The sequence below is a fragment of the Salmonella sp. SAL04157 genome, from assembly GCF_046551635.1.
GTDB classification, from domain to species: Bacteria; Pseudomonadota; Gammaproteobacteria; order Enterobacterales; family Enterobacteriaceae; genus Salmonella; species Salmonella enterica.
Genome location: NZ_JBGDVS010000016.1, coordinates 1 through 57,671 on the forward strand (window position 1 = coordinate 1; position 57,671 = coordinate 57,671).

The 57,671-nt window shown below is 53.5% G+C and carries 51 protein-coding genes and 4 tRNA genes (1 of these 55 running past the window's edge); 15 read left to right on the forward strand and 40 right to left on the reverse strand.

The genetic code is table 11. From position 1 onward, the window contains the following. Nucleotides 1-105: 105 nt before the first annotated feature. From hemG to pepQ, 4 genes are read right to left on the reverse strand one after another with little or no spacing between them, the layout of a single operon-like run. Complete coding sequence (gene hemG, locus ACLJRE_RS22055; protein ID WP_000853983.1) at nucleotides 106-651, reverse strand: menaquinone-dependent protoporphyrinogen IX dehydrogenase; 546 nt, start codon at nucleotides 649-651, stop codon at nucleotides 106-108. Nucleotides 652-662: 11 nt separating this feature from the next. Beyond that, nucleotides 663-2,114, reverse strand: a complete 1,452-nt coding sequence (gene trkH / locus ACLJRE_RS22060) for a Trk system potassium transporter TrkH (protein WP_000545688.1) — start codon at nucleotides 2,112-2,114, stop codon at nucleotides 663-665. Between the two features lie 38 nt (nucleotides 2,115-2,152). After that, nucleotides 2,153-2,767, reverse strand: coding sequence for an IMPACT family protein (locus ACLJRE_RS22065; RefSeq protein ID WP_000378895.1), 615 nt, complete (start codon nucleotides 2,765-2,767; stop codon nucleotides 2,153-2,155). Continuing rightward, nucleotides 2,767-4,098, reverse strand: a complete 1,332-nt coding sequence (gene pepQ / locus ACLJRE_RS22070; RefSeq protein WP_023137093.1) for a Xaa-Pro dipeptidase — start codon at nucleotides 4,096-4,098, stop codon at nucleotides 2,767-2,769. The genes ACLJRE_RS22065 and pepQ overlap by 1 nt, the downstream gene beginning before the upstream one ends. 189 nt (nucleotides 4,099-4,287) lie before the next feature. Here pepQ and fadB point away from each other — a divergent pair, with 189 nt between their 5' ends. Together fadB and fadA are read left to right on the forward strand one after the other, a co-directional pair. Next, nucleotides 4,288-6,477, forward strand: coding sequence for a fatty acid oxidation complex subunit alpha FadB (fadB, locus tag ACLJRE_RS22075; protein ID WP_023212420.1), 2,190 nt, complete (start codon nucleotides 4,288-4,290; stop codon nucleotides 6,475-6,477). A 9-nt stretch (nucleotides 6,478-6,486) separates the two neighbouring features. Continuing rightward, nucleotides 6,487-7,650: an acetyl-CoA C-acyltransferase FadA gene (fadA, locus tag ACLJRE_RS22080; protein WP_000438778.1), complete on the forward strand. Its 1,164-nt coding sequence runs from the start codon at nucleotides 6,487-6,489 to the stop codon at nucleotides 7,648-7,650. 196 nt (nucleotides 7,651-7,846) lie between these two features. On the opposite strand, the gene ACLJRE_RS22085 is transcribed toward fadA, so the two are convergent. From ACLJRE_RS22085 to ubiD, 3 genes are all read right to left on the reverse strand, one after another. Beyond that, the gene (locus ACLJRE_RS22085) at nucleotides 7,847-9,670 is read right to left on the reverse strand and encodes an aryl-sulfate sulfotransferase (protein ID WP_023212419.1); all 1,824 of its coding nucleotides are present in this window, start codon (nucleotides 9,668-9,670) and stop codon (nucleotides 7,847-7,849) included. A gap of 253 nt (nucleotides 9,671-9,923) precedes the next feature. Next, a complete protein-coding gene (fre, locus tag ACLJRE_RS22090) occupies nucleotides 9,924-10,625 on the reverse strand; it encodes an NAD(P)H-flavin reductase (protein ID WP_023212418.1) in 702 nt (233 codons plus the stop codon). Nucleotides 10,626-10,708: 83 nt separating this feature from the next. Continuing rightward, nucleotides 10,709-12,187: a 4-hydroxy-3-polyprenylbenzoate decarboxylase gene (gene ubiD / locus ACLJRE_RS22095; protein WP_000339760.1), complete on the reverse strand. Its 1,479-nt coding sequence runs from the start codon at nucleotides 12,185-12,187 to the stop codon at nucleotides 10,709-10,711. Nucleotides 12,188-12,372: 185 nt separating this feature from the next. On the opposite strand from ubiD, the gene rfaH reads away from it, so the two are divergent. Beyond that, a complete protein-coding gene (gene rfaH / locus ACLJRE_RS22100; protein WP_001192410.1) occupies nucleotides 12,373-12,861 on the forward strand; it encodes a transcription/translation regulatory transformer protein RfaH in 489 nt (162 codons plus the stop codon). A 7-nt stretch (nucleotides 12,862-12,868) separates the two neighbouring features. On the opposite strand, the gene tatD is transcribed toward rfaH, so the two are convergent. The 9 genes from tatD to udp form a co-directional block, all read right to left on the reverse strand. Further along, nucleotides 12,869-13,651 (reverse strand): 3'-5' ssDNA/RNA exonuclease TatD, encoded by a 783-nt coding sequence (tatD, locus tag ACLJRE_RS22105; RefSeq protein ID WP_000459642.1) that lies wholly within the window; start codon nucleotides 13,649-13,651, stop codon nucleotides 12,869-12,871. 41 nt (nucleotides 13,652-13,692) lie between these two features. Next, complete coding sequence (gene tatC, locus ACLJRE_RS22110) at nucleotides 13,693-14,472, reverse strand: Sec-independent protein translocase subunit TatC (protein ID WP_000257554.1); 780 nt, start codon at nucleotides 14,470-14,472, stop codon at nucleotides 13,693-13,695. A 2-nt stretch (nucleotides 14,473-14,474) separates the two neighbouring features. Further along, nucleotides 14,475-15,023, reverse strand: a complete 549-nt coding sequence (gene tatB / locus ACLJRE_RS22115; RefSeq protein WP_000459615.1) for a Sec-independent protein translocase protein TatB — start codon at nucleotides 15,021-15,023, stop codon at nucleotides 14,475-14,477. A 3-nt stretch (nucleotides 15,024-15,026) separates the two neighbouring features. Beyond that, a complete protein-coding gene (gene tatA / locus ACLJRE_RS22120; RefSeq protein WP_000508972.1) occupies nucleotides 15,027-15,281 on the reverse strand; it encodes a Sec-independent protein translocase subunit TatA in 255 nt (84 codons plus the stop codon). Between the two features lie 206 nt (nucleotides 15,282-15,487). Beyond that, nucleotides 15,488-17,128: a ubiquinone biosynthesis regulatory protein kinase UbiB gene (ubiB, locus tag ACLJRE_RS22125; protein ID WP_000187559.1), complete on the reverse strand. Its 1,641-nt coding sequence runs from the start codon at nucleotides 17,126-17,128 to the stop codon at nucleotides 15,488-15,490. Continuing rightward, nucleotides 17,125-17,730, reverse strand: coding sequence for a ubiquinone biosynthesis protein UbiJ (gene ubiJ, locus ACLJRE_RS22130; RefSeq protein ID WP_023212417.1), 606 nt, complete (start codon nucleotides 17,728-17,730; stop codon nucleotides 17,125-17,127). The genes ubiB and ubiJ overlap by 4 nt, the downstream gene beginning before the upstream one ends. Nucleotides 17,731-17,739: 9 nt before the next feature. Beyond that, entirely contained in the window at nucleotides 17,740-18,495 is a 756-nt protein-coding gene (gene ubiE, locus ACLJRE_RS22135; protein WP_000229009.1) for a bifunctional demethylmenaquinone methyltransferase/2-methoxy-6-polyprenyl-1,4-benzoquinol methylase UbiE, read from the reverse strand. 95 nt (nucleotides 18,496-18,590) lie between these two features. Beyond that, nucleotides 18,591-20,021: a DNA recombination protein RmuC gene (gene rmuC, locus ACLJRE_RS22140; RefSeq protein ID WP_000355562.1), complete on the reverse strand. Its 1,431-nt coding sequence runs from the start codon at nucleotides 20,019-20,021 to the stop codon at nucleotides 18,591-18,593. A 139-nt stretch (nucleotides 20,022-20,160) separates the two neighbouring features. Beyond that, entirely contained in the window at nucleotides 20,161-20,922 is a 762-nt protein-coding gene (gene udp / locus ACLJRE_RS22145) for a uridine phosphorylase (RefSeq protein ID WP_000045169.1), read from the reverse strand. 258 nt (nucleotides 20,923-21,180) lie between these two features. Here udp and ACLJRE_RS22150 point away from each other — a divergent pair, with 258 nt between their 5' ends. Then, the gene (locus ACLJRE_RS22150; protein ID WP_000213959.1) at nucleotides 21,181-21,993 is read left to right on the forward strand and encodes a dienelactone hydrolase family protein; all 813 of its coding nucleotides are present in this window, start codon (nucleotides 21,181-21,183) and stop codon (nucleotides 21,991-21,993) included. Between the two features lie 79 nt (nucleotides 21,994-22,072). On the opposite strand, the gene ACLJRE_RS22155 is transcribed toward ACLJRE_RS22150, so the two are convergent. After that, a complete protein-coding gene (locus ACLJRE_RS22155; protein ID WP_023212416.1) occupies nucleotides 22,073-23,416 on the reverse strand; it encodes an anaerobic sulfatase maturase in 1,344 nt (447 codons plus the stop codon). A gap of 334 nt (nucleotides 23,417-23,750) precedes the next feature. Beyond that, complete coding sequence (gene metE, locus ACLJRE_RS22160; protein WP_000154179.1) at nucleotides 23,751-26,015, reverse strand: 5-methyltetrahydropteroyltriglutamate--homocysteine S-methyltransferase; 2,265 nt, start codon at nucleotides 26,013-26,015, stop codon at nucleotides 23,751-23,753. Nucleotides 26,016-26,262: 247 nt separating this feature from the next. Between metE and metR the strand changes: the two genes are divergently transcribed. Further along, the gene (gene metR, locus ACLJRE_RS22165) at nucleotides 26,263-27,216 is read left to right on the forward strand and encodes an HTH-type transcriptional regulator MetR (protein WP_023212415.1); all 954 of its coding nucleotides are present in this window, start codon (nucleotides 26,263-26,265) and stop codon (nucleotides 27,214-27,216) included. On the opposite strand, the gene ACLJRE_RS22170 is transcribed toward metR, so the two are convergent. The 3 genes from ACLJRE_RS22170 to pldB all read right to left on the reverse strand — a co-directional run bounded on the left by ACLJRE_RS22170 (nucleotide 27,104) and on the right by pldB (nucleotide 29,916). After that, nucleotides 27,104-28,003 carry a carboxylate/amino acid/amine transporter gene (locus ACLJRE_RS22170; RefSeq protein ID WP_001196254.1) on the reverse strand — a complete coding sequence of 300 codons (900 nt, stop codon included), beginning with the start codon at nucleotides 28,001-28,003 and terminating at the stop codon, nucleotides 27,104-27,106. The genes metR and ACLJRE_RS22170 overlap by 113 nt on opposite strands. An 80-nt stretch (nucleotides 28,004-28,083) precedes the next feature. Next, on the reverse strand, nucleotides 28,084-28,884 hold the full coding sequence (yigL, locus tag ACLJRE_RS22175) for a sugar/pyridoxal phosphate phosphatase YigL (RefSeq protein WP_000285338.1): 801 nt from the start codon (nucleotides 28,882-28,884) through the stop codon (nucleotides 28,084-28,086). 15 nt (nucleotides 28,885-28,899) lie between these two features. Next, on the reverse strand, nucleotides 28,900-29,916 hold the full coding sequence (gene pldB / locus ACLJRE_RS22180) for a lysophospholipase L2 (RefSeq protein WP_000487685.1): 1,017 nt from the start codon (nucleotides 29,914-29,916) through the stop codon (nucleotides 28,900-28,902). A gap of 110 nt (nucleotides 29,917-30,026) precedes the next feature. On the opposite strand from pldB, the gene rhtB reads away from it, so the two are divergent. Next, nucleotides 30,027-30,647 (forward strand): homoserine/homoserine lactone efflux protein, encoded by a 621-nt coding sequence (gene rhtB, locus ACLJRE_RS22185; protein ID WP_000142523.1) that lies wholly within the window; start codon nucleotides 30,027-30,029, stop codon nucleotides 30,645-30,647. Between the two features lie 39 nt (nucleotides 30,648-30,686). Here rhtB and rhtC read toward each other — a convergent pair whose 3' ends face one another. The 3 genes from rhtC to pldA all read right to left on the reverse strand — a co-directional run bounded on the left by rhtC (nucleotide 30,687) and on the right by pldA (nucleotide 34,153). Further along, nucleotides 30,687-31,307 (reverse strand): threonine export protein RhtC, encoded by a 621-nt coding sequence (gene rhtC, locus ACLJRE_RS22190; protein WP_000928814.1) that lies wholly within the window; start codon nucleotides 31,305-31,307, stop codon nucleotides 30,687-30,689. Between the two features lie 63 nt (nucleotides 31,308-31,370). Beyond that, nucleotides 31,371-33,200 carry an ATP-dependent DNA helicase RecQ gene (gene recQ / locus ACLJRE_RS22195; RefSeq protein WP_001614753.1) on the reverse strand — a complete coding sequence of 610 codons (1,830 nt, stop codon included), beginning with the start codon at nucleotides 33,198-33,200 and terminating at the stop codon, nucleotides 31,371-31,373. 83 nt (nucleotides 33,201-33,283) lie between these two features. Beyond that, nucleotides 33,284-34,153, reverse strand: coding sequence for a phospholipase A (gene pldA / locus ACLJRE_RS22200; protein WP_023212414.1), 870 nt, complete (start codon nucleotides 34,151-34,153; stop codon nucleotides 33,284-33,286). Nucleotides 34,154-34,317: 164 nt separating this feature from the next. Here pldA and yigI point away from each other — a divergent pair, with 164 nt between their 5' ends. Both yigI and rarD read left to right on the forward strand, forming a co-directional pair. Beyond that, the gene (gene yigI, locus ACLJRE_RS22205; RefSeq protein ID WP_001277136.1) at nucleotides 34,318-34,785 is read left to right on the forward strand and encodes an acyl-CoA thioesterase YigI; all 468 of its coding nucleotides are present in this window, start codon (nucleotides 34,318-34,320) and stop codon (nucleotides 34,783-34,785) included. Between the two features lie 43 nt (nucleotides 34,786-34,828). Beyond that, nucleotides 34,829-35,725, forward strand: a complete 897-nt coding sequence (rarD, locus tag ACLJRE_RS22210; protein ID WP_000339083.1) for an EamA family transporter RarD — start codon at nucleotides 34,829-34,831, stop codon at nucleotides 35,723-35,725. 73 nt (nucleotides 35,726-35,798) lie between these two features. On the opposite strand, the gene corA is transcribed toward rarD, so the two are convergent. The 8 genes from corA to lptM all read right to left on the reverse strand — a co-directional run bounded on the left by corA (nucleotide 35,799) and on the right by lptM (nucleotide 42,902). Beyond that, the gene (corA, locus tag ACLJRE_RS22215) at nucleotides 35,799-36,749 is read right to left on the reverse strand and encodes a magnesium/cobalt transporter CorA (protein WP_000947139.1); all 951 of its coding nucleotides are present in this window, start codon (nucleotides 36,747-36,749) and stop codon (nucleotides 35,799-35,801) included. A gap of 155 nt (nucleotides 36,750-36,904) precedes the next feature. Then, on the reverse strand, nucleotides 36,905-36,961 hold the full coding sequence (gene ysgD, locus ACLJRE_RS22220; RefSeq protein WP_213083418.1) for a YsgD/CorL family protein: 57 nt from the start codon (nucleotides 36,959-36,961) through the stop codon (nucleotides 36,905-36,907). A gap of 259 nt (nucleotides 36,962-37,220) precedes the next feature. After that, entirely contained in the window at nucleotides 37,221-39,383 is a 2,163-nt protein-coding gene (gene uvrD, locus ACLJRE_RS22225) for a DNA helicase II (protein ID WP_000383436.1), read from the reverse strand. Between the two features lie 135 nt (nucleotides 39,384-39,518). Next, nucleotides 39,519-40,235: a 5-amino-6-(5-phospho-D-ribitylamino)uracil phosphatase YigB gene (gene yigB, locus ACLJRE_RS22230; RefSeq protein ID WP_001213560.1), complete on the reverse strand. Its 717-nt coding sequence runs from the start codon at nucleotides 40,233-40,235 to the stop codon at nucleotides 39,519-39,521. Further along, nucleotides 40,235-41,137 carry a tyrosine recombinase XerC gene (gene xerC, locus ACLJRE_RS22235; RefSeq protein WP_000132870.1) on the reverse strand — a complete coding sequence of 301 codons (903 nt, stop codon included), beginning with the start codon at nucleotides 41,135-41,137 and terminating at the stop codon, nucleotides 40,235-40,237. The genes yigB and xerC overlap by 1 nt, the downstream gene beginning before the upstream one ends. Next, complete coding sequence (locus tag ACLJRE_RS22240; protein WP_000812760.1) at nucleotides 41,134-41,841, reverse strand: DUF484 domain-containing protein; 708 nt, start codon at nucleotides 41,839-41,841, stop codon at nucleotides 41,134-41,136. The genes xerC and ACLJRE_RS22240 overlap by 4 nt, the downstream gene beginning before the upstream one ends. Continuing rightward, nucleotides 41,838-42,662 (reverse strand): diaminopimelate epimerase, encoded by an 825-nt coding sequence (gene dapF, locus ACLJRE_RS22245; protein ID WP_001160671.1) that lies wholly within the window; start codon nucleotides 42,660-42,662, stop codon nucleotides 41,838-41,840. Before dapF ends, ACLJRE_RS22240 begins: the two co-directional genes overlap by 4 nt. A gap of 36 nt (nucleotides 42,663-42,698) precedes the next feature. Continuing rightward, nucleotides 42,699-42,902 (reverse strand): LPS translocon maturation chaperone LptM, encoded by a 204-nt coding sequence (lptM, locus tag ACLJRE_RS22250; RefSeq protein WP_000799903.1) that lies wholly within the window; start codon nucleotides 42,900-42,902, stop codon nucleotides 42,699-42,701. Between the two features lie 185 nt (nucleotides 42,903-43,087). On the opposite strand from lptM, the gene ACLJRE_RS22255 reads away from it, so the two are divergent. The 3 genes from ACLJRE_RS22255 to cyaY all read left to right on the forward strand — a co-directional run bounded on the left by ACLJRE_RS22255 (nucleotide 43,088) and on the right by cyaY (nucleotide 45,858). Continuing rightward, nucleotides 43,088-45,100 (forward strand): hypothetical protein, encoded by a 2,013-nt coding sequence (locus tag ACLJRE_RS22255; RefSeq protein ID WP_001543655.1) that lies wholly within the window; start codon nucleotides 43,088-43,090, stop codon nucleotides 45,098-45,100. Then, a complete protein-coding gene (locus ACLJRE_RS22260) occupies nucleotides 45,079-45,468 on the forward strand; it encodes a DUF3021 family protein (protein ID WP_001124434.1) in 390 nt (129 codons plus the stop codon). The genes ACLJRE_RS22255 and ACLJRE_RS22260 overlap by 22 nt, the downstream gene beginning before the upstream one ends. Nucleotides 45,469-45,537: 69 nt before the next feature. Then, a complete protein-coding gene (cyaY, locus tag ACLJRE_RS22265; RefSeq protein WP_000999917.1) occupies nucleotides 45,538-45,858 on the forward strand; it encodes an iron donor protein CyaY in 321 nt (106 codons plus the stop codon). 77 nt (nucleotides 45,859-45,935) lie between these two features. Here cyaY and cyaA read toward each other — a convergent pair whose 3' ends face one another. Then, nucleotides 45,936-48,482 (reverse strand): class I adenylate cyclase, encoded by a 2,547-nt coding sequence (gene cyaA / locus ACLJRE_RS22270; protein WP_000281719.1) that lies wholly within the window; start codon nucleotides 48,480-48,482, stop codon nucleotides 45,936-45,938. A gap of 376 nt (nucleotides 48,483-48,858) precedes the next feature. On the opposite strand from cyaA, the gene hemC reads away from it, so the two are divergent. The 4 genes from hemC to hemY are packed head-to-tail and all read left to right on the forward strand — an operon-like array spanning nucleotide 48,859 to nucleotide 52,927. Beyond that, the gene (hemC, locus tag ACLJRE_RS22275; RefSeq protein ID WP_001521319.1) at nucleotides 48,859-49,800 is read left to right on the forward strand and encodes a hydroxymethylbilane synthase; all 942 of its coding nucleotides are present in this window, start codon (nucleotides 48,859-48,861) and stop codon (nucleotides 49,798-49,800) included. Beyond that, a complete protein-coding gene (gene hemD, locus ACLJRE_RS22280) occupies nucleotides 49,797-50,537 on the forward strand; it encodes a uroporphyrinogen-III synthase (protein WP_000025495.1) in 741 nt (246 codons plus the stop codon). Before hemC ends, hemD begins: the two co-directional genes overlap by 4 nt. 21 nt (nucleotides 50,538-50,558) lie before the next feature. Beyond that, the gene (hemX, locus tag ACLJRE_RS22285; RefSeq protein WP_000138960.1) at nucleotides 50,559-51,728 is read left to right on the forward strand and encodes a uroporphyrinogen-III C-methyltransferase; all 1,170 of its coding nucleotides are present in this window, start codon (nucleotides 50,559-50,561) and stop codon (nucleotides 51,726-51,728) included. A gap of 2 nt (nucleotides 51,729-51,730) precedes the next feature. After that, a complete protein-coding gene (gene hemY, locus ACLJRE_RS22290) occupies nucleotides 51,731-52,927 on the forward strand; it encodes a protoheme IX biogenesis protein HemY (RefSeq protein ID WP_001546072.1) in 1,197 nt (398 codons plus the stop codon). A gap of 581 nt (nucleotides 52,928-53,508) precedes the next feature. On the opposite strand, the gene ACLJRE_RS22295 is transcribed toward hemY, so the two are convergent. The 7 genes from ACLJRE_RS22295 to wzyE all read right to left on the reverse strand — a co-directional run. After that, nucleotides 53,509-53,585 (reverse strand) — tRNA-Pro (locus ACLJRE_RS22295). Between the two features lie 42 nt (nucleotides 53,586-53,627). Beyond that, nucleotides 53,628-53,714, reverse strand: a tRNA-Leu gene (locus tag ACLJRE_RS22300). A 20-nt stretch (nucleotides 53,715-53,734) separates the two neighbouring features. Next, nucleotides 53,735-53,810 (reverse strand) — tRNA-His (locus tag ACLJRE_RS22305). A 54-nt stretch (nucleotides 53,811-53,864) separates the two neighbouring features. Then, nucleotides 53,865-53,941: transfer RNA gene (locus ACLJRE_RS22310), tRNA-Arg, on the reverse strand. Between the two features lie 102 nt (nucleotides 53,942-54,043). After that, on the reverse strand, nucleotides 54,044-55,429 hold the full coding sequence (gene thrP / locus ACLJRE_RS22315) for a bifunctional threonine/serine APC transporter ThrP (protein ID WP_023212413.1): 1,386 nt from the start codon (nucleotides 55,427-55,429) through the stop codon (nucleotides 54,044-54,046). A gap of 206 nt (nucleotides 55,430-55,635) precedes the next feature. Then, a complete protein-coding gene (wecG, locus tag ACLJRE_RS22320; protein WP_023212412.1) occupies nucleotides 55,636-56,376 on the reverse strand; it encodes a lipopolysaccharide N-acetylmannosaminouronosyltransferase in 741 nt (246 codons plus the stop codon). Beyond that, a protein-coding gene (wzyE, locus tag ACLJRE_RS22325) for an ECA oligosaccharide polymerase (protein ID WP_000055605.1) crosses the window boundary here: on the reverse strand, nucleotides 56,373-57,671 show its 3' portion. The gene runs 60 nt beyond the window's last position; the window shows 1,299 of its 1,359 coding nt (coding positions 61-1,359); its start codon lies beyond the right edge, outside the window; it ends in the stop codon at nucleotides 56,373-56,375. Before wzyE ends, wecG begins: the two co-directional genes overlap by 4 nt.

The window sequence follows — 57,671 nt, forward strand, 5'->3', positions numbered from 1 at the left end:
TGCCGTTGTTCCGTGTCAGTGGTGGCGCATTATAGGGAGTTATTTCTGCCTGACAAGAGGAAATTTAAAATAATTTTCTGAGTGCGCACTTTTTATTCTTTGCGTTTATTTTGCCGACGATTTGTTGGTTAAATGGGCTATTTCACGGGCAAAGTGCGTAACCTGCTCCCAGTCGGTGTACACCACCTCTTTACTGGTATCCGTTTCGCCGCCCGACATCTTCATAATAAGCTTGATCATCAGACGGTCATACCAGCGATAGCGGGGATAGCGAAGCGCGCCTGCAATGACGGCACAGTAGTCAGGTCGCCACGGAGAGCTCATTAAAAACTTACGCGCGTAGCTGTTAGTCTGCGGCGTCCGTTTTTCAGCTTTACGCGCCACCAGGTTAACGGAATAAAAGGCACTCGGCATTCCGTTCAACCGCGTGGCGTATTTCTTAACGAACTCCTGAAAGGCGCTGTGGTAATGACCATAACGAATAGACGCGCCAATCACTACGCGATCATAGCTATCCCAGTCCGGCTCTTCTGCGCGATGCAGATTAACGACATCGGCCCAGATCCCCATCTCTTTGAGTTCAGAAGCCAGATAAGAGGCAATTTCGCGCGTTTGTCCGTCCCGGGTAGAGAAAAGAATCAATGTTTTCACGTGTTACTCCATTATTCACGCCAGAAAGTCGGGGTAAAAAGTACCAGCAAAGTGAATACTTCCAGACGACCAAATAGCATGTTGGCGATGAGTATCCATTTCGCAACCGGATTCATACTGGCGAAGTTATCAGCAACCACCCCCAGCCCCGGTCCCAGGTTATTAAGCGTAGCCACTACCGAGGCGAAAGCCGAGAAATCATCTACGCCTGTAGCGATAATAGCCAGCATACTGACGATAAATACCAGCGCGTAGGCAGAAAAGAATCCCCAGACGGCTTCCAGAATGCGTTCTGGCAGCGCCCGGTTCCCCAGCTTAATACTGTAAACGGCATTCGGATGCACCAGACGTTTGAGTTCGCGGTTCCCCTGTTTAAACAACAACAGAATACGGATGACCTTTAACCCCCCGCCCGTTGACCCGGCGCAACCGCCAATAAACGCGGAACATAGCAGCAAGACGGGCAAAAACAGCGGCCAGCGCGCAATACTGTCCGTGGTAAACCCTGCCGTTGTCGCCATCGACACAACCTGGAAGAATGCCTGATTTAGCGTTGTCAGCGCCGAGTCGTAGATATTATGGAACCACAGTACCAGCGTGCAGATTACCACCAGCGTCAACTGTACGCCGATGAACATGCGGAATTCCGGATCGCGCCAGTATACTTTCAGGCTACGCCCGCTTAATAAAGAGAAATGCAGGCCATAGTTACAACCGGAGATCAGCAGGAAAATAGCGATGATGGTATTAATAGTGGGACTATCAAAATAGCCTACGCTGGCGTCATGCGTTGAGAAGCCGCCGATAGCGATAGTGGAGAAGCTGTGTCCGATAGCGTCAAACGCGGGCATCCCTGCAAACCATAGCGCCAGCGCGCAGGCTACCGTTAGCAAAACATAGATAAGCCACAGCGTTTTCGCCGTCTCGGCAATACGCGGGCGCATTTTGTTATCTTTGAGCGGCCCCGGCATTTCTGCCCGATAGAGCTGCATCCCCCCGACGCCGAGGATAGGGAGAATCGCTACCGCCAGCACAATGATCCCCATACCGCCAAACCATTGCAGCATCTGACGATAAAAGAGAATGGCGTGCGGTAATGAATCCAGCCCCACCAGCGTAGTGGCGCCCGTGGTGGTTAACCCGGAGAACGATTCAAAAAAAGCATCGGTAATGGTGAGGTTTGGGCTTTCCGAGAAAATAAACGGCAGCGCACCCACGCTGCCCAGCACGGTCCAGAACAGCACCACGATAAGAAATCCTTCGCGGGATTTCAGCTCGCCCTTTTCCCTACGGTTCGGCCACCACAGTATGGAACCGATCGCCAGCGCGACAAAAAAGGTCTGCGTGAACGCTCTTCCTGCGCCATCACGATATATTAGCGCTACCAGTCCCGGGAGAATCATTGTCCCCGAAAATAAGATAACCAGTAGTCCAACGATTCGGGTAATGGCGCGAAAATGCATCTCTGCCGCTTCCTTTATTCTTAAAAATGAGGTGGGGATTATTCTTCAATCGCTAGCAATTGCAATGAACCACGGCTAAAATCCGCCAGTTTTGTGGAAAATGCATTCACATGAGCAAAAGGAAGCGCCACCCTGAGCCGAACAGACGCCTGATAATCGCTGGAAACGATCTTCCCGGCAAACTGTCCTAATAATGCTTCGATTCCGGCCAACTGACCGTACTCACACTGCAAAGTATATTCGGTTAATGGCGTCTTGCGTTGTGTGGCAAGCTGACGTAATGCCTGATTCACACCGCCGCCATAGGCTTTTACCAGCCCGCCCGTACCCAGCAGAATACCACCATAGTAGCGCACGACGACGGCAGTAATCTCCCCGACGCCGCAGCCCATCAATTGCGCAAGCATCGGCTTGCCTGCCGTTCCCGCCGGTTCGCCGTCGTCTGAAAAGCCCAGTTGCTGTGAGTCGTCCGGCGCACCCGCCACCCACGCCACACAATGGTGGCGCGCATCAGGGTGCTCAGCTCTGACTGACTCAACAAACGCTTTCGCCGCGTCTACGCCATCGGTATGCGCCAATAGCGTAATAAAGCGGCTTTTTTTGATCTCTTCAACAACGGTGACCGGCGCTGCAGGGATTAACCAACTGTCCATTACGCCAGTTTTAAATCCCGCGTCATGTTTTCCACGCTGTTTTCGTGGATGACCACGTTATCTTCAATGCGAATACCGCCGAAAGGCTTGAGCGCTTCAATTTTCTGCCAGTTGAAGTGCTTGCTGAACGGCCCTTCGCGCCACGGCGCTAACAGCGATTCGATGAAGTAAATCCCCGGTTCGATGGTCAACACCATTCGCGGCTGTAACACACGCGTGCAGCGCAGATACGGGTATTTGGACGGCGCGGCGAGATGCGTACCGGAATCATCCTGCATAAACCCGGCCACATCGTGTACCTGCAGACCCAACGGATGACCAATACCGTGCGGCATAAACGGCCCGGTGAGATCATTTTCCACCATCGCCTCTTCACTCATGTCGGTAATGATTTGATGTTTACGCAGCAGCTTAGCGATGCGCTGATGGAACTGAATATGATAATCCACATAGCTGACGCCCGCCTTCATGGTAGCGATCAGCGCCAACTGTTCGTCGTTAACATCTTTCACCAGGTGGGCGTAGTCGTTATCGCTTTTCGCCGACCAGGTTCGCGTCAGATCCGCCGCGTAGCCGTTGTATTCCGCGCCCGCATCCAGCAGGAAACTGCGCATTTCAGACGGTGCCTGATGATCCAGTTTCGTGTAATGCAGCACGGCGGCATGTTCGTTCAGCGCCACAATGTTGCTGTACGGAACATCGGTATCGCGATGTCCCGTGGCGGTCAGGTACGCCAGGTTGATGTCAAACTCGCTCATGCCGGAACGGAAGGCCTCTTCCGCCGCCCGATGACCGCTCACCGCCATTTTCTGCGCTTCGCGCATACAGGCCAGTTCATAATCCGTTTTATAGGCGCGGTAGTAATGCAGATAGTCGATAACACCTTTCGGGTTGATGTTGCTGGCAGCGATATCCAATTGTAGCGCGCGCTCAGGAACCGGGCCGATATAGCCGATATTGCCACGCGCGGCAGGCAGTTGGCTGCCGATGCCATCCGCTTTCGGTAAGGCGACGACCTCGACTTCTTCTGTCCAGAAGGACGTTGGCAGCGGTTCAACGTTATGCCAGTAATCGACCGGCAGATAAAACCACAATTTGGGTTTGTTGACGCCATCGACCAGCAGCCAGCAATTTGGAACCTGAGTTACCGGCACCCACGCTTTAAACTGTGGATTGACCTTAAACGGATAAGGGTGATCGTCGAGAAAGACGTTGAATAGCTCGCCGGAGTGAATAAGTAACGCATCCAGCTTAAAGCGCGCCAGAACATCGCGCGTCCGTTCTTGTAAGGTAACGATATGATTTTTATAGAGCGCGGCCAGTGATTCCATTTTTTACCCTTCTGTTTTTTTGACCTCAAGTTCCCGCATCTTAGCACATCGCCCCACGAGAGCGTGATCTCTGCCGAGCGTGATCACATCGGCATTTCTTTAATCATTTGTTTGCATTTTATTAACACAAAATACACACTTCGCTTCATCTGGTACGACCAGATCACCTTGTGGATTCAGGAGACTGACATGCTTTATAAAGGCGACACCCTGTACCTCGACTGGCTGGAAGATGGCATCGCCGAACTGGTGTTCGATGCTCCAGGCTCGGTCAATAAACTCGACACCGCAACCGTCGCCAGCCTCGGCCAGGCGCTTGAGGTGCTGGAAAAGCAACACGATTTAAAAGGGCTGCTGCTGCGCTCGAATAAAGCGGCCTTTATTGTCGGCGCGGACATCACCGAATTTCTTTCACTGTTCCTCGTCCCCGAAGAGCAGTTAAGCCAATGGCTGCATTTCGCTAACAGCGTCTTTAACCGTCTGGAAGATTTACCCGTACCGACCCTTGCCGCCGTAAACGGCTATGCGCTGGGCGGCGGGTGCGAATGCGTGCTGGCCACCGATTACCGTCTGGCGACGCCAGACCTCCGTATTGGCCTGCCGGAAACTAAACTGGGCATCATGCCGGGCTTTGGCGGCTCGGTGCGAATGCCGCGTATGCTGGGCGCGGACAGCGCGCTGGAGATCATTGCCGCCGGGAAAGATATCGGCGCCGAACAGGCGCTGAAAATCGGTCTGGTCGATGGCGTGGTGAAACAAGAGAAGCTGATCGACGGCGCAATAGCCGTATTACGCCAGGCCATTACCGGCGATCTCGACTGGAGAGCTAAACGCCAGCCGAAACTGGAACCGTTGAAACTCAGTAAGATTGAAGCGGCGATGAGCTTTACCATCGCTAAAGGCATGGTCGCACAAACGGCGGGTAAACATTATCCGGCGCCGATGACCGCAGTGAAAACCATTGAAGCCGCCGCGCGTTTTGGTCGTGAAGAAGCGCTGAATCTGGAAAATAAAAGCTTTGTTCCGCTGGCGCATACCAATGAGGCTCGTGCGCTGGTCGGTATCTTCCTCAACGATCAATATGTAAAAGGTAAAGCCAAAAAGCTGACCAAAGATATTGAGACGCCGAAACAGGCAGCCGTACTGGGCGCGGGCATTATGGGCGGCGGTATCGCTTACCAGTCGGCCTGGAAAGGCGTACCGGTTATCATGAAAGATATCAACGATAAATCGTTGAACCTCGGCATGACCGAAGCGGCCAAGCTGCTGAACAAACAGCTGGAGCGCGGCAAGATCGACGGTCTGAAGCTGGCGGGCGTCATTTCGACCATCCACCCGACTCTCGATTATGCCGGTTTCGATCGCGTAGATGTTGTTGTCGAAGCGGTGGTCGAAAATCCGAAAGTCAAAAAAGCGGTACTGGCGGAAACCGAGCAGAAAGTGCGCCCGGAAACCGTGCTGGCCTCAAATACCTCTACCATCCCGATTGGCGAACTGGCAAGCGCCCTGGAACGTCCGGAAAACTTTTGCGGAATGCACTTCTTCAACCCGGTACACCGGATGCCGCTGGTTGAAATCATCCGCGGTGAGAAGAGTTCAGACGAAACCATTGCCAAAGTCGTCGCCTGGGCAAGCAAAATGGGCAAGACGCCGATTGTAGTCAACGACTGCCCCGGCTTCTTTGTTAACCGCGTGCTGTTCCCCTATTTCGCCGGTTTCAGTCAACTGCTGCGCGACGGCGCGGATTTCCGCAAAGTCGATAAAGTGATGGAAAAACAGTTCGGCTGGCCGATGGGCCCGGCCTATCTGCTGGATGTTGTCGGCATTGATACCGCGCATCACGCGCAGGCGGTAATGGCGGCAGGCTTCCCGCAACGGATGCAGAAAGAGTATCGCGACGCGATCGACGCATTGTTTGACGCCAGCCGTTTTGGGCAAAAAAACGGTCTGGGCTTCTGGCGCTATAAAGAAGACAACAAGGGTAAGCCGAAGAAAGAAGAAGATGCCGCGGTGGATGACCTGCTGGCAAGTGTCAGCCAGCCGAAACGCGACTTCAGCGACGACGAGATAATCGCCCGTATGATGATCCCGATGATTAACGAAGTGGTTCGCTGTCTGGAAGAAGGCATTATCGCAAGCCCGGCGGAAGCCGATATGGCGCTGGTCTACGGCCTGGGCTTCCCTCCGTTCCACGGCGGCGCATTCCGCTGGCTGGATACACAGGGCAGCGCGAAATATCTTGATATGGCGCAGCAGTATCAACACCTCGGCCCGCTGTATGAAGTGCCGGAAGGGCTGCGTAATAAAGCGCGCCATAACGAACCGTATTATCCCCCGGTTGAACCAGCCCGTCCGGTTGGTTCTCTGAAAACGGCTTAAGGAGTCACAATGGAACAGGTTGTCATTGTCGATGCTATTCGCACCCCGATGGGCCGTTCGAAGGGCGGCGCGTTTCGCAACGTGCGGGCAGAAGATCTCTCCGCCCACTTAATGCGTAGCCTGCTGGCGCGTAATCCGTCGCTTACAGCGGCGACCCTCGATGATATTTACTGGGGCTGCGTACAACAAACGCTGGAGCAAGGCTTCAACATTGCCCGTAACGCCGCGCTGCTGGCAGAAATTCCCCATTCGGTACCGGCGGTCACCGTCAACCGTCTGTGTGGTTCCTCGATGCAGGCGTTACACGATGCAGCGCGAATGATCATGACCGGCGATGCGCAGGTTTGTCTGGTTGGCGGCGTGGAGCATATGGGGCACGTGCCGATGAGTCACGGTGTGGATTTTCACCCGGGTCTGAGTCGCAACGTCGCCAAAGCGGCAGGGATGATGGGGCTAACGGCGGAAATGCTCTCCCGCCTGCACGGCATTAGCCGGGAAATGCAGGACCAGTTCGCCGCGCGTTCTCACGCTCGCGCCTGGGCCGCCACCCAGTCTGGCGCATTCAAAACGGAGATTATCCCGACTGGCGGTCATGATGCAGACGGCGTGTTGAAGCAGTTTAACTACGATGAAGTGATCCGCCCGGAAACCACGGTCGAAGCGCTATCAACACTGCGTCCGGCATTTGATCCGGTTAGTGGCACGGTCACGGCGGGCACCTCATCCGCGCTTTCCGATGGCGCAGCCGCCATGCTGGTAATGAGCGAAAGTCGTGCCCGTGAGCTGGGTCTGAAACCTCGCGCCCGTATTCGTTCAATGGCAGTGGTTGGTTGTGATCCGTCAATTATGGGTTACGGGCCGGTTCCGGCGTCAAAACTGGCGTTGAAAAAAGCGGGACTGTCGGCCAGCGATATCGATGTGTTTGAGATGAACGAAGCGTTTGCCGCACAGATCCTGCCATGCATTAAGGATCTGGGATTGATGGAGCAGATAGACGAGAAGATCAACCTCAACGGCGGCGCGATCGCGCTTGGTCATCCGCTCGGCTGCTCCGGAGCACGTATCAGCACCACGCTTATCAACCTGATGGAGCGCAAAGACGCGCAGTTTGGTCTGGCGACGATGTGTATTGGTCTGGGTCAGGGCATCGCCACGGTGTTTGAGCGGGTTTAATCAAAGATAATATCCCCTAAATAACTCGCATTGCAGCGCAGCGGCAACTGAGCGAATCCCCGGGAACATAGATAACTATGTGCCCGGGGTGAGCAAAGGCAGCCAACAAAGAGGCTGCGCGAATTATGACGGGAAACAGTTTAGTTGCCGTTTTTCCCGCCCGTCAGGGGCGGGTTTTTTCACCGTATGGCCCGCTCTACTCAGTAAGCGCTTTGGTCAGGCTAAATGGCATAGCCTGATATCCACGCGCACCATGTATTTGCATTTCGACCACAGGCTCTTTTTCTCCCCATTTGAACTCTTCCAGATACGGATTAGGCAAGCTGGTAAATGCGCCTACCGACAAATCAAACGCACCACCTGCTGTTGCGGAATACACGAACACAGAATTCTTGTCAGTCTGGTACTCGGTGATAGAGGTTACCGGGCTAAACCACTCGTTCCCGCGCTCTTTACCGTATTGCCAGATCTGTTGGACTGTCTTGTTTTTCTGGTCGATTTTGTAAATCACGGAGCGGCTGTATTTCATACTCTGCATAGCAGGCTGTTCTAAGCCGCGGCCATCGCCATTGTCGAAAGCGGAAAGGTATAAGATATCGCCTTTACTCTTACTATCAATTTTAAAGGCCGTATGTTGCGTCCATGTCCAGTCGAAGTCACCCTCGCAGCCACTGTCCTGGCAGGCGATTTTTTGGCCTTTGCTATCCACTGGCGTCAGAATTGCGGCATTAAATGGCGCTTTCCAGCCAGCAGGCGTACCCAGTATCCACTTCACTTTCTTATCGCGGCCGATTTTGATAATCGCACTCTGGTGGCGGGAGCTGATGATGATGGAATCATCTTCACTGTCATAGTCGACGCTGTTGACATGCGCCCAGTTGCGGCCAGCCCCACTACCCACGATATCCCCGAATTTGTCGGAGGAGTCCAGCGCCGCCAGATCTTCTTCGCTCAACGTATGGCCGGACTGGCTGGCGTCGATATTCAGGCACACAGCGCCCTGATCGAGGGTTTTCATTATCACATCACGATAAGGATCGAGGATATCAAACAGACGCCATTCATCCACTACCACGCCGTTCTGATCAACTTCGGCAATCACATCACGCACGGTACGAACATTTTTTCCATCAGGACGTTTATAGTTAGAGCTGGCTACACGCAGGAAGTAGTGACCGTTGGCCGCGTTATCCATTGAGTGTGAAAAATCGTTATAATTATCCGGCAGGCGGCGGTTAAAGATTTCACGCCCCATGATATCGTATTTCACATAACGCTGACCGTAGCCCCACGATAGTGCGCCATCCTGGTTTTGTTTAAAGCCCATCATAACGCCAGCACGATAAATTGACTTTAAATCATAAATTGAACCTGGATTCATAAACCAACGAATATCACCGGAGGTGTCGATAATAGCGTTAGCTGTAGTGAAGTTCCATTCTAATGCACCCCCAGTAGGGTTGTTCCAGACAGTACGCGTTCCATTCCCAGACTTATCTTTCGTATTATTCAAAAGATACAAGCGATCTTTAAATTCTGGGGAAACCTTTTTAACATCGATAGTAAAGAGTGCTGATTGTTCTTCTTTTGTACCCGCTGATTCAATATAGGCAGGCGGTGCATACATTTTATAGCTTTCTTTTATATTTTCGGTTTTACTACCCTGGATTCTTGTATATTCAACTTCAACGGTATTGACATAATCTGGGTAAAGACCAAAGACGGGAATACCGCCATACGTTAAAAGGTATTTATTATTAACTTTATACGCGATCTCCTGGCCATTTTCTTTGGGTACAATCCGTACATGCACGTCACGTAACTGGTAACCGCCATTACGAATAACGGCGGTTAGCGGCGCGATATCATAGGGGTTCATAACAACTTCGCCAATTTTTCCCTGGACCTGATAGTCCACTTTAGCGCCGCTGGCGCCGCCGATGGCGAAAGCAGTAGAAGGTACTGATGACAAAATTGCAACAGATAATGCGAGAGAAGTTAAAGCATATTTAAATTTCATAACACTCTCCATCTTATAAATAAATAACTAACTTTCCATTTTATGTTTCTTTTATAAAAATAAATGAAGCATATATAATTAACTATTTTTATTGATAGCCTCAGGACATGATATTACTTAATTTATTACACGCAATACAAAGCCTGTAGATATTCAATATCATAAGGTTTTATAGTTGACGATTAATTAATATTTAAGAGGACTTTTAGGTAGGCTAACGTAAAAAGGGACGCTACTGCGTCCCATAAAATAGTTAAATAAATGCGAACGCATCGCCAAACAGACGATCTTCCCGCGCGTTACGCTCATGACAGAACAGATCGCGGGCGATTTTCGCCATCTCAAAACGTCCGGCAATATAAATATCGTGCCCCGCCAGCGTACCATAATCCTGCAATACCGCCGTAAGTACCGTTCCTGTACGTCCACGCCAGCCTTCTTCCGGCTGCTCAACAACAGGTTCAATACGCAAATTCGGATGGTTAACAGAGAGTGCTTCCAGCTCAGAGAGATCATAGAGGTGCTTTTCTTCGCGGCCGCCCCAGTAAATAGTAACATCGCGGTTCGGGTTGCGCGCTAACGCCGTCAACAGGATGGAGCGCGCATAAGAAAAGCCCGTACCGCCCGCGATCAGAATCAACGGACGCTCTTCATCGTCACGTAGCCAGGCGTCGCCATGCGGAATATCGACGACGATTTCCCGGTCTTTCAGAATTCGATCCATGACCGCCATTGCATACAGATTGAGCTCGGAAGCGCCAATGTGTAATTCAATAAACCCTTTCTCGTCCGGCGTTGAGGCCATCGAAAACGGGCGTTTGTCACGCTCGTCCATTACGACCATCAAATACTGACCAGCGCGGAATGTAAACGCCGCGTCCGGCACTAAACGAACCCGATATACGGTATCGGTGATAGCTTCTACCGAGGTCACTTTACAGCTTAAGGTTGTCATGCGCTCCCTCTGTCGGGTGTCGGGTCAATACCGACATTTCAAGCCGAGTCGCCGCAGCCTGAAATGTCGATGTCCGCTTTCAGTTATTTAAAGATAGCCAGCTCATCCCAAATCGCATCAATACGCGCGGTAACTTCAGGATCTTTAACAATAGGACGACCCCACTCGCGTTGGGTTTCGCCCGGCCATTTGTTTGTGGCATCCAGCCCCATTTTTGAACCCAGCCCGGAGACCGGCGAGGCAAAATCCAGGTAGTCAATCGGCGTATTTTCAACCAGCACCGTATCCCGCGCAGGGTCCATACGGGTGGTAATCGCCCAGATCACATCATTCCAGTCGCGTGCGTTAACGTCATCATCGCAAACGATAACAAATTTCGTATACATAAACTGGCGCAAAAACGACCAGACGCCCATCATGACGCGTTTCGCATGACCAGCGTACTGCTTTTTCATCGTCACTACCGCCAGGCGGTAAGAACATCCTTCCGGCGGCAGATAAAAGTCGACGATTTCCGGAAACTGTTTTTGCAGAATAGGCACGAAGACTTCATTGAGCGCCACCCCTAATACCGCAGGCTCATCGGGCGGACGCCCGGTATAGGTGGAGTGATAGATGGCATCCTCACGCTGCGTAATATGCGTGACGGTAAAGACCGGAAAGTTATCCACTTCATTATAATAGCCCGTATGATCGCCATACGGTCCTTCCGGCGCCATCTCTCCCGGCTCAATGTAACCTTCAAGGATAATCTCGGCGCTGGCAGGCACTTCCAGATCGTTAGAAAGGCATTTAACCACTTCAGTTTTCGTGCCGCGCAGCAGGCCCGCAAAGGCATACTCCGACAGAGTATCGGGAACAGGAGTCACGGCGCCAAGTATCGTCGCCGGATCGGCGCCCAATGCGACAGAGACCGGGAAACGTTCACCCGGACGCGCGGCTAACCACTCCTGAAAATCCAGCGCGCCGCCGCGGTGAGACAGCCAGCGCATAATCAGCTTATTTTTACCTATCAACTGCTGACGATAAATGCCCAGATTTTGCCGTTCTTTGTGCGGGCCACGCGTTACCGTCAGTCCCCAGGTAATCAGCGGCGCGGCGTCGTCCGGCCAACAGGTCATGACAGGAAGACGCGTTAAATCGACATCATCGCCAGACGCGATTTTCTGCTGGCAAGGCGCGCCGCGTAACCGTTTCGTCGGCATATTCAGCACTTGCTTAAACTGCGGCAGCTTGTCAAACAGATCGCGAAAGCCTTTCGGCGGCTCAGGTTCTTTCAGAAACGCTAATAATTTACCCACTTCCCGTAATGCGGAAACATCATCCTGCCCCATGCCCATCGCCACGCGTTTTGGCGTGCCAAAAAGGTTGCACAGCACCGGCATGGCGTAACCTTTAGGATTTTCAAACAGCAACGCCGGTCCACCGGCACGCAGCGTGCGGTCAGCGATTTCCGTGATTTCCAGATGAGGATCCACAGGTAGCGTGATGCGTTTTAGTTCCCCCTGCTGCTCAAGTAGCGTCAGGAAGTCGCGTAAATCGTGATATTTCATGGCGTCCATTGTAGCCTCTCAGTAAGCGCATCATTATACGGCGTTCATCATCGGGATGCTGTATTTTTGTTAAATTAGCGTGAACTCTGGCAACCAACGCTAATCCAGATACGGCTTAAAGGATGAAGTGTATAATTAACTTCGCGCATGGCTTTTGCTATGCTTGCGCCCCGAACAAGCGGATAAGAGTCATTATGCAATCCTGGTATTTACTGTACTGCAAACGCGGGCAACTTCAGCGTGCTCAGGAACACCTCGAAAGACAAGCGGTAAGTTGCCTGACACCGATGATCACCCTGGAAAAAATGGTACGCGGAAAACGTACCTCCGTCAGCGAACCGCTCTTTCCTAATTATCTGTTCGTTGAATTTGATCCGGAAGTGATACATACCACTACAATCAACGCCACGCGCGGCGTCAGCCATTTTGTGCGCTTTGGCGCGCATCCTGCGATCGTGCCTTCCAGCGTTATTCATCAGCTTTCTATCTACAAGCCCGAAGGCGTTGTCGATCCTGAAACCCCCTATCCCGGCGATAGCGTCATCATCACGGAAGGCGCATTTGAAGGGCTGAAAGCGATTTTTACCGAACCGGATGGCGAAACGCGTTCGATGTTACTGCTTAATTTACTCAATAAAGAAGTGAAGCAGAGCGTAAAAAACACCGGTTTTCGCAAGATTTAGCGATCGTTCAGAATACGACCTCAAATAAGGTTCTGGCGTTGGCATCTGTCATCGCCGCTAACCATTGCGGATCTTCACCACGCCATAGCGCTATGCGCTCCAGGATGTGAGGCAGATACGCGGGCTCGTTGCGTCGTGACGTTGGTTTCGGCGTAAGATCGCGAGGCAACAGATACGGCGCGTCGGTTTCTATCAGTAGCTTTTCCGCTGGAATAAACGGTAAGAGTTCACGTAGCTCAAGCCCGCGTCGTTCGTCGCAAACCCACCCGGTAATACCTATATAGAGCCCTCTGTCCACACAGGCCTGCATTTGCTGGCGTGAACCGGTAAAGCAGTGCAGTATTGCACCAGGAAGACTATCCAGCCAGGGATCAAGCAATGCCAGAAATCGCTCATGCGCGTCCCGGCAGTGCATAAAGATTGGCATCTGCAATTCGGCGGCAATTTGTAGCTGCGCCTGAAAGGCACGTTCCTGCTCCTGCGGCGTGGAAAAATTGCGATTGAAATCCAGCCCGCACTCACCGATAGCGACGACTTCCGGCTGGTTCGCCAGCGCAATAATGGCGTCTTCAGACGCGGATGACCACTGACTGCTGTCATGGGGATGGACGCCAGCCGTCGACCAACAATGGGGGTAGCGCCGCGCCAATTTTAACGCCTGCTGACTTTCATGGATGTTCGTTCCGGTCAGTAGCATACCTTTTACTCCCGCCGCAAACGCACGGGCGACCACATCATCACGATCTTTTGCAAACTGGCTACTGGTTAAATTAACGCCAATATCAAACATGCTTGCCCCCATATGACAACCGCCCTGGCGGGCGGTTGTGTTTAGTCTTCAGTGTGCTCGGCCTTTTCGGTTTCGGCCTCGTTATCTTCGTCGCGCGTCCGTCGCTTACCGACATAAAAGCGTGAGCAGAAAACGCCAATTTCAAACAGGCAGTACATCGGTATCGCCAGCAACGTTTGCGAGAAAACATCTGGCGGCGTAAGCAGCATTCCCACAATGAATGCCCCGACCAGGATATAAGGCCGTTTTTTACGCAAATCTTCTGGCGTGGTGATGCCCATCCAGCACAGCAACACAATCGCCACCGGCACTTCAAAGGCTACGCCAAAGGCCATAAAAAGCGCCATAACAAAGCTAAGATAGCTGGCGATATCTGTCGAAACCTGTACCCCTTCCGGCGCCGTATGCGTCAGGAAACCAAAGGCCAAAGGGAATACGACAAAATAGGCGAAGGCCATACCAATGTAGAAAAGCAGCGAGCTGGATACCAGCAGCGGTACGACCAGACGACGCTCATGCTTATACAGCGCCGGGGCGATAAAGGCCCAAACCTGGTACAAAATGACAGGCGCGGATAAGATCAAAGACACCATGAAGGTGAGTTTGATAGGCGTAAAAAACGGCGACGCCACATCCGTCGCAATCATTGTCGCCCCTTGCGGCATCTGTTTAATCAGCGGTGCGGCGACTAAATGATAAATATCATTGGCGAAATAAATTAACGCCAGAAAAATCAGAAGTACTGCGACGATGCAGTTTAGCAGGCGCTTACGCAACTCGATCAGATGCGTGATAAGCGGTTGAGTATCTTCTACAGCCATGTTTACGGTTTATCACTCGACGAGGGGGAAGATTCGACAACAGGCGCAGCGGATTTCTTCTCGGCGTCTATCGTGGCTACGGAAGCGGTTTCCGTCGACTCAGGCACGTTATCTTTAACGGGCTCCGGCTTTTGTTCCGGCGCGCTCACCTGTGTTTCAGCGGCGGCAGGGGTGACGCCCTCATGCTGCGTTTCGTTCCCTTTTACCACCGGATTATGGATGGTATGCGCTTCATCGCTCGCTTGTTCGGGATCGTTAGCGCTGTAGGTGCGTTTCATCGACTCCGCCGCCTGACGCAGTTCATCCATAGATGCTTTCAGTTCGGGAGTCAGATTTTCCAGGCTCGCCTTTTCGACTTTTTTCAGACTGTCCTGGAACTCCTGAAGTTTCAGTTCCTGAGTCAGTTCATTCTGAACCGTTGTCGCAAGGGATCGCAACGCGCGAATCCAGCCCGCTACCGTTTTTACCGCTACTGGCAATCGTTGCGGCCCCAACACAATGAGGCCGATAACGAACACTAACAGCAGTTCGCTAAAACCGATATCAAACACGGATTATACCTGCTCTTTATCTTGGCTTTTAGCGTCTTCCTTTTTCGCTTCGCCTTGCTTATCCGCGATAGATTTAGCGGTAAAATCAGCGTCCTGACTGGTTTTATCCTGTTTGGCATCATCATCGCTCATGGCCTTTTTAAAGCCTTTGATAGACGCGCCAAGATCGGAACCGATGGAACCGAGTTTTTTGGTGCCGAACAGCAGTACGACGATAACGGCAACAATCAACAACTGCCAAATACTGATACCACCCATACATGTTCCTCTGTGATAGATGATGAATTATTAGGGCCGCATTATACACATTATCCTTCGCGCTGCCTCTTTGTTAACCGCTTTCGCCCGCCCTATTCACATACTTTTACATACGACCGGGACGACATTGACTTGCGGCCTGAGTACTGCCTCGAGTGATAATATGTACCTGCGTGACACAACCGGCGTTGAGCGATAAAAAAATCTCAACGAGTTTTACGCCAGCCAACCAGCCAGACAACTACGCCGCCGACCATGAGCCAGCCAGGCATCAATCCCCATTCAGGGCGGTTGACGAGTAAGAATGACCCGCTCAGTAACAGCGTTGCGCCAATTCCCAATAAATAACGAGACTGACTTTGGCGCACATGGTTTACCTGTAACTCGCGCGCAATCTTATCAACACTGTGCTGTAAATATTTGCCCTGGCGCAAACTGTCGTACACCAGTTCAGGTATTTCTGGCATTTTTTCGACCCAGAACGGCGCTTTTTCTTTAAGAGCCCGCGTGAGAGCCGGAATACCCACCTGATCTTTGATCCAGGACTCAAGAAACGGCTTCGCCGTTTTCCACAAATCAAGCTGAGGATAAAGTTGCCGCCCAACCCCTTCAACATACAATAATGTTTTCTGCAACAACACCAGTTGCGGCTGGACTTCCATGTTAAATCGACGCGCTGTATTGAAAAGGTTTAACAACACATGACCAAACGAGATTTCCGCGAGCGGCTTTTCAAAGATAGGTTCACAGACGGTGCGGATGGCAAACTCAAAATCTTCAACGTTGGTATCTGGCGGAACCCAACCTGAATCGACATGCAGCTCCGCCACCTTTCGGTAATCGCGGTTAAAAAACGCGATAAAGTTTTCTGCCAGATAGCGCTTATCTTCTTTGTTTAGCGACCCGACGATACCACAGTCAATGCCGATATATTGCGGATTTTCAGGGTGTTCATGGCTGACAAAAATATTTCCCGGATGCATGTCCGCATGGAAAAAGCTGTCGCGGAAAACCTGGGTGAAGAAAACTTTAACCCCGCGTTCCGCCAGCAGTTTCATGTTGGTGCCGTTCTTTTCCAGCGCCGCCACATCCGAAACCGGAATGCCGTATATCCGCTCCATCACCATCATGTTCTGGCTACAGTAATCGGAGTACACCTCCGGGATATACAGCATGGGACTATTTTCAAAATTGCGGCGTAACTGAATCGCGTTGGCCGATTCCCGCAGCAGATTCAGCTCATCGATCAGCGTTTTCTCATACTCACGCACCACTTCCGTCGGGCGCAGACGACGCCCATCCGGCAACAGGCGTGGTACCCAGCGAGCAAGGCGATAAATCAGTTTCAGGTCTGCCTGAATTACCGGCAAAATATCCGGGCGAATGACCTTAATAACCACTTCTTTACCGTTTGATTTCAATCGCGCGGTATGTACCTGGGCGATTGACGCCGACGCTAAAGGCTGGATATCAAAGTCGTCAAACCAGGCTTCGACTGGTAGCCCCCCCATCGCCTCTTCAATCTGGGCTTTCGCCAGCCGACCATCGAATGGCGCGACTTTATCCTGGAGCAAAGCGAGCTGATCGGCGATTTGCGGCGGGAACAGGTCACGGCGTGTGGAGAGCATCTGACCAAATTTGATCCAGACCGGTCCCAGCTCTTGCAACGCCAGTCTTAATCGTTCACCCAGCAATTTATCTTTATGCCGGTTTGGCATCCAGAACAGCGAATAGCGCCATAATCGGAGTGGCAGTGTAAGACGCATTCGGGGGATGAGTTCATCAAGGCCGTAGCTTAAAAACGTGCGGATGATGAAATATAGGCGCCGTACTTCACCTGGCGTCATTTGGCCTCCAGTTTTTCCAGCCGTGTGGTCAGAGCATCTACGGCGCGTTCAACAGCCGCGGTTTCTTCGGCAAACCATGCGACTTCCAGCGGGCCAGGCGCCATACGCCACTCTTCAGTGATCGCTTCAGCGGCATAACGCTGCTGGCGTTGAAACCCGTGGCGCAGGAATTTAGCCCCGCCACGCACGACCTTACCGATACTTTCCGCCGCAATATCACCCGTGTATGGCGCCAACAGCTCCGCAGGATCGAATTCGGCGAGATCGGCGAGCGCCACAAAATTTTGCACGACCTGAATATCGCCCTGCACTTCCAGTTCGCCGCTGCGAATAAGCGCGGCCAACTGCTGACGATCGCGTAGTTTTGGCAAAACGCTAGCTTGAGTGATTACCGTACAGTCCGCTTCGCCTTCCCATGCCCCCAGCACATCAACCTGGCGTTCGCTGAATACCAGGACTAATGGCGTCGAAAATCCCTTTAGTTTCACACACAGTACTTTTCCCTGTAAGCGCGTTCTGGCTGATTTCAGCGCTGGCGAACGATACAGAAACGCATTGAGGAGACCTTCAATTCCTGCGGTCACTAAGGGTTTAAAAGGCATTCCACCCTCCTAGAATTTATAACCACGGTGCAATGCCACAACGCCCGCCGTCAGATTGTAATAATCCACGCTCTCAAATCCGGCGTCCTGCATCATGGCTTTTAAGGTATCCTGATCGGGATGCATACGGATGGATTCCGCGAGATACCGATAGCTATCCGCATCGTTCGCGACCATCGAGCCAATACGCGGTAAAATATGGAAAGAATAGGCGTCATACGCTTTACTCAGCGGCTCAATAATAGGCTTGGAAAATTCAAGCACCAGTAAACGTCCGCCGGGTTTCAACACACGGAACATTGACCGCAGCGCTTTTTCTTTTTCCGTTACATTGCGCAAACCAAACGAAATGGTAATGCAATCAAACGTATTATCAGGGAAAGGCAGAGCTTCGGCATTCGCCTGCACATACTCTACGTTGCCGATCACGCCGATATTACGCAGCTTCTCACGCCCCATTTTGAGCATAGAATCATTAATATCCGCCAGGATAACTTTGCCAGTTTCCCCGACCATACGTGAAAATTTCGCGGTAAGATCGCCCGTACCGCCCGCTAAATCGAGAACGGTTTGTCCACGACGCACGCCACTGCAATCAATGGTGAAGCGCTTCCACAAACGATGAATGCCAAATGACATTAAATCATTCATCACATCGTATTTTGACGCCACAGAATGAAAAACGTGGGCCACCATGTCAGCTTTCTGCTCTTTAGCGACGGTCTGAAAGCCAAAGTGCGTCGTTTCTTGTGAATCTTCCACCATCTCAGTGCCTGCTTATCGATAAAAATGTTCAAGAAGTGTAACAGATTGGGCCAATTTGCCCTACTCTGCGCCAGGACTAAACTACTCCGTATGGGTTAACTTAACTGCTGCTTCACCCGTTCATCATTGGGATAATGTTCATCCTGCCGCCCTTCAGGGATCGATCGTAAACGATATTCTTCATCTTGCGTAACGGCCTGTTCCGCTAAATCCGGATTAATCTCGCGTTTGATTTCCACGCCTAGCCCCCGGAAGGCCTCTGCCTGCGCCAAAACGTTGCCACGCCCCGACGCAAGTTTTTTCATCGCCTGGCGGTAGTTATCCTGCGCTTTATCCAGACTCTGACCGATCGCTGACATATCATCAACGAACAACCGCATTTTATCGTAGAGCTTACTGGCTCTGTCTGCGATGTGCTGCGCATTGCGGCTCTGGTGTTCATAGCGCCACAGGTTGGCGATTGTCCGTAACGCCACCAGCAGCGTCGTGGGGCTTACCAGCATAATGTTATTTTTTAGCGCCTCGGTTATCAGTTCGGGCTGTTTATCTAACGCCAGCAGGAAAGCGGGTTCTACGGGGATAAACATCAGAACATAGTCCAGCGAGCGGAGGCCGGGAAGCTGCTGGTAGTCTTTACGCCCCAGTAAGCGAATATGATTGCGCACCGAGGCGATGTGCTCTTGTAAAGCGGCCTCGCGCGTGTAGTCATCTTCAGCGTTAAAGTAACGCTCGTAGGCGACCAACGTCATTTTAGCGTCGATGACCACATCTTTGCCCTGCGGCAAGCGGACGATGACATCCGGCTGCATCCGCGAGCGCGCATCGTTCTCAATACTGACCTGGGTTTCGTATTCGTAGCCTTCACGCAGTCCGGATGCCTCCAGCACCCGCGCCAGCACAACTTCGCCCCAGTTTCCTTGCGCCTTATTGTCCCCTTTCAGGGCGCGCGTCAGGTTGATCGCTTCCTGCGCCATTTGCGCGTTAAGCTGCTGCAAATTACGAATTTCGTGCGCCAGCGTATGCCGCTCCTGCGCTTCTTTGCCAAAACTCTCCTGAACCTGGCGGCGAAAACCGTCCAGTTGCTCACGCAGCGGCGTCAGCAGGCTATTCAGGCTTTGTCGGTTTTGTTCGTCTACGCGACGATTACTGTGTTCAAAGATACGATTCGCCAGATTTTCAAACTGCTCGCTTAAACGCTGTTCGCTGTTGATCATCTGACGGATTTTGTCTTCCGCGTGTTGTTGAGTCGCTTCCAGACGGGTCGTGACTTCACGCAGATCGGCTTCCAGAGAGGTATTAATACTGTGCAGGCTACGCAGTTCGTTATTAAGTAACTCGCATTCACTGCGCCAGTGCGCTTCTTGCGCTAATTGCTGCCGGGCCGCGCTAAGTTCGATATCCAGCTCACGCCGTTCTTCGATAAGATCGGCGCGGATTTGATCGGCGTGCGCTTTCGTCGCCAGCCAGCCAATCACCGCCCCAGCCGCCAGCGCCACGACGGCGCTTATCATAAGAGTAATATCCACAACACCTCTCCTGGAACCACACTGTCCTGCACAAAATAGAATTGTGCTGTATAAACGTCCAGTTTAAAAGGAATTTCCTGCGAGGCGCCACGCAAAAAGAAAAGGCCGAACGCGTCGGCCTTTGCAAAAGAGAGGAGAATTACAGCAGACGACGGGCCGCTTCCACGACGATTTTCACCGCGTGGCTTTCAGTTTGTTTCATCGTTTCCGCATTCGGAATCTCTTGTTGGGTACGGTTAACGATAACGCCCGCCACCATACCTGCGCGTAAACCCTGGCTTGCGCACATGGTTAACAGCGTAGCGGATTCCATTTCGTAGTTCATCACGCCCATCGCCTGCCACTCTTCCATAGAACCTTTGAAGCGACGAACAACGCGGCCAGAATAGGTGTCATAACGTTCCTGACCCGGATAGAAAGTGTCGGAAGAGGCGGTTACGCCAACGTGAGTCGTGGCGCCAATCGATTTCGCGGCTTCAACCAGCGCAGTGGTGCAGGCAAAGTCGGCAACCGCCGGGAATTCCATCGGCGCAAAATGCAGGCTCGCCCCATCCAGACGTACGGATGCGGTCGTTACCAGAACGTCGCCGACGTTGATGTGCGGCTGAATAGCCCCCGTGGTGCCGATACGCAAGAAGGTACGAATACCCAGTTGCGCCAGTTCTTCCACGGCAATAGAGGTAGACGGGCCGCCGATACCGGTAGAGCAAACGATAACTGCTTTACCATCCAGCTCAGCGCGCCAGGAGGTGAATTCGCGGTGAGATGCCAGCTTAACCGGCTTATCCATCAGCGCGGCGATCTTTTCCACACGCTCAGGATCGCCAGGGACGATGGCGAGCTGGGCCCCTTGTAAATCGTTTTTGGTGAGGCCGAGATGAAAAACATCAGACTTGGACATATAAAACTCCTCTGTGAATCGGGTTTGTCAGAAGAAGCAAAAAGACACTTTACCTAAGGCATAAAGATATTTTCGTGACAGCCATCACTATGGCGTAAAACAATTGCACTCGCTTACCATTAAAAAGTGATGTACATCACAATAAATAATCAATATCGCCAGGCATTGCACAAAAGATAGCCGCTTTAAGGCAATGTGGTTTGTTACACACTGTCTATAGTTAAGATTGCGCTATTTTTTAAGGGTACGGAGAATACCATGACAACGACACATCCATCCGGCTTTGCACCTGCAGCTTCCCCACTTGCCCCTACGATGATTCATACGCCTGATGGGGCCATTAGCGCGGGGATAACGTCGATTCCCTCTCAGGGCGACGATATGCCAGCCTATTACGCCAGACCAAAGGCAAGCGACGGCGCGCTGCCTGTGGTCATTGTGGTACAGGAAATTTTTGGCGTACATGAACACATTCGCGATATTTGCCGACGACTGGCGCTGGAAGGTTATCTCGCTATCGCGCCGGAACTCTATTTCCGCGAAGGCGACCCCAATGATTTCGCCGATATACCCACATTATTGAGCGGGCTGGTGGCTAAAGTACCCGATTCGCAAGTCCTTGCCGACCTGGATCACGTCGCCAGTTGGGCTTCGCGCAACGGCGGGGATGCGCATCGGCTGATGATCACCGGTTTTTGTTGGGGAGGCCGGATTACCTGGCTGTACGCCGCGCACAACCCACAGTTAAAAGCGGCGGTAGCGTGGTACGGCAAGCTGGTGGGCGACACGTCACTCAATTCGCCGAAGCATCCCGTTGATATCGCCACCGATCTTAACGCGCCGGTACTGGGTTTATACGGCGGACAGGATACCAGTATTCCACAGGAGAGCGTGGAAACCATGCGTCAGGCGCTACGCGCCGCTAATGCGAAGGCGGAAATCGTGGTCTATCCCGATGCAGGGCACGCGTTTAATGCCGATTATCGTCCGGGATACCACGAAGCCTCGGCGAAAGACGGCTGGCAAAGAATGCTGGAATGGTTCGCGCAGTACGGCGGGAAAAAAGGCTAACCACAGCGCATTACGATGTTTGTTGGGCCTACGAGGCCGGAGTCGGTGTAGGCTCAACAAAGCGTCATCGCCACGTTAGCTATGCTTTACCACAGCATTTTTTATATTTTTTGCCGCTGCCGCAGGGACAGAGATGGTTACGACTGACGGCTCCTGTGTCTTTACGCGCGTCCTGCGCCAGCCAGCGCATGATCGATGCCATCGGATAGCCTTGCGCCAGCAGCTCCCGCCAGACATTCATATACGGCGTAACGTGCTGGAAAAAATGCTTATAGCCCGCACACAAGTAATTATGCGCAGGATGACCGGACGGCGAGACGGCAAAGCGATGCTTCGGACAGCCGCCATGACACGCAAAGCGGTAGTCACAGCGACGACAATCGGCGGTCAGGGTCTCCCGCTTGGCCTCGCCAAACGCAATAGCCCGCTCGCTATTATTTAAGGTTTTGATGCTGTGCTGGTGGATATTCCCCAGCAGATGCTCCGGGTAGACAAAGTGGTCGCAGTTGTAGAGATCGCCGTTCGACTCCAACGCGAAGGCATGTCCACAAGTCTCGGAATGTACACACAGTACCGGCTGCTGCGCCGTCCAGGCGGCTAACGCCACGTCAAACATCTGCACATAGACGCGGTCTACGTCGCGACGAACCCAGATATCAAAGATCTGGTTGAGAAATTCGCCATATTGCCACGACGGTACCGTCCATGGCGCCAGCGTCGCCGCGCTTTCGCCGGGCATCACCAGATTAAGTACCGATGAGTTATCGGTGCTCATTCGCTCTACCAGCGGGATAAACTGAATAAAACGCGATCCCGCCGCCAGAAGAAATTCGTAGACGTCTGCTGCATGACCGACGTTATGTTTTCCCACGACGGTTAAGGTATTAAAGTCGACATGGTGCGCTTTAAGCCGCGCCATTGCTGCGACGACCTGTTCATGAGTTCCTTTTCCAGCGCGATTAAGCCGATAGTGGTTGTGTAACGACGCCGGGCCGTCGATAGAGAGACCGATGAGAAAATGCTGTTCAGCGAAAAAGCGCGCCCACTCGTCATTCACCAGGATGCCGTTCGTCTGCAACGCATGAGTGATTTTTCGCCCATCGCCGTACTTTTCACATAATGCGACAACCCGGCGGAAAAACGGTAGCCCCATCATGGTCGGTTCGCCGCCCTGCCAGGCAAAGTCAATGCGGTCACCACTCTGCGCGACAATATGCTGGCGTATAAACTGTTCCAGCGTCTCGTCCGACATTCGCCAGTTTTTATTGCGTTCCGGGTACAGCGCCTCTTTTTCAAGATAGAAGCAATATGTGCAATCAATATTGCAGATCGCGCCGCCGGGTTTGGCCATTACGTGACAACCTGCTACCGCCATGTCAGACATCTCCGTTAAAAAATAAGGTTCACCAGCGCCATGAGACAATGCGACGTTTATCGTCGCCAGGGAACATAACAGAATGGAAAACCTCGTTTTGTGCTATGAGAGCGCTGGGCGATCATGACAGGAAAAACGATCTGCGAGGCAATAAAATCCGCCGCGCTGCTTCCGGGGACGCTATCCGCCTGGTTGTCATTCATACGGAGAACCTTTTTATTATCAAGATCGCCAAATAGCCAGATCCTGAAAAAGACAGCGCGGAAAATAAGAAAAAGGGAAATGAGAAGAAAGAGGCGCTGTTAATCAGGTCAGACACGGGCGCTACCCGTCAAAGGGTAGCGCCGCATTGCTGCCGGATAAACGCAGCGGCCAGGATGGGTTATTTCGCCTGACGCAGATTGTGCGCCGCTTTGACCATGTTCGCTAACGCCGCGCGGGTTTCCGGCCAACCGCGAGTTTTCAGACCGCAGTCCGGATTCACCCACAGGCGTTGTGCCGGAATACGCTGTGCCGCCTTCTTCAGCAGGGCTTCAATCCACTCGACGCTCGGCACGTTCGGCGAGTGAATATCGTACACGCCCGGCCCGATTTCGTTCGGGTAGTCGAATGCTTCGAACGACTCCAGCAACTCCATATCCGAGCGGGAGGTCTCAATGGTGATCACATCCGCATCCAGCGCGGCGATCGAATCCATAATGTCGTTGAACTCGCAGTAACACATGTGGGTGTGGATCTGTGTTTCATCCTTCGCCACCGCCGCGTTGATGCGGAAGGCTTCCACACCCCATTCCAGATAGGCGTCCCAGTCGCTGCGACGCAGCGGTAGACCTTCGCGCAGCGCCGGTTCGTCAATCTGAATAATCCCGATCCCCGCCGCCTCCAGATCCGCGACTTCATCACGCAGCGCCAGCGCAATCTGTTTCGCAATCGTTTCGCGGGTCACGTCTTCGCGGGGGAATGACCAGCAAAGAATAGTCACCGGGCCGGTCAACATCCCTTTTACCGGCTTGTCGGTCAGCGACTGGGCATATTTCGCCCACTCCACGGTAATCGGTGCCGGACGGCTGATATCGCCAATCACTACCGGCGGTTTCACACAGCGGGAGCCATAGCTTTGCACCCAACCATTCTGGGTAAAGACGAAGCCGTCCAGATGCTCGCCGAAGTATTCCACCATGTCGTTTCGCTCGGCTTCGCCGTGTACCAGCACATCCAGCCCTAAACGCTCCTGCTCGATGATAGCCTGTTTGATATGTTCGGCGATGCCGGTGCGGTAGTTATTCGCGTCGAGGTTGCCCTTTTTGAAGTCCAGACGCAGGCCGCGAATTTCCGTGGTTTGCGGAAACGAACCGATAGTCGTCGTCGGCCAGGCGGGAAGTTTAAAGCGGGCGCGTTGCGCTTCAGCGCGCACCTCATACGGATTCTCACGCTGGCTGTCCTGCGCGGTGATCGCCGCCAGGCGTTTTTCTACCGCGGCATTATGTACGCGGCGGGAGTGACGACGAGCCTGAATTGGTGCGCTCCATTCCTCAAGCGCCGCCGTTTCGCCGCTGTTCAGCGCATCGCGCAGCAACGCCAGTTCACCGCATTTTTGCAGCGCAAAGGCAAACCAGCTTTTTACTTCCGTATCCAGACGCGTTTCGACGCTGAGATCGATCGGGCTGTGCAGCAAAGAGCAGGAGGATGCTACCCACAGCGCGCGTTTGCCCACAATGGCATTAATCTGCGCGTATTTTTCGGTCAAATCGGCGCGCCAGACATTACGCCCGTTAATCAAGCCTGCGGAGAGCAGCCAGTCGACCGGCAGACGTTGATGCAGTTCCGCTACATCATCTTTGCCATGAATGAGGTCAACATGTAGCCCCTGTACCGGTAGCGCGATAATAGTGTCCAGGTTTGGCGTCACGCCTTCAAAATAGGTCGTCAGCAACAGCTTCACCTGGCCGGCGAGCGCGTCGTAAGCCGGTTTGAAGGCATCCAGCCACGCCTGCGGCAGTTCCAGCACCAGCGCTGGCTCATCAATTTGGACCCACTCAATACCACGTTTTGCCAGTTCAGCCAGCACGTGCTGATACACCGGCAAAATGTCTTTCAGCAACGTCAGGCGGTCAAACGGCTCGCCTTTCACTTTACCTAGCCACAGATACGTGACAGGCCCCAGCAGGACGGGTTTGATCTTATGCCCCAGCGCCAGCGCTTCGTCCACTTCCTCCAGCAACTGTGTCCAGGTGAGTCTGAACTGCTGGCCTTTGCTGAACTCCGGTACTATGTAGTGATAGTTAGTATTAAACCATTTGGTCATTTCCGCTGCCGCCGCTGGTTCACCGGTTGGCGCGCGACCGCGGCCAATGCGGAACAGAGTGTCGATGTCCACGGAACCGTCGTTGTTCTGATGACGAGCCGGCACATTGCCTAACAGCAGGCTGGTGGTCAGAACATGGTCGTACCAGGCAAAGTCGCCTACCGGTAACAGGTCAATACCCGCTTGTTTCTGCTGCTCCCAGTGACGCGCGCGCAGTTCGCGCCCCACCGCCAGTAACGCTTCACGCGTTGAGTTCCCCGCCCAGTAGCTCTCTTGCGCTTTTTTCAACTCGCGACGCAGGCCAACGCGAGGAAAACCGAGGGTGTGAGTCAATATTGTCATTTTACTTCCTCTCTTATTTTGTTGAATCTGAAAGTAAAACTCTAATAGTTCGGCTTGCAGGAAGGCGGCGACACAGCGCATCCCCAGGAGCTTACTGAAGTAAGTGACTGGGGTAAGCAAGGAAGCCAACGCATCTGCAAGTCGAAATATGACGAGTTTTAGACGTCTGGATGTTTACACATCCATAATGTAAAGGTACTGTATATTCCTCAAGCGCAATTTGTTCATGGCGAAGTGAAGGACTTTCATGATCGAAATTAAACATCTGAAAACACTCCAGGCATTGCGGAATAGTGGATCGCTGGCTGCCGCGGCGGCGGTGCTGCACCAGACCCAATCCGCTCTGTCTCATCAGTTCAGCGATCTGGAACAACGCCTTGGTTTCCGCCTGTTCGTGCGTAAAAGCCAGCCGCTGCGCTTTACGCCGCAGGGGGAAGTTCTGCTGCAACTGGCAAACCAGGTGCTGCCGCAAATCAGCCGTGCGCTGCAGGCGTGCAACGAACCGCAGCAAACTCGTCTGCGCATCGCTATTGAATGTCATAGCTGTATTCAGTGGTTGACCCCGGCGCTGGAAAACTTCCGTGCAAGCTGGCCGCAGGTAGAAATGGATTTCACATCCGGCGTCACTTTTGATCCGCAACCGGCCTTGCAACAAGGCGAGCTGGATTTGGTGATGGCGTCGGATATTTTGCCGCGCAGCGGGCTGCATTATTCGCCGATGTTTGATTTTGAAGTCCGACTGGTGCTGGCGCCCGACCATCCGCTGGCCAGCAAAACGCAGATTACGCCGGAAGATTTAGCCAGCGAAACGCTGTTGATTTACCCGGTGCAGCGCAGCCGACTGGATGTCTGGCGACATTTCCTGCAACCGGCGGGTATCAGTCCGCTGCTGAAAAGCGTGGATAATACGCTACTGCTGATTCAGATGGTGGCGGCCAGAATGGGTATTGCCGCCCTGCCGCACTGGGTGGTGGAAAGCGTTGAGCGCCAGGGTCTGGTGGTGACCAAAACCCTGGGTGATGGTCTGTGGAGCCGCCTGTATGCCGCCGTGCGCGACGGCGACCAGCGTCAGGCGGTGACCGAGGCGTTTATTCGCTCGACGCGGGATCACGCCTGCGATCATCTGCCGTTTGTGCGGAGCGCGGAGCGACCCATTTTCGATGCACCCACAGCGAAGCCAGGATCACAGCCGCGCCTGTAATAAAGCTTGGCCAGTGGGGCTGCTGATGCCAGATGGCAAGATTAACCAGTAGTCCTGCGGGAACATGCATATTATTCATGATACCCAGCGTCCCGGCGTCTACCTGGGTAGCGCCATAGTTCCACATAAAGTAGCCAATGCCGGACGCCACCACGCCGAGAAACACCAGAATGCTCCATTGCAGCGTGGTTTCCGGCAGCTTTTGCGCGTTCCCCAACAGCGACCACGCCACCGCCGCCACCAAAAACGCCCCCAGATAGAACCACGCAAAGGCGTTGTGCTGCGGCATGGGACGGGTCTCCATCAGACGTTTATACCCCACCATTCCGATAGCGAAACTGATATTAGAAAGCTGCACCAGGAGCAAACCGACCCAAAAATGGTCGGTCACGCGATCGTAGCGAATAATCCCGGCGCCAATCACCGCCAGCAACGCGCTAAATGCATAGCCCCAGCGCAAACGACGCTGACTCATCACATCGTAAATCAGCGTGATATAGAGCGGCGTCAGAACGGTAAACAGCAACAGTTCGGATACGGTCAGGTAGAGGTAAGCATGGAAGCTCAACATATACATGATGCCAAGCTGCATCGCCCCCACCAGCATATACAGGCTGATGGTTTTTAGGTTGTGCCCGCGAGAACGCAAAAACGGCAGAAAAACGAGCGCCGCCAGCCCAACGCGTATCAGCACCGCGAAATAGCTATCGACATGCCCGGCAAGATACTCGCCAAATAGACTAAAGGAGAAAGCCCACAGGATAGTGGTAATGATGAGTAGCGCCACAATGGATGTCTCTTAAAACAGGGAACACCCATTGTAGCGGAGAGTGAAGTTGACAACTGGTCAACTAACAAACAATCACATCAACGTAAGAAAAGATCGCGCAGGTAATGCGGCACGGCGTTATCCGCGTTGATGCCGATCACCTCAAGTTCGGGATACAGGTCTTTCAGACGCTGGTGCGCATTGCCCATGATGCAGCCTTTGCCCGCCATCGTGAGCATTTCAGCGTCGTTCATTCCGTCGCCAAAGGCGATACACTCTTTCAGGCTGTACCCCATCGCCTGAGCGACCGCTTCCAGCGCATGACCTTTCGACACTCCGCCCGCCATCACTTCCAGACAGGTTAGCGTAGAGAAGCTCACGTTTACCCGATCGCCCCAGCGCGCGTTAATCGCCTGCTCCAGCGGCAACAACTTTTCATGAGTGTCGCTGGTGAAAAACACTTTGCTGACGCCCTCCGGCTCCAGCAGCGCAGGCTCAAACAGCGAATAGTTAAATACCGCCTCTTTGAAAAAACGCATTTCATCGGGGCGATGACGATTCATAAACCATTCGTCGTCGCGATAAACGTTAGTCACGATGTCCGGGTTCGCATTCACCACCCCGAACAGGTCGCTGGCAATGTCGCTGTCCAGATTATGCGTAAAAACCAAATTCCCGTCGGTATCGTGCACTCGCGCGCCGTTGGAGGTGATCATGTAAGACTTGATTTCAAGATTATCGCGGATTTGCCCTACATCGACATGATGACGACCAGTGGCAAAGACAAAATGGATGCCGCGTGCGGTCAACAGCTTCAGAGTCTCTTTGGCATAAGGGGACAACGTATGGTCGGGGGAGAGCAGCGTGCCATCTAAATCAGACGCAACAACCTGATACATAATAAAATTTAACCTCTAAGCAAAGCGATTTCCGCTGGATAAATTAGGCTTGTTGAAAAATTCAACAATGGCGTTAAGTGCGACTGAGCGCATGGCGTCCTTTTCAAAAAGGATCTCATGGTACGCGCCTTTGATAACCAGCGGTTTTCCCCCTTCACAAGGGTATCCCGCCGCGGCGCGAATTTCACAAAAACGATCGTGGGTGCGGTTATCCACTACCCGCTCTTCTTCCGCCTGAATCAGTAGCGTAGGCGTCGTGTCATCGCTCGCCCCAGCCAGTACCTGCTCACCCGCCAGAATGCCTTCGCGTACCCAATGCCAGGTGGGGCCGCCAACGCGCAGCTGCGGCTCGTCGGCATAAAATCGTAAGTTGCGCTGATAACGCTGGCGGCTGTGGGTCAGCGCATTCATCCCAAACGGCAACGCCCGCCACTGACCGGTACCAATAGCGTAATCTTCACGGATACGCTGATGCCCTTCGGCCCAGTCGAGAATATGGCGCACCATAAAGGAAGGCAAGCGTATCACAATACCAAACATCGGCGCGGTGAGCGCAATAGCGTCGCACCGCACACGATGGCGTTGCAGGAACAGGGTGGCTATCGCGCCCCCCATTGAGTGCGCCAGGATATAACGCTTACGCCACGGCCCCGGCTCAATTTCCTGCTGCCAGAACGCCGCTAAGTCCTCAACATAATCGTTAAAATGATCAACGTGACCCCGATGCGGGTCCGATAACATCCGCCCGGAGCGCCCTTGACCACGGTGGTCGATGATGAAGATATCAAAACCGAGATGAAAAAGGTCATACGCCAGTTCAGCGTATTTTACATAACTCTCAATGCGGCCAGGACAAATGACGATCGTCCGATCGTTAGAATCATTCCGAAAACGGACAAAGCGCACCGGAATGTTACCCACGCCGATAAACTCCGCCTCTTCCCGCTGACGCCAGAAATCGGTCAGCGGCCCCATAGCAAAAGCGGCAAACGCATTTTCTCTTGTTTCCCAGTCATTTTGCTGCTGAAACATCGGGTTTTCGGCCTCGTTTACCAGGTAAAATCGTTTTTTGCGTCGTGCCTGACACAACACAGCGGCAGTAGCGTATTGTGGCACAAAAACAGACAACCAGGGAGTTTCGCATGACCTTTGAATGGTGGTTCGCCTATCTACTGACCTCAACTCTGCTGAGTCTTTCTCCGGGTTCAGGCGCCATCAATACCATGACGACGTCTATCAACCATGGATATCGTGGCGCAGCGGCTTCTATCGCCGGACTCCAGACCGGGCTGGGGATACATATCGTACTGGTGGGCGTCGGACTGGGTACGCTCTTTTCGCGCTCGCTCCTCGCTTTTGAAATTCTGAAATGGGCTGGCGCGGCTTATCTTATCTGGCTGGGTATCCAGCAATGGCGCGCCGCAGGCGCTATCGATCTGCATACTCTCGCCCAGACGCAATCACGGGGTCGGCTCTTCAAACGGGCGATATTTGTCAATCTAACCAATCCCAAAAGCATTGTCTTTCTTGCCGCCCTGTTTCCGCAATTCATCATGCCGCAGCAACCGCAACTGGCGCAGTACCTCATTCTCGGCGTCACCACGATTGTGGTGGATATGATTGTGATGACCGGTTACGCCACGCTGGCGCAGCGCATTGCCGCCTGGATTAAAGGACCAAAGCAGATGAAGGCGCTGAATAAAGCGTTTGGTTCGTTGTTTATGCTGGTAGGCGCGCTCCTGGCGTCGGCAAGACACGCGTGATAGTCGTGCCGGATGATGTTTATCCGGCCCGGAGGTAAATTAACGCGAAATAATCAGGTGAATACCAAAGCCCGCAAACAGAGCGCCGGCAAAGCCATCAATCCATTTCGCCAGACGCTGATAGCCGCGGCGCATTTTCGGCAGCGCGAACAGGCTGGCGACTACGGTAAACCAGGCCAGCGTTTCCAGGGTGATTAACGCGAAAATACCCCAGCGCGCCGCAGCGCCGACGTTATCGCCGACAAACAGTGAAAAAACGGAACCAAAATAGATAATCGCTTTAGGATTCGACAGATTGGTCAGCAGCCCTTTGAGAAAGCTGCGCCCGCTCTGCGCCAGTTCAATGTGCGGAGAAGACGCCGCCGCATCCTGTTTTTTCAGCGCGCCGCGCAGCATCTGATAGCCCATCCAGCACAGATACAGGCCGCCGCCTACCATAATGATCGTATGCAGCCAGGCCATTTTTTCGATGATGAGATGCAGGCCAAGCAGCGCCACGCCCGCCCATACCATCACGCCGCAGGTAATGCCCAGTACGCCCATCATCGCTTCTTTACGCGAACGGCTGACAGCAGTTTGAGACACGAAGAAAAAGTCGGGGCCGGGGCTCATTAGCGCAACGATGTGCACCATTGCCACGGTGAAAAATAGCATCAACATAAAAATGGCTCGCGGGGAAATAGTTCAGTGAGTCACCATCCTGGCACTTTTTTGCCGGGCTGACTACTCTTCGTCATCACCATCGACATGCGCGCGGATGAGCGCCATAAATTCTTTCCCGAAGCGCTCCAGTTTGCGCATCCCAACCCCGTTAACGCTTAACATCTCGCTGGCGGAAACCGGCATCTGTTCCGCCATCTCTATCAGCGTGGCGTCGTTAAAGACCACATACGGCGGGATATTCTCTTCATCAGCGATAGCTTTACGCAGCTTGCGCAACTTAGCGAACAATTTGCGATCGTAATTACCGCCGAACGATTTCTGCATCACGCGGGGTTTGAGGGCGACAATGCGCGGCACCGCAAGCTTTAGCGGAACGTCTCCACGGAGTACCGGACGCGCGGCATCCGTCAACTGTAATGCGGAGTGCTGCGCAATATTTTGCATTACCAGCCCCAGATGAATGAGCTGGCGAATCACGCTCACCCAGTGCTCATGGCTCTTTTCGCGTCCCATGCCATAAACCTTGAGTTTGTCATGACCGAAATCGCGGATGCGTTGGTTATTCGCGCCGCGGATCACCTCGACAACGTAGCCCATGCCAAAACGCTGGTTAACCCGACCAATGGTAGAAAGCGCAATCTGGGCATCGTTTAAGCCATCATATTGTTTGGGCGGATCGAGACAGATATCGCAGTTGCCGCACGGTTCTTGTCGGCCTTCGCCAAAGTAATTAAGCAACACCAGGCGACGGCAGGTTTGCGCTTCGGCAAAAGCGCCCATCGCATTCAGTTTATGCCGTTCAATATCCTGAAGCTGTCCGGCTGGTTTCTCTTCCAGACAACGACGTAGCCAGGCCATGTCAGCCGGATCGTAAAATAGCATGGCTTCCGCAGGCAGTCCGTCGCGCCCGGCGCGGCCCGTTTCCTGATAGTAGGATTCAATATTGCGCGGGATATCGAAATGCACGACGAAACGTACGTTAGGTTTGTTTATGCCCATTCCAAAAGCGACGGTCGCCACCACGATTTGCAGATCGTCGCGCTGAAATTTTTCCTGCACATCGGCGCGAATAGCGTTTTCCAGCCCCGCATGATAGGCCGCCGCGCTAATGCCACGACTTTGCAAGCGCGCGGCGGTATCTTCCACTTTCGCCCGACTGTTGCAGTAGATGATACCCGATTTGCCGCGTTGCTCCTGAACATAGCGCATTAGCTGGTCGAGCGGCTTAAACTTCTCCATCAGCATGTAGCGGATATTCGGTCGGTCAAAGCTACTGATCTGGATTAACGGATCGTTAAGCCCAAGCAGACGAATAATATCCTGGCGCGTGGTGTCGTCGGCGGTGGCGGTCAATGCCATAAACGGCAAAGCGGGAAAACGCTGGCGAAGCTGACCGAGAGCCGCATATTCCGGACGGAAATCATGTCCCCATTGCGAGATACAGTGCGCTTCATCCACCGCCAGCAATACCGGATTCCAGTGCGCCAGATGATCAAGAAAGTTGTCCAGCATCAGACGTTCCGGCGCAATATACAGCAGACGAATCTGTCCGGTACGGCACCCCGCCATCACCTCAAGCTGCTGCTCGCGGCTTTGAGTAGAGTTCAGGCACGCCGCCGCCACCCCGTTCGCCAGTAGCTGATCGACCTGGTCTTTCATCAACGAGATCAGGGGCGAAACGACGACGGTCAATCCGTCCAGCAACAACGCGGGGATTTGATAGCACAGAGATTTGCCGCCGCCGGTGGGCATGACGACCAGACAGTCGCGGCCGGAGAGCGCAGTATCAATAATCGCTTCCTGGCCCGGGCGAAACTGTTGGTAGCCAAAGGTTTCCTGCAAAACCTGTTTGGCCCCTAATTCCAGATTCAACACTTCCGCCTGCGCCACATTAACCCCGTTCACCATAAATCAAAACAGGCGCTATTTTCAGCGCCTGCGAGAGAAACTGCAATGTTTAAAACACAATCCAATCAGAAGATATCGTTAAGCATCACGCCGACGCCGACACGTGTCTGATTAAAATTATAGTCGATCAGCGATTCGCCATAGCCGCTGTACACCTGAGTATAAAGCCGGACATGTTTAGTGACCGGATAGCTTAATCCAACTTCCGCGCCGCCGTAGCCTGTATTCCAGTTGTACTGGCCTTTGGCGCTTAATACCGCCTCGCCCAGGTGATAACCGATTTTAAGCTGGTAATAACCCATATATTTGGTGATGTCCGGATTATCGTCGGTACTGCCAATCACGTACCACGGTTTGACCTCTACCAGCCAGTTACCGTTTTCGGCCATCAGACGGGTATACAGACGGTTCCAGCTACGCGAGGTGGGGTCCGAACGTCCGTTAGAGTCATGGTTGTAGCCCATCTCTACGTCGCGCAACGTCCAGCCGGCAAAGCGATAATCGGTAGCAAAACCAAGAAAAAGCTGCGGTTCGTAGTTGGTTTCGCGAAACGGCGAAGACTCTTTACTGTTGGAAAGCTGCCACCAGGATTTCTGCGTATAGGAAGCACCCAGTACCGAGTTCGGCCCCAGTATTCCGCGCCACAGCGGAAACGCCAGGCTCAACTGAAATTTCACTTCATCTTTACGTGCGTTTTCAGACCAGTTGTAGGTACTTATGGCCTCTTTGTTCAGATCGCTGGTGTTCGTGTAGATCAAGTAGTTCGTGTCATAAGGGTAAAGCGTAAAAGGGTTATCATGCTCCTGTAGCATGTTAGCGATGATACTTCCCCGTACTGTAGGCGCATCATGAACCTCTTTTATCGTAGCTTCTTGTGCATATGCCGCTAATGGCAGTAGCGTGGCTGGCAACAACCCTCTCAAAATCGCCCGCATTCTTGACGTTCTCCTGACGAAGTATTTTCAGCTTGAATCATTCTCTGCCAACCATTTTTACATATTTACACACATAGCCGTTAGTTATCCCTTCTTAAAGTAGAAAACAACAATTAAGAAGCATAATATCAACATTTCATTAACCAATGAGGTGTCAGGAATCTATGTCCGCTGTACTTACCGCTGAACAAGCTCTGAAATTAGTGGGTGAAATGTTTGTCTACCACATGCCGTTTAATCGGGCGTTAGGGCTGGAGCTGGAACGCTATGAAAAAGCGTTCGCCCAACTGGCCTTTAACAACCAGCCGATGATGGTCGGCAACTGGGCGCAAAGCATTTTACACGGCGGCGTGATCGCCTCTGCGCTGGATGTCGCCGCCGGACTGGTATGCGTCGGCAGCACGCTAACTCGCCACGAAACCATCAGCGAAGATGAACTACGCCAGCGCCTGTCGCGGATGGGAACGATTGACCTGCGCGTCGATTACCTGCGTCCGGGCAGAGGCAACCGCTTTACGGCCACCAGTAGCCTGCTGCGCGCAGGGAATAAAGTGGCCGTCGCCCGCGTGGAATTACACAATGAAGATCAGCTGTACATCGCCAGCGCCACCGCTACTTATATGGTGGGATAAAAGCAGGTAAACTGTTGTTACACTTCAGATACGAGTTTTCCGGATGGACGCAAAACAAACACGGCAGGGCGTATTACTCGCTCTTGCCGCCTATTTTATTTGGGGGATCGCCCCCGCGTATTTCAAGCTGATCTATTACGTTCCCGCAGATGAGATCCTGACGCACCGCGTGATTTGGTCATTTTTCTTTATGGTGGCGCTGCTTAGCGTCAGCCGGCAGTGGCGACAGGTTAAGCGCTTACTGAAAACGCCAAAGAAGATTTTTCTGCTGGCCCTGTCCGCCGTACTGGTCGGCGGTAACTGGCTATTGTTCATTTGGGCGGTAAATAATCACCATATGCTGGAGGCCAGCCTGGGTTATTTCATTAATCCGCTGGTTAACATCTTGCTGGGGATGATTTTTCTTGGCGAACGCTTCCGTCGAATGCAGTGGCTGGCGGTGATTCTGGCGGTGTGCGGCGTGCTGGTGCAACTCTGGACCTTTGGCTCGCTGCCGATTATCGCGCTGGGGCTGGCGTTTAGTTTTGCGTTTTACGGCCTGGTGCGTAAGAAGATCGCCGTTGAAGCGCAGACGGGTATGCTGGTCGAAACGCTATGGCTGTTGCCGGTCGCGGCAATTTATCTGTTTGGCATCGCCGATAGCCCTACCAGCCATATGGGGCAAAACGCACTATCGTTGAACTTGCTGTTAATGGCGGCGGGTGTGGTCACTACGATTCCGCTGCTGTGCTTCACCGGAGCGGCTACGCGTCTGCGTCTTTCTACACTGGGCTTCTTTCAGTATATCGGCCCAACGCTGATGTTTTTACTGGCGGTGACGTTTTATGGCGAAGTGCCGGGCGCGGATAAGATGGTGACATTTGCGTTTATCTGGGTCGCGCTGGCGATTTTCGTGATGGATGCTGTCTATACCCATCGCAGACCGCGCATGAAAATGTAGCGTTTTTTGCCGGATGGCGACGTAAATGCCTGATCCTGTAGGCCTGGTAAGCGTAGCGCCACCAGGCACAATATTACAGCCAGTTCTTGCGCTTAAAGTACAGATACGGCGCAAGCCCCGCCAGAATCATAAAGATAATCGCGCCTGGATAACCAAAGCTCCACTTCAGTTCCGGCATAAACTCGAAGTTCATCCCATAGCTGGAAGCGACCAGCGTCGGCGGCAGGAACACCACGGAAACCACCGAGAAGATTTTGATAATGCGGTTCTGCTCGATGTTGATAAAACCCATCGCCGCCTGCATCAGAAAGTTCACCTTCTGGAACAGCGATTCATTGTGCGGCAGCAGAGATTCGATATCGCGCAGGATCTCACGCGCCTGCTCCAGCTGCCCGCCCGGTAAGCGCGCCTTGCGCACCAGGAAGTTCAGCGCGCGCTGGGTATCCATCAGACACAGGCGTACCTTCCAGCCGATATCTTCCAGTTCCGCCAGCGTGGAGAGCGCTTCGTCGTATTCATCGCCCTGATGCCCTTCCATAATGACGCGGCTCAGTTTTTCCAGATCGCTGTAGATGTTTTCGATTTCATCCGCTAACTGTTCAATTTTGGTTTCGAACAGATCGAGCAGTAATTCGTATGCATTACCGTCGACCATCGCCTGGCTGCGGGCGCGCATACGATACAGACGGAAGGCGGGCAGTTCGCGTTCACGCAGCGTAAACAGACGGCCATCGCGAATAGTGAATGCCACCGTAGAGTTACCGGCATGATCTTCCGCATCTTCGAAGAAGAAGAAGGAGTGGATATGCAATCCGTCTTCGTCTTCAAAGAAGCGCGCGGATGCTTCGATATCTTCCAGTTCAGGACGCGTCGCCAGACTCTGGCCCAGCTCAGATTGTACGCGCAATCGCTCGTCGTCGTCCGGTTCGACCAAATCAACCCATACGGCATCAATCAGGCTTTGTGACTCCTCGACTTCCAGCCGGGTCAGTCGGTTTTTTTCCAGTTGAAATGCGCTCAGCATGACCGGGACTCCCAATGCGTAAAAATATCGGACAGTTCAGATGGGCACACAGAAACAAATTGGGTTTCAGACCATTAAACAGCCTGACTCAACGCGACGGGAAAAAATGAAAGGTCGCTGACAACCGCTAAGGCTATCAGCAAAAAGGGATAGCCTTAGGAGTTGATCCTGGATAACAGGATAATGAGCCAGTATCTACTGGGTGTGTCCAAGGCGAATGTCCTCTTAGCGTAATCGTGGGCGCATGTTACGCCAGCAAAAATTTGCCGTCAACACGCAACGAAACGCGAAAAAGCAATAATTTCCCCTTATGCAGAAAGGTTAGCAGAGTGAGAGTATTTATCTATGATTTCAGAATATTAACATCACTATATCGCCGGATGGCGGCTTCGCCTTATCCGGCCTACAAATCAAAATGTTAGCCAGCGCGTAGGCCGGATAAGAGGTGCCATCCGGCAATATGAGAGCCGGTCAAACCGTTTCCAGCTTCGCATACGCGGCAACCAGCCATTTGATCCCTTGCCCCTGAAAAGCCACCTGCAACCGGCTATGCTCGCCGCTGCCCTCCAGGTTGACAATAGTTCCCTCGCCGAACTTCGCATGGCGCACGCGTTGGCCGAGTTTGTAGCCTGTGTCGTTTTCCGCCAGCGGCGTTCCCATTCGTTGATGGCTCACCGGACGACTGACGGTGGCGCGCAGACGGACCTCTTCCACGCACTCCTCCGGCAGTTCGCCGATAAAACGCGACGGGCGATGGTAGACCTCTTTACCGTACAGACGACGCGTTTCGGCATAGGTTAGCGTTAGTTTCTGCATGGCACGGGTAACGCCGACGTAGGCCAGACGACGCTCCTCTTCCAAACGCCCGCCCTCATCCAGCGACATCTGGCTGGGGAACATGCCCTCTTCCATACCGACAATAAACACCTGCGGAAACTCCAGCCCTTTGGCCGAGTGCAGCGTCATCAGCTGTACTGCATCCTGCCAGGTATCCGCCTGCCCCTCGCCCGCTTCCAGCGCCGCATGAGAGAGGAAGGCCTGCAACGGCATTAAATCTTCATCTTCGTCGTTGTAGCTGAACTGCCGCGTCGCCGTCACCAGTTCCTCTAAGTTTTCGATGCGCGTCTGGCCTTTCTCGCCTTTTTCTTGCTCATACATGGTGCGCAGGCCGGAATCTTTGATCACCCGGTCAGTCTGCACATGCAGCGGCATGTCGGCGGTTTCCTGCGCCAGAGCATCGATCAGTTCCATAAAGCGTTGTAGCGCGCTGGCCGCACGCCCGGCCAGGGCTTTTTCCTGTAACAATTCACGGCACGCCTGCCACAATGTTAGCTGGCGATCGCGCGAGGTCTGACGCACCACATCCAGCGTGCGGTCGCCGATGCCGCGCGTCGGGGTGTTCACCACGCGTTCAAAGGCGGCATCATCGTTGCGATTGGCAATCAAACGCAGATAAGAGAGCGCATCTTTGATCTCCTGGCGTTCGAAGAAGCGCATACCGCCGTAAATGCGGTACGGCATACTGGCCTGTAATAACGCCTCTTCCAGCACGCGCGACTGGGCGTTGCTACGATAAAGGATGGCGCATTGCGCAAGCGCGCCGCCGTTGTCCTGCCAGGTTTTGATACGGTTAACCACAAAGCGCGCTTCATCCAGTTCGTTGAAAGCGCAGTACAGCGATATCGGTTCGCCATCAACGCCGTCAGTCCACAGTTTTTTACCCAGACGCCCATTGTTATTCTCAATCAGAGCGTTCGCCGCGCTAAGGATGTTGCTGGTCGAGCGGTAATTCTGCTCCAGACGAATGGTCTGCGCGCCGGGGAAATCATTGAGGAAGCGCTGGATGTTTTCTACCTGGGCCCCGCGCCAGCCGTAGATCGACTGGTCATCGTCGCCGACAATCATCACTTTACCGGTATCGCCCGCCAGCAGACGAACCCAGGCGTACTGAATATTGTTGGTATCCTGGAATTCGTCCACCAGAATGTTAGTAAACCGCTCGCGATAGTGTTGCAGGATGTGCGGCTTGTTCAGCCATAGTTCATGAGCGCGCAGCAGTAGCTCGGCAAAATCCACCAGACCAGCGCGATCGCACGCTTCCTGATAGGCCTGATACACCTTCTGCCAGGTCTGCTCCACCGGGTTGCCATAGCTTTGAATATGGTGCGGGCGTAGCCCTTCGTCTTTCTGGCTATTGATGTACCACATCGCCTGACGCGGCGGCCACTGCTTCTCATCAAGATTCATCGCCTTAATCAGGCGTTTAAGCAAACGCATCTGATCTTCGCTGTCGAGAATCTGGAAATCCTGCGGCAAATTAGCGTCCATATGATGCGCGCGCAGCAGGCGGTGCGCCAGACCGTGGAACGTCCCTACCCACATTCCGCCCTGGCTGGTCCCCATCAACTGGCCAATACGATGGCGCATTTCCGCCGCCGCTTTGTTGGTAAAGGTCACCGCCATGATGGAGTATGGCGAGTTGTTTTCTACGCTCAGTAACCAGGCGATACGGTGCACCAGCACGCGGGTTTTCCCGCTTCCCGCGCCCGCCAACACCAGCATGTTGCTACGTGGCGCGGCCACCGCTTCGCGCTGTTTATCATTAAGGCTGTCGAGCAGGTAAGAAACGTCCATTGGCACCGCCGCGTAAAAACATGAAAACTAAAAACGCCCGGTGGCGCTTCGCTTACCGGGGCTACTTATCGTAGGGCGGATAAGCATAACGCCATCCGCCAGAATAACTGGGAATTTATACAGAACTACTGGTGATTATATCAGCGAGGTGAGAGATGCCAACCGCGAAATTTCGATATGCGGCAGTAAACGGCTGTCCTGCGTCCGCATCAGGTCGGCATTTTCAGGTTTAATCCAGCAGGCCTGCATCCCACAGCGAATAGCGCCAGCCACATCGGTAGTCAGATCGTCGCCGACATGCAGGATCTCGCCGATCGGCACATGCAGTTTTTCCGCCGCCAGGAAATACATGTCGCTAAACGGCTTGGAACGTCCATCCGGGCCGGCGCGCAGTACAAACTTAAAGTAATCGCCGAGGCCAAACAGTTCCGGCTGGGCGTTGCCGTTAGTGATCGCCACCAGCGGCCATTTTTTCGCAAGCTGCTGTAACGTCTCATGGGTAGCCTGCGGAACCTCAATCTGGCTGCGCCATTTGGCAAAATGCATCATCGCCGCATTCGCGCCGGCAATGGCCTCCTGCGCCGATAATCCCGCATCCCGCATGGCCTGCTCTATCGCGCGATGGCGCCAGCGGGTAACGTCATGATAGATTTCCGGCTCCGCTTCACGCACCGCCTGCCGTATCCGCTGTAAATCGACGTTTTGAAACGAACGTAGCGACGGGTGATAATTCTGCATAAAAGCGAGCGCTTCCTGCTCAGTACGCAAAATCACCGGACGGTTATCATAAAGGGTATCATCCAGGTCAAAGGTGAGCGCGGCAATACGCCCCAAAGGCCGGTAAAAACGCATTATTTCCCCCGTTTAGCGCGCGGATGCGCCGCGTCGTACACTGAAGCAAGATGTTGAAAATCAAGATGAGTATAAATTTGGGTGGTGGAAAGGTTGGCATGACCCAGCAGCTCTTGCACGCCGCGCAGATCGCCGCTCGATTCCAGCATATGGGTCGCAAACGAATGGCGCAGCTTATGTGGATGCACGTGGCTGTTTAGCCCCTGCTTTATGCCCCATTCAGCGAACCGTTTTTGGACATTGCGCGCGGAGATACGCTTGCCGAGCTTCGACAGGAATAACGCCTCTTCATCGCTGGCGAACAGTCCGCGCAGATCCAGCCAGTGCTCAATCCACGTCACCGCGTTACGGCCAATCGGCAGGCGTCGCTCTTTGCTGCCTTTACCCATTACCCACACTTCGCCGGTATCGAGATCGAGGTGCTTTATATCCAGGCCAACCAGTTCGGATAAACGCAGTCCCGCGCCGTACATGACCTCCAGCATCGCCCGATCACGTACGGCGAGCGGATCGTTAAGATCGATGTCCAGCAGGCGGTTAACGTCGTCGACATCAATATTTTTCGGCAGATGACGCGGCGCTTTCGGTGCGGAGACGCCCTTCGCCGGGTTAGCTTTCAATTCGCCCTGACTGACTAACCAGTCAAAAAAGCTTCGCAATGCCGAGAGACGTAGCGCCAGACTGGCAGAGCCAAGCCCTTTGCGCCGACTGCGCACCGCAAAACTGCGCACAATCGCAGCGTCACATTGTTGCCAGCTTTTCAGCCCGGTTTCTCCGGCTAAAGCGATAATGGCATCAAGCTGACGCTGGTAGTTCTGCAGGGTAATGGGGCTAAGCTGGCGCTCCACGCCTAAATAGCGCAGGAACCGCGAGACATCCAGAGAAAGCGCGACATCCGTCATACGCGTTTAATCCAGCGTTCCAGCAGTTCCGGCAGCATCAGCGCGATCTCCTGTAAAAGCTGCGTCCCCTGCCCAGGCTGATAGTGGTGCGGGTCACGGCTGCTGAAGAGAATCACCCCGAGGTCGCCATCGCTGCCCATCATCGACATGGCTACCGAGCCTACAGCCTTCGCCTCCGGCAAGACCACCAGCAGTTCCGGGCCGTTTAGCGGGCCAAGATAATGCTGCGACTGTCCCAGTCGTTGAATACGCAGCGGCTCGAAGGCCTGACGGTTTAAAGCCAGATGCGTATAGCGCGATGGCGCGCCAAGACGCCACCGATCCGGGAACAAACGCAGCGTCGCGCCGGCAAGCCCCAAATCGCGCGCCCAGCGGTGAAACCGCATCAGCATCTCATCCAGACTATCCGCGGCGACCAGACGGCTTTGCAGATGCAGCAAGCGATAAAACAGGCTTTCATTGGCATGGGCCTGTTCCATCAGCAGCGTCATATTTTCTTCAAGCACATTGATGTGATTACGCGCGCGGGCCATATGCCACTCAACGAGCGAAACCGTTCCCCGCACGGGATGTGGAACACGCATCGCTTCCACGGCATGGGCGTTACGGATAAAAAACTCAGGGTGGTGGCGCAGGTAATCGACGACCGCTCGATCGTCCAGTTCCGTGAGCGTTTCCTGTAGTTCTTCCTCTGGTTGCTTCATAAATGGATAAATCCGTCGTAGATATGTGCCGCCGGACCAGTCATGTATAACGGATGACCCGGACCTTTCCAGGCGATATCCAGCCGACCGCCCGGTAATTCCACGCGTACTTCTTCAGCCAGCAGCCCCTGCTGAATCCCCACGGCAACGGCAGCGCACGCGCCGCTGCCGCACGCGCGGGTCTCCCCTGCGCCGCGTTCATAGACTCGCAGCCGGATATGCTCGCGTCTTACAACCTGCATAAAACCGATGTTGGCGCGTTCCGGAAAACGCTCATGGCTTTCCAGAACCGGCCCCAGTGTTTCAACGGCCGCCGTGTCGACGTTATCAACCTGAATGACACAGTGCGGATTGCCCATTGAAACCACGCCGCACAGTATGGTCTGTTCCGCCGCTCGCATAATATACGTCTTTTCCGCTTTGTTGGCGCGAAAAGGCACCTGCGCGGGTTCAAAGTTTGGCTCCCCCATATTCACCCGCACCAGTTCATCTTCCGTGACGCTCAGTACCATCCGGCCATTCGCGGTACTGACCCGAATATCGCGTTTATTGGTTAGCCCTTTCAGGCGAACAAATCGCGCGAAACAGCGCGCGCCATTGCCGCACTGTGAGACTTCACTGCCGTCGGCGTTGAAGATGCGGTAATGAAAGTCCAGCTCAGGATCATAGGGCGGCTCAACTACCAGCAGCTGATCGAACCCTACGCCCAGGTGTCTGTCGGATAGCCGACGAATCAGTTCCGGCGAAAAAAAGACATTCTGCGTTACCGCGTCGACGACCATAAAATCGTTGCCAAGGCCATGCATTTTAGAGAATTGCATCATTCACTCCGTTCACGCGGGGACAGAAAACTATCCTCAGTAATTGACCTGGGACGGGCCATCTCCCGTTGCGCGATCGTTCTTATCGGGCATCGTGGACTGCGTTTGCGAATCGACTTTTTTCGTCGGCGGCGGCGCATTTTTATCGGCTGGCGGGAAATAAAGCGGCCCTTTCAAACCGCAGCCCGTCAGGCTGAACAGAGTCAGAAGTACAGCGAGTGTCTTAAACACGTTTTTCATTATGGATTGCCTGTAAGTTCATGCTTTCTATTTTCTATCATCGCAGGAGAAGGCGTAAAAGCAAGCGTTTAGGGGCTCTTTATAAAATCTGAAAAGCGGCGCGTTGCCATGATTATTGCGCATTTACATCAGGAAACATGCTTTGCTAATCACTTTAGGTTTACGTACCACGTCCGGATGACCTTATGCAATATCGTAATTTGTTTTGCCTTTTTTCGCTTTCACTTCTGCTGCCTCCCGCCTGGGGATGCCGGCTAAGTGAATCTCCGCACAATGTTTATCAACGGCAAGGCAGCGGCGTGGTTTATCTCCAGCCAGAAGAGGAGAACAATCTTTCGTTGCCGGAGGTGAATTTCAAACGCCTGCGTCGGTTACCCAATTCATTGATTAACCCAGCAACTCAGGATGAGTGGGACAGGGAACCACCGCTCACCGACCTGACGACCGATCACGTTCATACCGGTGCACAGGCTATCTTCCCGCACTTTTCCTACTACAGCGACGGACGCGTTATTCTGTACGGTGGAAAAATCATGCGTAATCCGCCGGGGACGCCATCGGTAGATGTCGCCTCATTTCGCGCCTTTGGCAAAATCGGTGTTGATAAAAATAGTCTCTATTACGAAGGCAAACGAACGGATGACAACGGCGGCGAAAACCGCGTTAATTTACAGTCATTGCGCAAAGTTGAATTCAGCAGCCAGTGGAAACCAGACCTGATGGGCTTGACGCTGCGCGACGATCGCTTTCTTTATGTCGAAGGGCATCGCCTGAGCGACCCGGGCAGTTTCACCGTTCTGGCGCAAAAGCCCTGGGATCAGCGCGGTAAATTTTCCGCCACATTTAATCCGTGTGTCGCTGTCCCCTTTGGTCCCTGGGATACGCTGGCCCGCACGCGTACAAAAATAATGCTCAATGGCGAACTATTGGATGCCGATCCGGATACCTTTTCCGTGGTGCGCTGGATGCCCGGTTCTCTATTGACCTGGCGCGATAAAAACGGCTTGCACCGTTACGTTCTCAACCAGAACAACCTGGATTGGGACATGCAAATTGAAAAACACTGTGATGCGTTCAACCTGCAGGAAAAACGCGTGCTGTGGCGTAAAGGTCCGGGATGTAAATTTGCCGAAATCCCCGGCCTTGACCCGGAACAATTTCATCCGCTCAGTAATGCGGTGGCGCAGTATCAGGATCGGCTTTATGTCATCAGGAAAACGGAATTCGGCGAAAACCAACTGGATGTCGTCACGCTGGATAACCCAAATCTGGTGATAGACAAGCGTTTTAATGCCGGGCGGCATCACGGTTATTTACTCACTAAAACGCGATCCGACTTTAAGGAAGAAGACGGATTGCAGGTATTCGAGTCGGCTGGCCCGCTTATTCTGATGGACTATCACGTTCCGGGCGAGACAGAAGCGCATCTGGGCGACAGCCCACATTACAAAAAATGGTACGCGCGCGACGATCGCTATGTTTACGCGTTTGATGGCGCTCAACTGTGGCGCTATCCTACGCCCAATCCCAAAGCTCTACGCGTGAAATGGCAAACAACGTACTCAGGATACGGCTATTGGGTGGATTACCGCATAGCCCAGTTAGATGGCGCTCTCATGGAGGATGGCTCTTTTATCGCCACGGGTATCCCGCGCGATCCTTCCGTAAAAACAGCCTATGTTAAAACCGATGGCACCTTTGACATCGGCAAAACAGCGGTTCGCTGGCGCAAGGTTCTGTCACCTGACGGCGAGTGGGGCCGTTGGCAAACCATTCCCAACGTTGACCCGAGTCAGTTTCATCTGGTTAACGATCGCATCGCGCAATATAAGAACCGGCTATACATTGCGAGGCTCTCACCTTTTGGCGAAGACCAGTTGGAAACGCTGGAACTGGATAGCGCAACCCCCTTCCTGAACCGGAAAATTAACGCCGGAAAAGAGCACGGCTATTTTATGCGTGATAGCCAACAAGGTCAGGGTATTCAGATCTTTAGCATCAATGGGCCGCTAAAAGTCACCGAGCGTTTTGCGTATGACAACCGCTACGTTTATACGTGGATTGGCAGCCAGCTTTACCGAACAGCATCCCCCTGCCCGGATAAGACGCATACTCTGAATAGGAACGTCAGGTACACCAACAATAAAGACATCATCATCATAACGCAGGCACAGGAATGCCAAAAATCACGCCGCTAAGCCGTTTTGCGCGCTTGGATAAACATTTGAAAAACGCCCTTCGGGGCGTGGGGATCGGTTCATGCATTTACGTCATTATTGAAAGCGTTATGCACGGCACGATAAACGGTGTTGAAGCTGCCGGGGTTCTGACGATAAGCGCGGTACTCGGTCTGCTTAGCGCTCTTTTGGATATCAAAGCAAAGCCGCGCGCCCCCTTAATCCTGTTGCATTTTCTCCTTTGCGGCAGCTGCGTCGTGCTGATGGTAGCAATGCTGTCGGCTCTGAACCATTTCCCGGTTAATGCGTCCGTCATCCTCATTGCCAGTGCGCTATTTATCGTCATTTATCTACCGCTGGGTTTTATTCTTTACCGCTCACAACGCTAAGGCGTATCGGTTCCAGAAGCTGACGCTTCCCCTTATACTGGCGCTATCACTCAATAGCGGGATAAAACAATGAACGACAGTGAATTTCATCGCCTGGCTGACGCCCTGTGGCTCACCATTGAAGAACACCTCGATAACTGGGACGGCGACAGCGATATCGACTGCGAAATCAACGGCGGCGTGCTGACCCTCAGCTTTGAGAACGGCAGTAAAATCATTATTAACCGTCAGGAGCCGCTGCATCAGGTATGGCTGGCGACCAAACAGGGCGGCTATCACTTTGACCTGAAAGGCGACGAGTGGATTTGCGATCGCAGCGGCGAAACCTTCTGGGATCTGCTGGAGCAGGCGGCGACACAGCAGGCAGGTGAAGCGGTGAGCTTCCGTTGATTTATTTGCCGGATGCGCTTTGCTTATCCGGCTTACTGTAGGCCCGGTAAGGCGTAGCCGCCACCGGGCAAAAATCCTCAGGAAAAATACTGCTGCAATAGCGGCGCGTCATGATCCTGGTTTGCTGGCGGCACGGTGTTGATAGGCTGCGTACGGAATGGGATCACCTGCTCGCGGCCATCAGTTTTCACTATCTGGTAGAACTGCGGCAGGTTAAAGTTGATAAAACTGGAGCCATACGTGAAGCGATCGTGCGATGACGAATAGAAGCGGCTGACGTCGCGCACCAGTTCTTCCTTGCTACCTTCGCAGTGGTGATACACTTCCGCCCGGTTACTTTCATCCAGAATATAAATATTAAAGCCTTTCTCATCACCCGTTTCTTCAAAGAAGAACTGGATAATCCCTTCGCTGGCGAAGCCATCCACCACTGACGGCAATTTCACCTGGTTGGTTTCCACCTGTACCGACAGCCCGTGCAGCTTGTTATGCGAAATCGCGCCGTAGAATTCGATAGCGTTCTCCAGCTTCTGCACCGAGACATTCAAGCGTTCGAAGAATAGCCCCCACGTCTGCCCGGAAACCCGCAGCGCCTTGAAGCGACCGGTCTCCTGACGGGTGCTGGAAAGACGTAGCTCGATACATTCGGAGACCAGTTGCTGCACGCGGGTGCGAATCAGACCGCGAAGATGTTGACTGTAGCAGAACACTTCGACGCTATCCGGCGGCGCGGCATCCTGGTGCATTTTCCCCAGAATCGTTTTCAGCGCTTCGATCATCGCCTGCTCGCCGTTAAAGTGCAGAGTACGCACTTCGTTCCACGAGTTGCGATATAACAAGTCGATACTGCCTATCAGACAGTTTTGCTCTTCGCCAAAGCTGAAAACGTCCAGCTTACGGAAGTCAAAATGGACCACTTTATTGCGAAACGCCGCCGTCGGGTCATATTCGAGGTTAACGATAATCGCCAGATGGCGAATTTCACAGGGGCTGTAGAGCGCTTTCGGCGTCGGAGCAGGCAAGCGCAGCGGGAAATGGTGCGAAACATCGGCGACCATCTCCTGCAACTTAGGCAGGTCGACAATACCGTTGCCCTTAATAAACAGATGCGTTCGCGACGTCAGCAGGCCGTTGAACCACGCCCACGCGACCAGCTTATTAAGATAACGGTTATATTCCAGCGGCTGATGACTGATGATGGAATCCATGTTCGGCGCGCGGTTGTAGAGATACCAGCCTGAACGGTTGGCGCGTCCCGGCGGCACATGGATAAAGGTTAAATTCGGCTCGGACAGATCCGGCGATATCTGCGGGTTCACCAGCGTGACTTTACCCGGCAACGCTTCAAACGCCGCGTACAGCTTACGCGTCAGTACGCCGATATCCTGCGGGCTGGCACTCACGCTGAGGTTGTTGCGCCGCGCAAAGCGAATCAGATTACGATAGCTTTGCATCATGGCGTCGAGCAATTCGTTGTGGGCTTCGCGCACCTGATCGATTTTCCAGTTTGCGCGATTATCGAGCATGGTCAGACGCGCGTCGTCCCATCCCCACTCGCTGACTAACTGGCTTAATACTTCCCGACGCCAGCCTACGCAGGCACGCTCGCGACTTAATTTCTCGCACACTTTCAGGTAAAAGCAGCGGCGGACTAAATCCAGCCGCGTCGGATCTTCAATCGCCGTCAGGTATTCAGTGACCCGTTCCAGCATCATGCAGTAGGGATCGAGTCCAAACGATACGATTTCACCGTCATGCAGACGTTGTTTAATATCTTTCGCCAGCAGACGTGGGTTGGGATATTCCCATGAGTAGGCTTCCAGCAGCAGCGTTTTCAGCACCGCTTTGTACGGCGAGTCAATGCTCTTGTATAGCTGCCACAGGCTGGCGCCAAAGTACTCTTCGGCGGAGAGCGAGCTTAAGCCCCCCAGATCCAGCCATTCGTTTGGCGTTAATACGCCCTGCGCGTAGAGCGTCATGACATAGTCGTCGTAATGCTCTTCTTCGTCGCACGGCACCATACTCCACAGGATACGCTTCCCGGCCAGGCGCACAGCGGTACGATAAAACTCATCAAGCAACAGGATATGCTGCGTAGAACCACAGTCTTCCCCGCCCAGACTGCCGCTTTCGTTATGGCGGAAACGGTTCTCGTCGATCAGGAAGAAGCTCACCTCAACGCCAAGCGAGGCGGCCCAGCTTTCCAGCAGGCTACACTTACGTTGCAGCAACTGACGCTCTTCGCCGTCGAGCCAGGACTGATGGCACACCCAGATATCCAGGTCGGACGAGCAGCTCTGCCCGACCGAGGAGGTGCTGCCCATGGTGTAAACGCCGGTAATCGGCAGCTCGCCCTTCGGCGGGTCCTGCGGCGTCATACCGCGGTACAGCTCAAGTTCGTTCAGATAGTGGCGTTGGGTTTCATCAGGCGTGTAGAAGCAAATACCGCTGGGAACGTTACCATCAAGGTAACCCGGCATCAGTGGATGGTGATAGTGCAATAATGTCGGCAGAAGACTGTAAACCTGCTGAAAAGCGGGTCCCATGGCAGCAAGCGCGCGATCCACACGCAGTTGATTTATGGCATCCAGTCTCTGTTTCAGAGTCTCAATATAGAGGTACAAGACGTATCGCCTGATGTTGCTACCCGTCATGGTGCAGGTCAGTACTTGACCGTCGCCATTCGGGATAAACCGTATGTCAAAAATAACCGTTACCCTTTCTCGCCTGCATATTTTTATCTAATACCGACGAAAAAATGGTCTAAAACGTGATCAATTTAACACCTTGCTCATTGACCGTAAAGAAAGATGCGCTACATACAAGTGTAGCACCGTTCGCTGCGTGTAAATTCTTAAATACGGGCTGGCGGTTTCTCGTCATTATTCACTGTCATTGACGACACTGCGCCTTATCCTCTCACTCACGGTGACCGGAAAACTAACATACTCTCTATAAGGATGTTAGGATGGTCAATGATTGATAATGACGGTAACAAGCATGTTAGACAATGTTTTAAGAATTGCCACACGCCAAAGTCCCCTTGCGCTTTGGCAGGCACATTATGTCAAAGACGCATTGATGGCAACCCATCCGGGACTGACGGTAGAACTGGTGCCGATGGTCACACGCGGCGACGTGATTCTCGATACTCCCCTGGCGAAAGTGGGCGGTAAGGGACTGTTTGTTAAAGAGCTTGAAATCGCGCTGCTGGAAAAACGCGCTGATATTGCCGTGCACTCTATGAAAGACGTTCCGGTGGCCTTCCCGGATGGTCTCGGTCTGGTGACCATTTGCGAGCGCGAAGATCCGCGCGACGCGTTTGTCTCGAATAAATATCACAGTCTGGACGATCTGCCCGCGGGTAGTATCGTCGGGACGTCCAGTTTGCGTCGTCAGTGTCAACTGGCGGAACGCCGTCCGGACCTCATTATCCGTTCGTTGCGCGGCAACGTCGGCACACGTCTCGGCAAGCTGGACAACGGCGACTATGACGCCATTATCCTGGCCGTGGCCGGTCTGAAACGCTTAGGTCTGGAGTCGCGCATTCGCACAGCCTTGCCGCCCGACGTTTCGCTTCCTGCCGTAGGCCAGGGCGCCGTCGGGATTGAGTGTCGTCTTGACGACGCGCGAACGCAGGCGCTGCTCGCACCGTTGAATCACTCGCAAACCGCGCTGCGCGTAACGGCGGAACGCGCTATGAACACCCGCCTGGAAGGCGGTTGTCAGGTGCCGATTGGCAGCTATGCAGAAATCATCAACGGTGAAATTTGGCTACGCGCGCTGGTTGGCGCGCCGGACGGTTCGGTGATGGTGCGCGGCGAACGTCGTGGTTCTCCCGAGCAGGCGGAGCAAATGGGCATCTCGCTTGCAGAGGAACTGCTGGAAAACGGCGCGCGCGCGATTCTGACGGAAGTTTATAACGGCGAGACGCCCGCATGAGTATTCTGATCACCCGCCCCTCTCCCGCAGGGGAAGCGTTAGTGAGCCGTCTGCGCGCACTGGGGCAGGTGGCCTGGAGTTTTCCACTGATTGAATTTGTCGCCGGTCGGGAGCTACCCACCCTGGCCGACCGCCTGGCGACTCTGACGGAAAACGATCTGGTTTTTGCCCTTTCACAGCACGCCGTCGCCTTTGCTCACGCCCAGCTCCAGCGGGATGGTCGAAACTGGCCTGCGTCGCCGCGCTATTTCGCGATTGGCCGCACCACGGCGCTCGCCCTTCATACCGTTAGCGGGTTCGATATTCGTTATCCATTGGATCGGGAAATCAGCGAAGCCTTGCTACAATTACCTGAATTACAAAATATTGCGGGCAAACGCGCGCTGATTTTGCGTGGCAATGGCGGCCGCGAACTGCTGGGCGAAACCCTGACAGCTCGCGGAGCCGAAGTCAGTTTTTGTGAATGTTATCAACGATGTGCGAAACATTACGATGGCGCGGAAGAAGCGATGCGCTGGCATACTCGCGGCGTAACAACGCTTGTTGTTACCAGCGGCGAGATGTTGCAACGGCTCTGGTCGCTGACTCCCCAGTGGTATCGTGAGCACTGGTTACTACGCTGTCGGCTATTGGTCGTCAGTGAGCGTCTGGCGCACCTCGCCCGGGAACTGGGCTGGCAAGATATTAAGGTCGCTGATAACGCCGACAACGATGCGCTGTTGCGCGCATTACAATAACTCTCATAATGGGATGCCATAATGACGGAACAAGAAAAATCCTCCGCCGTGGTTGATGAGACCAGGGAGAGCGTGGAAACCACGCCACAGCCAGTTAATACCGAGAAAAAAAGTAAGAACGGCGCCGCGCTGGTATTAAGCGCGGTGGCGATTGCGATTGCCCTGGCGGCAGGTATTGGGCTTTATGGCTGGGGGAAACAGCAAGCAACCGCGCAAACGGAAACCAGCGATGCGCTGGCGACGCAACTGACCGCCTTGCAAAAGGCGCAGGAGAGCCAAAAAGCGGAGCTGGAAGGGATTATCAAAAAACAAGCGGCGCAGTTAGATGACGCGAATCGCCAACAGGCGGCGCTGGCGAAACAGCTTGATGAAGTACAACAAAAAGTCGCCACCATTTCCGGCAGCGATGCTAAAACCTGGCTGCTGGCGCAGGCTGATTTCCTGGTGAAACTCGCCGGACGCAAGCTGTGGAGCGATCAGGACGTCACTACCGCCGCTGCGCTGCTCAAAAGCGCTGACGCCAGTCTGGCGGACATGAATGACCCCAGCCTGATTACCGCACGACGCGCGATTACTGACGATATCGCCAGCCTGTCATCCGTTGCGCAGATCGACTACGACGGCATTATTCTCAAGCTCAATCAGCTCTCTAACCAAATCGATAACTTGCGTCTGGCGGATAACGATACCGATGGTTCGCCGATGGATTCAGACAGCAGCGAGCTGTCCAGCTCGCTAAGCGAATGGCGCGTTAACCTGCAAAAAAGCTGGCAGAACTTTATGGACAGCTTTATTACCATTCGCCGCCGCGATGATACCGCTGTACCGCTGTTGGCGCCCAACCAGGACGTCTATTTACGCGAAAATATTCGCTCTCGCCTGTTAGTCGCCGCGCAGGCCGTGCCACGCCATCAGGAAGAAACATACCGTCAGGCGCTGGATAACGTTTCGACCTGGGTTCGCGCTTATTACGATACTGACGACGCCGCGACAAAAGCCTTCCTGGAGGAGGTCGATAAATTAAGCCAGCAAAATATCACGATGGATCTGCCGGAAACCCTGGAAAGCCAGGCGATTCTTGAAAAACTGATGCAAACCCGCGTGCGTAATCTGCTGGCGCAACCGACAGTCTCTACGGCAGCGCCTGCCACGCAGACAGACGCTCCGGCAGCCGCGCCGCAAGGAGAATAATGATGCTAAAAGTATTATTGCTCTTTGTGTTGTTGCTCGCGGGTATCGTGGTCGGCCCGATGATAGCCGGTCACCAGGGCTATGTGTTAATCCAGACCGATAACTACAACATTGAAACCAGCGTCACCGGACTGGCGATCATTCTCATCGTCGCTATGGTGGTGCTATTCGCCATTGAGTGGTTGCTACGCCGTCTGTTTCGTACCGGCGCGCACACCCGCGGTTGGTTTGCCGGCCGTAAACGCCGTCGCGCCCGCAAGCAGACCGAACAGGCGCTACTGAAGCTGGCGGAGGGCGACTATCAGCAGGTTGAAAAGCTGATGTCAAAAAATGCCGACCATGCTGAACAACCGGTGGTAAATTATCTGCTGGCGGCAGAAGCGGCGCAGCAGCGCGGCGATGAAGCACGCGCTAATCAGCACCTTGAACGTGCGGCAGAGCTGGCGGGGAACGACACCATCCCGGTCGAGATCACACGCGTGCGCTTACAGCTGGCGCGCAATGAAAATCACGCGGCGCGTCACGGCGTGGACAAACTGCTGGAGGTCACGCCGCGTCACCCGGAAGTTCTGCGTCTGGCGGAGCAGGCCTATATTCGCACCAGCGCATGGAGTTCTTTACTGGATATCATCCCATCCATGGCGAAAGCGCACGTTGGCGATGAAGCGCATCGCGCCATGCTCGAACAACAGGCGTGGATAGGACTCATGGATCAGGCGCGCGCCGAGCAGGGCAGCGAAGGATTACGCACCTGGTGGAAAAACCAAAGCCGTAAAACCCGCCATCAGGTGGCGCTGCAGGTCGCGATGGCCGAGCATCTGATCGAATGTGACGATCATGATATGGCGCAGCAGATTATCATCGACGGTCTGAAACGCCAGTATGACGATCGACTGGTGCTGCCCATTCCTCGCCTCAGAACCAATAATCCGGAACAACTGGAGAAAGTGCTGCGCCAGCAAATTAAGACAGTAGGCGATCGCCCGCTGTTATGGAGCACACTCGGTCAGTCGCTAATGAAACACGGTGAATGGCAGGAGGCAACCCTGGCTTTCCGCGCCGCGCTGAAACAACGCCCGGACGCGTATGATTATGCCTGGCTTGCCGATGCGCTTGATCGACTGCATCAACCGGAAGAGGCCGCCGCCATGCGGCGCGACGGCCTGATGCTGACATTACAGAACAATCCCCCGCAGTAATTCCCTCTTGCCCGGTGGCGCTTCGCTTACCGGGCTTACCGCCTACACAAAATCATTCGGGATGCATAAAAAAACGCCTGCCCGGTTAAGGGGCAGGCGTCAAAACAGGTCTGTATGACAACATAAAGGGGTGCTTCACTCAACGTTGTGTCCAGGGTGTTTGATGAGGCGTAAGCGACATCTGTCAGTGGACGATAAGCACCGTAAACGGCTCTGCATCATTCCTGAGTTTATGAAGCCAGAAGGCGAACATAAGAGATGGAATGAGCATCTACCCGTACATTATTGCACATAACGTGCCATCTTTGCACCGCTAAAAAACAGGCGCAGGCGTTAAAAAAACGTAGAGAATTCACGCGATTGTCATCCCCCCGCCGCTGGCGAGGTTTTAGCGTGTCGCCCGGCGGAGACAGAACAGGATGCTTTTTATAAAGTGATTATAAATCAATAGATTATTCGTCACCGAATAGCGACAAATAAAGTCTGGGATATCGCCAATAAACCATAATGGCACCACGTGCGGGATAAGCGGTTGAAAATGAACAGAAAACAAAAAACCCCGCCGAAGCGGGGTTCAAAATTGGTCGGCGAGAGAGGATTCGAACCTCCGACCCACTGGTCCCAAACCAGTTGCGCTACCAAGCTGCGCTACTCGCCGATATACTGCTTTTTTGAATTTTTAGTTCAATTCATTGAGTCGTGGTGCGAGGGGGGGGACTTGAACCCCCACGTCCGTAAGGACACTAACACCTGAAGCTAGCGCGTCTACCAATTCCGCCACCTTCGCGTTTCACAACTCTATATTAATGGGGTGGCTAATGGGATTCGAACCCACGACAACTGGAATCACAATCCAGGGCTCTACCAACTGAGCTATAGCCACCACTGAAACTTTTTACGCGGTATTAAACCACCGCAGCTCAAGCACCTAAATAAATGGTACGCCCGACAGGATTCGAACCTGAGACCTCTGCCTCCGGAGGGCAGCGCTCTATCCAGCTGAGCTACGGGCGCTTAGCGCCGTTGCGGGGGTGGATAATACGGACTTCACACCCCGCTGTCCAGTGCCTTTTTAAATAAAATGCGCGTTTGGTTATGCTTTGCGCATTTTGGCGCTTATTCCCCCACCTTGTGGGCGGTTCCGTGACGATTCAGACCGAAAACTTTGTAGACCAGCGTGACGGCCAGCAGGAAGATGACGCCGACAAACAGCGACATGCGCGTATCTTCATTAAAGTACATGCCGATTAAAACGCAAACCAGAAACGCCATCGTCAAATAGTTCGCCCACGGGAACATAATGGAACGAAAAGGATGATCCGCAATCGCTTCTTTATGCGCCCGACGAAAGCGCAGTTGGCTAATCAGAATGACAAACCACGGCACCATCCCCGGCAGTACGCTGGCGCTATAAACGTAAACAAAGACGCGCTGCGGATTGGGGATGATGTAGTTCAGGCAAGAACCTACCAGCAAAATCAAAATAGAGAGCGCCACGCCCGCGACCGGCACGCCGTGGCGAGAGACTTTCGCGACTGCCGCCGGCAGTTGACGGTTTTTCGCCAGCGCGTAAAGCATACGCCCACAGCTATACATTCCGCTGTTACAGCCGGAGAGCGCCGCCGTCAGCACGACAAAGTTGATAATGCCTGCCGCGGCGGTGATGCCGATTTTCGCGAAGGTGAGCACAAAGGGACTGCCGTTACTGCCAATCTCATTCCACGGGAAAATGGTGACGATCACGAAAATCGCGCCAACATAAAAAATCAGGATACGCCACAGCACCTTACCCACCGCGCTACGCAACGTCACCTGCGGATTCTTCGCTTCACCGGCGGTAATACCGATCAACTCAACCCCCTGATAAGAGGCCACCACGATACATAATGCGGTCAGAAAGCCTTTCCAGCCGCCAGCAAAAAAGCCGCCATGCTCGTTCAGATTACCAAAGCCAATCGCCTGGCCGCCGTTACCAAAACCGAAGAAAATCACCCCCAGACCGATGATGATCATCACAATAATCGTGGTGACTTTGATCATCGCAAACCAGAATTCGATTTCACCATACAGGCGCACCGCAGCCAGATTCGCCAACGCGACCAGTCCGACGGCAATCAGCGCCGGTATCCACTGCGCCATCTCCGGAAACCAGAACTGGACGTAGACCCCAATGGCGGTAATTTCCGAGATCCCGACCGCCATCCACATAAACCAGTATGACCAGGCGGTAAGATAGCCAAAAAAAGGACTCATATACCGGTGGGCGTACACGGCAAAGGAGCCGGTAACAGGTTCCAGAAAGAGCATCTCCCCCATCGAACGCATGATGAAAAAGACGAACAATCCGGCGATGATATACGCCAGCAGCACTGACGGGCCCGCCCATTTCAGCGTACTGGCGGCGCCCATAAAGAGTCCGACGCCGATGGTGCCCCCGAGGGCAATCAATTCAATATGACGAGCTTCCAGCCCACGCTGTAGCTCCGGTTTTTTCTCTGCCATAAATCCTCATGTCGTGTTTGCAACGGTTCCGGTAGTACCGGTTATTGTTATGGGTACATCGATTGTTGCGAATATTTTCTTAAATTTGGACAAATGGCAAATGGAGCATTAAAAAAATGCACTTATTGTGTAAGAAATCATCGATTGTGTTGTAAATGAGCAGCGCCATAAGCACAATCCGCTGCTCAAGTCATCAGAAGGGAGAATTAGAGATCGCCAGTATAGTGCCAGCGAAGGTAGCGCAGCAGACGCATCTGGCGGGTAATACGCTTCGGTTGAGAAAGCAGACGATACAACCACTCCAGCCCCAGGTTCTGCCATATTTTGGGGGCGCGTTTGACGTGACCGGTAAACACATCATAGGTACCGCCCACCCCCATATATAGCGCATGGGGATGCACTTCCCGACAATCGCGCATGAGCAATTCCTGTTTTGGCGATCCCATCGCGACGGTGACAATTTTCGCGCCGCTGGCATGGATACGCGAAAATAGCGCCTGACGCTGCTCCGGCGTAAAGTAACCGTCCTGGCTACCCACAATATTGATGTTCCACTGCGTCCGCAGTTTTGCTTCCGTCTGCGCCAGCACCTCAGGCTTGCCGCCGACAAGAAATACCGGCGTGCCTTCTTTACCCGCGCGCGCCATTAACGCTTCCCAAAGGTCAGCGCCAGCCACACGAGAAACCTGCGCCTGCGGAAATTTTTTACGTATTGAACGCACCACGCTGATGCCATCGGCATATTTAAATTCCGCCGCCGCTATCAACGCGCGGACTTCCGGATTATCTTCCGCCGTCAGCAGCTTTTCGGCGTTGATTGCCACCAACGTACCTTGCTTCAGTTGTCCATCGGCAAACAGATAATTCAGCGCGTGTGACATGTCGCGCCAGCCAATCAGAGGTAATCCTCGCAGCGAGTAAAGGGGCGCAGCGGCATTGTTAGTCATAGTTTTCCTTCCACCTGTGCCTGAGGGAGCGAAGTTGTACGTTTATGAATCAGTCCGGCGCTATCAAATAACCAGAACAGAAGCTTAGCGACCAGCAGGCTGGCGCCAAAAACCACCAGGAAGAAAACCACGCGCGAGACAAACGAATCCAGCCCTTCTCGCGCCAGCACAATCATATTAAAGATGGCGCCAAAGCAGAAACTGTGCAGAATCGCCGCCTTATAGCGATTGGGCTCCCGGTTACCCAGTTCATATAGCCAGTCGAACCATTTGATAATCAGCCCGACGACGATCGCGCCGAGCGGAATAAACAGCGCCCCGCCCATGACCACCAGCGATCCGATAAGCGTTGGCGATATCGCCAGGCCAGAATGGTTGTTCAGGACTTCCCAGGTGAAGTAATTCGCAGAATTCAGCACGATACTGGGTCGTCCCGGCCATAACCAGGTGGGAATAAAGACGTAGAAATCACGCACGATAGGGGCCAGCCCCTGAAAATCGATATTGTGGTAATTTTGCAACAGCAGCGCCAGATTCTCCCACGGCGAAAAGGTATCGCGCGTCAGATAAAGAAACGTATAGAACGCCTCATCGCCGCTCACATTTAATCCGTAGCGTTTGAGCGCCAGCCAGAACATACCGACAATCCCCAGCACGCCCGCCGCTGCCAGCATCCACAGGCTGATCCAGCCCCGAATAATGCCGATAAACAGGAAGATAGCAAACGCAATAATGATGTTAGCGCGCGTGCCGCCGACAATCATGTAGGTCAACAGACCAAACGCGACGGTGCTCACCAGAAAGAACAGCCACGCTTTGCTGTCCTGGCGCAGGAAATAGACCACCAGCATCGCCGGAATGAAGAAATAGAAGAACCGTTTTAACGCCACGCCGGAGACTTCGCTGGAAAAGATCTGGCTGTAGGAGTGCAGCCGGAACAGCAAAAAGCCGTTATGCATAAAGAAAATCGCCACGCTCACCAGCGCGATGCCCATCAGGATCACCCAGGTAAGGTGGGTTTCCACCCGGTTCATGGTAAATAGCGGCTTGCGTGGTACATCCACAACGCGTTTGCGTAAACGCGTTTTATAGGTCACGTAATACACGCCGTAGAAACAGGCGGCGGATAATAGAGCCTGCAATAAGATTTCCGGCGGCGCGACGCCAACGTCGAAACGAAATACCAGCACGCTGGTTAGCGGAAAACCAAAAAAGAAGGTCAACAAAAACAGCAACGAAAAGAAAACGTTGAAGTTAAAACGCACGCGGCGGAATTCAAACCAGGTCAGCGTGGC

What these genes read in the sequence shown, in the direction of transcription:
- trkH (WP_000545688.1), bottom strand. Translation starts at nt 2,114, where the DNA reads ATGCATTTTCGCGCCATTACCCGAATCGTTGGACTACTGGTTATCTTA.
- ACLJRE_RS22065 (WP_000378895.1), bottom strand. Translation starts at nt 2,767, where the DNA reads ATGGACAGTTGGTTAATCCCTGCAGCGCCGGTCACCGTTGTTGAAGAG.
- pepQ (WP_023137093.1), bottom strand. Translation starts at nt 4,098, where the DNA reads ATGGAATCACTGGCCGCGCTCTATAAAAATCATATCGTTACCTTACAA.
- fadB (WP_023212420.1), top strand. Translation starts at nt 4,288, where the DNA reads ATGCTTTATAAAGGCGACACCCTGTACCTCGACTGGCTGGAAGATGGC.
- fadA (WP_000438778.1), top strand. Translation starts at nt 6,487, where the DNA reads ATGGAACAGGTTGTCATTGTCGATGCTATTCGCACCCCGATGGGCCGT.
- ACLJRE_RS22085 (WP_023212419.1), bottom strand. Translation starts at nt 9,670, where the DNA reads ATGAAATTTAAATATGCTTTAACTTCTCTCGCATTATCTGTTGCAATT.
- fre (WP_023212418.1), bottom strand. Translation starts at nt 10,625, where the DNA reads ATGACAACCTTAAGCTGTAAAGTGACCTCGGTAGAAGCTATCACCGAT.
- ubiD (WP_000339760.1), bottom strand. Translation starts at nt 12,187, where the DNA reads ATGGACGCCATGAAATATCACGATTTACGCGACTTCCTGACGCTACTT.
- rfaH (WP_001192410.1), top strand. Translation starts at nt 12,373, where the DNA reads ATGCAATCCTGGTATTTACTGTACTGCAAACGCGGGCAACTTCAGCGT.
- tatD (WP_000459642.1), bottom strand. Translation starts at nt 13,651, where the DNA reads ATGTTTGATATTGGCGTTAATTTAACCAGTAGCCAGTTTGCAAAAGAT.
- tatC (WP_000257554.1), bottom strand. Translation starts at nt 14,472, where the DNA reads ATGGCTGTAGAAGATACTCAACCGCTTATCACGCATCTGATCGAGTTG.
- tatA (WP_000508972.1), bottom strand. Translation starts at nt 15,281, where the DNA reads ATGGGTGGTATCAGTATTTGGCAGTTGTTGATTGTTGCCGTTATCGTC.
- ubiB (WP_000187559.1), bottom strand. Translation starts at nt 17,128, where the DNA reads ATGACGCCAGGTGAAGTACGGCGCCTATATTTCATCATCCGCACGTTT.
- ubiJ (WP_023212417.1), bottom strand. Translation starts at nt 17,730, where the DNA reads ATGCCTTTTAAACCCTTAGTGACCGCAGGAATTGAAGGTCTCCTCAAT.
- ubiE (WP_000229009.1), bottom strand. Translation starts at nt 18,495, where the DNA reads ATGGTGGAAGATTCACAAGAAACGACGCACTTTGGCTTTCAGACCGTC.
- udp (WP_000045169.1), bottom strand. Translation starts at nt 20,922, where the DNA reads ATGTCCAAGTCTGATGTTTTTCATCTCGGCCTCACCAAAAACGATTTA.
- ACLJRE_RS22150 (WP_000213959.1), top strand. Translation starts at nt 21,181, where the DNA reads ATGACAACGACACATCCATCCGGCTTTGCACCTGCAGCTTCCCCACTT.
- metE (WP_000154179.1), bottom strand. Translation starts at nt 26,015, where the DNA reads ATGACAATATTGACTCACACCCTCGGTTTTCCTCGCGTTGGCCTGCGT.
- metR (WP_023212415.1), top strand. Translation starts at nt 26,263, where the DNA reads ATGATCGAAATTAAACATCTGAAAACACTCCAGGCATTGCGGAATAGT.
- yigL (WP_000285338.1), bottom strand. Translation starts at nt 28,884, where the DNA reads ATGTATCAGGTTGTTGCGTCTGATTTAGATGGCACGCTGCTCTCCCCC.
- pldB (WP_000487685.1), bottom strand. Translation starts at nt 29,916, where the DNA reads ATGTTTCAGCAGCAAAATGACTGGGAAACAAGAGAAAATGCGTTTGCC.
- rhtB (WP_000142523.1), top strand. Translation starts at nt 30,027, where the DNA reads ATGACCTTTGAATGGTGGTTCGCCTATCTACTGACCTCAACTCTGCTG.
- rhtC (WP_000928814.1), bottom strand. Translation starts at nt 31,307, where the DNA reads ATGTTGATGCTATTTTTCACCGTGGCAATGGTGCACATCGTTGCGCTA.
- pldA (WP_023212414.1), bottom strand. Translation starts at nt 34,153, where the DNA reads ATGCGGGCGATTTTGAGAGGGTTGTTGCCAGCCACGCTACTGCCATTA.
- yigI (WP_001277136.1), top strand. Translation starts at nt 34,318, where the DNA reads ATGTCCGCTGTACTTACCGCTGAACAAGCTCTGAAATTAGTGGGTGAA.
- rarD (WP_000339083.1), top strand. Translation starts at nt 34,829, where the DNA reads ATGGACGCAAAACAAACACGGCAGGGCGTATTACTCGCTCTTGCCGCC.
- corA (WP_000947139.1), bottom strand. Translation starts at nt 36,749, where the DNA reads ATGCTGAGCGCATTTCAACTGGAAAAAAACCGACTGACCCGGCTGGAA.
- uvrD (WP_000383436.1), bottom strand. Translation starts at nt 39,383, where the DNA reads ATGGACGTTTCTTACCTGCTCGACAGCCTTAATGATAAACAGCGCGAA.
- yigB (WP_001213560.1), bottom strand. Translation starts at nt 40,235, where the DNA reads ATGCGTTTTTACCGGCCTTTGGGGCGTATTGCCGCGCTCACCTTTGAC.
- xerC (WP_000132870.1), bottom strand. Translation starts at nt 41,137, where the DNA reads ATGACGGATGTCGCGCTTTCTCTGGATGTCTCGCGGTTCCTGCGCTAT.
- ACLJRE_RS22240 (WP_000812760.1), bottom strand. Translation starts at nt 41,841, where the DNA reads ATGAAGCAACCAGAGGAAGAACTACAGGAAACGCTCACGGAACTGGAC.
- dapF (WP_001160671.1), bottom strand. Translation starts at nt 42,662, where the DNA reads ATGCAATTCTCTAAAATGCATGGCCTTGGCAACGATTTTATGGTCGTC.
- lptM (WP_000799903.1), bottom strand. Translation starts at nt 42,902, where the DNA reads ATGAAAAACGTGTTTAAGACACTCGCTGTACTTCTGACTCTGTTCAGC.
- ACLJRE_RS22255 (WP_001543655.1), top strand. Translation starts at nt 43,088, where the DNA reads ATGCAATATCGTAATTTGTTTTGCCTTTTTTCGCTTTCACTTCTGCTG.
- ACLJRE_RS22260 (WP_001124434.1), top strand. Translation starts at nt 45,079, where the DNA reads ATGCCAAAAATCACGCCGCTAAGCCGTTTTGCGCGCTTGGATAAACAT.
- cyaY (WP_000999917.1), top strand. Translation starts at nt 45,538, where the DNA reads ATGAACGACAGTGAATTTCATCGCCTGGCTGACGCCCTGTGGCTCACC.
- hemC (WP_001521319.1), top strand. Translation starts at nt 48,859, where the DNA reads ATGTTAGACAATGTTTTAAGAATTGCCACACGCCAAAGTCCCCTTGCG.
- hemD (WP_000025495.1), top strand. Translation starts at nt 49,797, where the DNA reads ATGAGTATTCTGATCACCCGCCCCTCTCCCGCAGGGGAAGCGTTAGTG.
- hemX (WP_000138960.1), top strand. Translation starts at nt 50,559, where the DNA reads ATGACGGAACAAGAAAAATCCTCCGCCGTGGTTGATGAGACCAGGGAG.
- hemY (WP_001546072.1), top strand. Translation starts at nt 51,731, where the DNA reads ATGCTAAAAGTATTATTGCTCTTTGTGTTGTTGCTCGCGGGTATCGTG.
- thrP (WP_023212413.1), bottom strand. Translation starts at nt 55,429, where the DNA reads ATGGCAGAGAAAAAACCGGAGCTACAGCGTGGGCTGGAAGCTCGTCAT.
- wecG (WP_023212412.1), bottom strand. Translation starts at nt 56,376, where the DNA reads ATGACTAACAATGCCGCTGCGCCCCTTTACTCGCTGCGAGGATTACCT.